This window comes from Synergistaceae bacterium, assembly GCA_017443945.1.
Taxonomy (GTDB): Bacteria; Synergistota; Synergistia; order Synergistales; family Aminobacteriaceae; genus JAFUXM01.
Genome location: JAFSXS010000019.1, coordinates 1 through 53261, shown reverse-complemented (window position 1 = coordinate 53261; position 53261 = coordinate 1). Strand labels below are relative to the sequence as shown.

Here is a 53261-nt window from a genome sequence, read left to right as displayed (position 1 = left end):
TCAAGCGTTAAATCATGAACAAAAAATTTTTATTAGGGGAGTGTATGATTATTGCGCTCCTCGTTTTTTTTGCGGTGAGTCAAGCTCATGCAGCACAAACTATTAGAATCGAGATCCCAGCGAAATTTTACAGTGCGGGAAATTCTTTCAAGCTCGGAAGTGTCGCAAAAATTACAGGCGGAAATCGTAACACACGAAAAATTTTATCGGATTTGACCCTAAACTCTGACGGAAATATTTTATCCCGCAATGAAGTCTTACGCGCAATTAGTGAAAGTTCAGCCAGCGACGCAAGAATCGAGTTATACATGCCGTCAACATGTCAAATAGAGCGTCCCGCCTACGAAGGAAATTTTACGGAGAGTCCAGCACTTAAACCGGCATCGAGTCTAATTCCTGTGATAAAATCTTTGTCATCATGGAACGGCGATGTAGAAGTCTCGGCAAATTCAGCAGTTCCCGACGGGCAAATTATTGAACCTTCAAGCATTATCCCCGGCACTCAATCTGTAAATTTGCAGTTCCGAGACAACACCGGCAGAATAAAATCTTTTCCCGTTCGCTTGACATGGTATCAAAATATTTTAGCGGCGTCTCATAACATCAAGAAGGGCAGCAGGATTAACGCGGGTGATTTAGTTTCCCGCAGAATAGCAATAAAGAGGCCGGGGGCTTATGCGTCAAATCCTTCTGAAATTATCGGGCTGGCAGCTAACAAAAATATCAAGCAGGGAGAAGCAATTTTACTCGCAAATCTCGTGAATTCTAACATTGTGCCAAAGGGGCGCAGGGTTAAAATAGTTGCAAGATTAGGCGCGGCTAGTGCATCAACTGAGGGAATATTATTAGACGAAGGCAGGCCGGGCGACGTTGTCAGGGTAAGACGTGCGGACAACAAAAAAATTATTCTCCGCGCAAAAATAGTAAATGAAAATCTCGTAGAAATTGAGGTGCTATAACAAGTGAGTCAGAAAAAATTTTTATCAGCAATATTTATTCTTCTCTTCGCAGCAAATGCAGACGCGGCTTCACTCTGGAACGATAATAGAAATTGGTTCGCAGACGCAAGGCCGGGAAAAGTAGGCGACGTAATAACAGTAATTGTCAACGAACGAACAGACGCTAAAGACGAGGCAACAACAGACGTTAGCAAAACATCAAGTCATTCTGTAAGTGATGGAACAGGGATTTTGCGATTCATCAGGAGTCTCGCTCTCGATACTTCAAGTGCAACAACAGGAGACGGCAGCATTGAACGCAAGCACCACGCAACGGCGACTCTTGCATGTCTAGTAACTGAAGTCTTGCCAAATGGGAATCTCGTAATCGAAGGTACGCGCGATATTAGAACGAGTGAAGAAATTTTACAGTTCCAATTAACCGGCGTGATAAGACCTCAAGACGTTACATCAGAGAATCAAATCAGCAGCCAGTTAGTAGCAAATGCAGAAATCGCCGTAAAAGGCAGGGGCATAATGTCTCGCACTCAGAAGCCCGGCATTATCTCACAAATTTTATTAACTATATTCTAGAGTCATGAAAAAATTTATAATTTCAATCGCGCTTATAATTGCGTTATCGTCGAGTTCATTTGCTGCCGTTAATTTGCAGGATATGGACTTTTCGCGCGTAAATCCTAATGTCAGAATCAAAGATATTACAGAAGTAGAAGGCGCACGCGGAAACCAGTTAACAGGAATCGGACTCGTTACAGGCTTGAACGGCACCGGCGATAATTCACAAATGGCTATACAAATGATGCGTAATTTAATGCGAAATTTCGGAGTTACACTCGACGCACGCTCAGTAAGGACTCGAAATATTGCGGTTGTTGCAGTAACGGCGACTCTTCCTCCTTATGCAAGACCCGGACAAAATATTGACGTGAACGTTAATACAATGGGTAACGCTTCAAGCCTTCAGGGAGGAATGCTCATTCAAGCACCGTTAAGAGCAGCAGACGGACAAGTTTACGCAGTTGCACAAGGCCCTGTCATGGTCGGCGGAGGAAGTGCTCAGGGTGCAGCAGCATCAAGGACTCAAAATGTCCCTACAGCAGGAAGAGTCCATAACGGCGCAATTGTTGAGCGTGAAGTCCCGTCAGATTTCACAACCGGCGGCCAAGTTGCTTTATTGTTGCGTGAACCTGATTTCACGACAGCGCAGAGAATCGCAGACGCAATTAATAGAGTCTATGGCGTTGTAGCTTTTGCAGTCGACGCAGCTAGAGTCGAAGTAAATTTGCCCGGTCAATATGTGCAGGCTCCCTCGGCTTTTCTCGCGAACATGGGAACTCTTGAAATTGAACCCGATACTCCCGCAAAAGTCGCAGTCAATGAGAGAACCGGAACAGTTGTAATGGGCGGCAATGTCAGAATCAGCGCAGTCGGAGTCGCTCACGGAAATTTAACGGTTGAAGTAGCTGACACCGCAAATGTAATTCAGCCTGATAACCCTCTTGCGCCTCCGATTGTTACAATGCGTACAGATATAACAGCCGATGAACAGGGTACAAGCATGATAGCAATGCCCGCTACAACTACAGTGCGCGATATGGTGAGAGTCTTAAATTCATTGGGAGCTACTCCGCGCGATATTATTTCGATTTTGCAGGCAATCGACAAGGCCGGAGCTCTTCATGGCGAATTAGTTACGATGTAAAAAAGGGCGTGAAAATTTTGATTTATACGAGTCCGGTAAGAGTTGTAGATAATAACGTTAATCCTGAAGTTCACAAGACCGCCGAGGCAAAAAAATTAAAGGAAACCTGTCAACAGTTCGAGTCGCTTTTATGGGCTAAACTTTGGAAGGATATGCAGAAGTCAGCAAGATCTATCAGCGGTTCAGATCAGGGCCGGCCATGGAAGCAAATGGAGGAGTTATCGCTAGAAATGGCGACAGATGATTTAGTTGCACGTTCTGATGGTGCAGGACTCTGGAAAATGTTATATGACAGCATGATAACTAAAGTTGCAGCAGATCAGGAAGCACGCGCAAGACGTGAAGCAGATGACAACGCGTCGAGATTAAATGTTCAGGCGTAAAAAAATTTTCTCCCCTGTCATGCAATAACGGCAGGGGATTTACTTTATTTCGCGAAAAGTTTTCCCGGATAAAATATATACTCAATCCAGCGCAAAAATTTATATTTCTTGTATAATTTCACGATGAATAACGGAATCAATACGGCCATAGCAAAGCAGAATATCAGCATCAAAATCGGTGTATTAATCCCTGAAAGCCTGCAAATTATTCTTAACGGTGCAGCGATAAAATTATGAATTGTGTATATGACCATGCTGTTTACTCCGCATAAAACTAGAAATTTATTATCAATCTTCAGCGCATGAAATATTATAAATAGTCCTAGACTCATGCAAACAGCTATAACCGTGCGTAATGGACTCAATCGGCCTAAATCGATTCCGTCCGCAAATAATATACTGGCAAGCAATATAAATATTACCCCGTAAAAAATTTTTGTATGAATTATAAATCTTGAACGCTCTAAAATTTTCCCCGCACAAAAATATAATCCGTAATAAAATTGTGTGAGAAATTCAGGCACTATCCCGCGAAAATTTATTATTACAGCACTTATTATCAGCCATAAGACATAATTTATTTTCTCGTTGAAGCTGAAAATTTTATCCAGCACCTTCACAAAAAATAATGTACATAGAAACCAGTAATTTTTGAAGCCTATAAACGGTATCGTATATAATTCGTGATAATCAGGGACTCTGAAACCGGCAGGATTAAACGAGGCAAATACAAATTTATTGCAGGCAAATTGAAGATACGAGAAAAACATACACGGAATATATAAATCTATAAAATTTTTTATGACATAATCACGAAAATTTAATTTCTTACGGCTTATCCCTGATACATAACCGGCTATCATGAATAATAACGGAACATGAAAACTATATACTAAGCTGCTTATTATGCGTGTAAATTTTATTTCGTTGAACCATCCTAAAGCATGACCTAATACAACAAATATTACTGCCAGTCCCCTAAGTGAATCGACATAAATATCCCTGAGACCTGAGACCTGAGACCTGAGACCTGAGACCATTATGGCGCATTAAAATCATTTGTCAAGCCCTCCAGCAAAAAAATTTTTTCTGCATTGTATTATATCCATAAATTATTACTTTATTTCGCGAAAAATTTTCACGGATAAAATATGTACTCAATCCAGCGCAAAAATTTATATCTCTTGTACAATTTCACGACCAATAACGGAATTAATACGGCAATAACAAAGCAAAATATTAGCATCAAAATCGGTGTATTAATCCCTAAGCCTGCAAATTATTCTTAACGGTGCAGCGATAAAATTATGAATTATGTATATTTACTCCGCATAAAACTAGAAATTTATTATCAATCTTCAGCGCGTGAAATTATAAATAGTCCTAGACTCATGCAAACAGCTATAACCGTGCGTAATGGACTCAATCGGCCTAAATCGATTCCGTTCGCAAATAATATACCAGCAAGCCATATAAATATTACTCCGCAAAAAATTTTTGTATAAACTTTTTCGAGATCATGTATTATACATTTATAAAGAGAATAGAGCAAATAGAAAAATTACAGATGAAAAATTTCAAAGGATTTTCGGTGTTAAGCGTAATACATTTTTTGTCATGCTTGATAAATTAGATCAACAACTTATAGAAAGCCATAAAAGTGGAGGACGTCCGCCATCGTTTGTGTATCTTCTTAGCTTATTATCGCAATTATCGTACTTAAGTACAACATATGAGATAATAAAACTTGTGAAAAAAACTTTGTGCTCATGTGAAGAATTTAAGCTCCATGATAAACAAAAATTGAAATAAGATGAACCTAATATTGTAGTAATCGACGCTAGCAGCTAAAAAGATGGCATCCGAATACTACAGCGGCAAAGTAATATTATAGGGGAAATTTTAGCGGGGGTCGTAATTATTTAAGCAAGCAAACTACCATTATCAGAACATACATGTGTAATAGCAGATAAAGGTTATCAGTGTATCAGAAAGCATATAACCGCAAATTTGTGGTATGTGTGCGACACGTTTTTTATAGCGTTTTTGCTAGGCCTTTTTCTCACCCGTAATTATAAATGCACGTTTCCGAAAGACTTTTACAAACTTTTTCGTGTATAATTGCATACATAATTTAATGAAAGGATTCTAGCGATAACGTAAAAAATTATGTTGAGTGCAGGAAAATCAATCGTTCACACCTTGACAAAAGGAGTTAATCATGCACAATAGAATCGGACTTCGGACGAGGCATAATTATTTATTAATATCAGCTTACCTGTCAAAACCTCCACTCGTTATAAATTAAATAAAGCCGCAAATGAATCATGAAAAATTTAATAAATATTTCGGGCTGCTAGTGCTCGTTGTTGCGTTATTAACTTTTGCAGCTATCACAACAGGAGGCTGCGGAGGTAGTGCAGGTCTTCCCGATACAATACCTGAAAGCGAGGACGTTTTTAATCTTGTAAATTTCGTAAAAGACTCATCAGTGAGAGCGAAAAAAGGCGATATTCTTTTATGGTATCAGGAAAACGGCGCAGATTTTCACGCTGAACTCGACAATAACCCCGTTTATGTAACACGACTCAGCAAAGCACTTGATGACGGCGCAGTATTGGCATTCATCAACATTCAAGCAGAAATGATTGACGTATTGACAGCCTCGCTTGATTTGAATCTCCCGCCCTATTTGCCTGATGACCCGACAGAATCGGAGTAAATTTATTTGACAGCGCAGACCTGATTACAATTACTTATACGTCAGGCGATGAAACTTTAACGCTTAATACCAGCGAGTCAGAACTCGACAGCAGAGACTTTGAAATAATTTACGTTTCCGGCGATGGAGTCATTCTTTCCAGCGACCCTAACTCGATTAATTATAATAAGATTTCTTAGAGTGGGCAGAAGCTCTTAACGGACTCAAAGCATATTCTGACGTGGCCCCGTCTGATGAGAATATAGCAAACACTTCAAGCCGCGTAAAAATTGCCGATACTGCGAGTGCTGTTTTTCCGGGATATACATACACTTTCAAGCCAAATATGCACGTTGAGCCGAGAGAATATTATTTCACATCGTCTTTATTCAAGTTCAACCGCAAATATAAAGCATGGCACCGCGACACAAGCATGGTATTTACTATTATTCCGGTTCATAGCTTTATCACTATATAGTGAAAGTTACAGGCGAGACAAACCCCTCACAGCAATACGCACACCTTTCAGAGACTACAGGATTCAAAATTTATGAAGGACTCGGCACTGACAAAATCGGCGTGTTTGAATTTCTCTATAACGATACTATTTTAGGCTATAACTATAGCGCAGTTTAGATCCGCAAGTATTCCAGTCGGGACAGTGTCAAGAGCTGCACCGAGAACACTCAATAATGCAATAAAGAAATCTACGGGCGAAACTTTTACTGATTATGAATGTGCAAGTAAATAAGGTTCAAACACTGCCGGATGGACTTGGATTTTCCAGAGACCTCAAGACGGAAAACGCGCAACAGAAGGCCACACAAATACAATTTGGACAAAATGGGGACGCAGAGATTATTCTTACAAGTGGGATAAAGATAATAACGCCGAATACACTATCCCTAGCCCCGCACATATAGCAGTTACTCAGTCAAAATTTGATTACAAGCCATCAAGAAGCGGCAAGATAACATTTAAAGCGTCTGACGGTGAAATCTGCGTAGTTGAAATTTTACAGGCAGGCAAATAATTAAATTTTTTCATAATAAGTATTTTATATTTTTTCTCGTGTGAGTGATTCTGCGGGGAAAAATTTTTTATATCTCTTATGAGTCTTTATTATCACACAAACGAATCAACATTTTTGTAGTTGTAAATGTAGTTGTAAAATTATTTTCTTGCTTGAATGTGCTGTGTGAAAGAATTTATTTGATAATCGCATTATAACATATCGCCAAATTACACAGAAAAATTTAATTTAATCGCATTATTCCCAATAATAAAGCAAATGAGATAATATATATCAAAAATTATTTATTATGAATCATGAAAGGATTGATTACACTGTTTAATGGTACTACGATAGTTTGTGTGAGGAAAGACTCACGCGTCGCAATGGCAGGAGACGGACAAGTAACTCTAGGCTCTCAAGTCATAAAGGGTAACGCTCGCAAGGTCAGGACTCTTTTGGACGGCAAAATTTTAGTCGGTTTCGCAGGAGGCACGGCAGACGCTATGACTCTTCTTGAAAAATTTGAAGACTGCCTCGAACAGGAAAAAGGCGACTTAATGAAGGGTGCTGTAAAACTTGTTCGCGAGTGGAGACTCGATAAAGCATTAAGACGGTTGGAAGCAATGATGTTAGCAGCAAACAAAGAAATTACGTTATTATTAAGCGGTGCCGGCGATGTCTTGGAACCTGAAGGCGATGTTGCGTCGATCGGTTCAGGGTCGGGCTATGCGTTGGCGGCGGGTCGTGCTTTACGTGAGTCAACTGACAAGACTCCCGAAGAAATTGCACGGCGTTCAATAGAGTTAGCGTCGGAAATTTGCATTTACACGAACAAAAATATCACTGTTGAGGTATTAGAATAATGGAGAAAAAAGTTACATCAGATTTAACACCAGCAAAAATTATCGAGCATCTAAATCGTTACATAATCGGCCAAGATAAAGCAAAACGCGCTGTAGCAATCGCACTCAGAAATCGAATCAGACGGCGGGCTTTACCTCCCGAAATCGCACATGAAGTCATGCCTAAAAATATTTTGATGGTCGGGCCTACAGGTGTCGGAAAAACTGAAATCGCACGCAGACTCGCGACTCTCTCAAATGCTCCGTTCGTCAAAGTTGAAGCTACAAAATTTACTGAAATAGGCTATGTCGGCAGAGACGTTGAGACAATGATACGCGATTTAACAGAATTTGCCGTCTCAATGGTGCGTAAAAGAATGATAGAAGAAGTTCAAGCACCCGCACTCGAACGCGCTGAAGAAAGATTGTTAGACTGCATTCTTCCACGACGCGAGCAAAAATTTTCTATGCCCGATTTTATGAGAGCTTTAACAAGTGCAGGCAAAGAGTCAGACGAGAAAGAAGAACAGCAGCCCGAACAAGAACCGCCAGCAGATAATAAAACGCGCGAACGATTCAGAAAAATGCTCAAAGATGGCAAACTTGACGGCCGTGATGTTGAAATCGAGGTAAACGACAATAACCCTTCATTGCCGATTTTCGGGACTCCAGGCATGGACGTAATGGGAATAAATTTAACTGAAATGCTCGGCGGAATGATTCCCAAGAAGACCAAGAAACGGCATTTGAAGGTTAAAGAGGCTTTACGAATCTTGCAGCAGGAAGAAGCAGAAAAATTAATCGACACTGACGCAATGGCACGTGAAGCTCTCGAAATGGCGCAGGAAGAAGGAATCGTTTTTCTTGACGAGATCGACAAAGTTGTTGTAAAGGGAGGCAGCTCGCACGGTCCTGACGTAAGCAGAGAAGGAGTCCAGCGCGATTTATTGCCGATTGTAGAAGGCTCGACCGTTCAAACTCGTTATGGGCCAGTCAAGACGGATCATATTTTATTTATTGCTGCGGGTGCATTCAGCGGCGTTAAACCTTCGGATTTGATTCCGGAGTTGCAGGGGCGTTTTCCCATTAGAGTCGAGCTTGAGCCGTTGAGCTGGGAAAATTTACAGCAGATTTTGACAGAGCCGGAAAATAGTTTAATTCGTCAGTATGAAGCGTTAATATCAACTGAAGGCACGGAATTAGTATTTACTCCAGAATCTACAGAAGAAATTGCAAAGCTCGCTCACAAAATGAATTCAGAAATGGAAGACATCGGCGCGCGCAGACTTCACACAATGATGGAGCAGTTACTCGAAGAAATCAGCTTTTCAGTTAGTGATATGGACGTCGAGAAAATCGAAATCACACCTGAAATGGTACGCGAAAAATTAAGCAGCTTAGTAGAGAATCGCGACATCAGGCGTTATTTATTATAGGAGGGATTTATTTATGGCTAGACATGATGACACCGACAAGGCACTAAATGAACTCTTGCGCAAAACTAGGCGGGTAGGGCGCGCTTTCCAGTCAAAGCAGGAGGGCGAACCGTTAAATTATTATCATTTGTCAGAATTATTGTCAGAGTTCTCGACCGCAAATGTTTATGTAGTCGACAAGTCCGGCAAAATGTTAGGTTATTTCTGGCTGCCTGAGTACAAATCTAAAGCGTTATCAGACAGTTTCAAAGATGGAGTAATGCCGGAAGAATTTGTTATCAGGATGAATCGCTGCCGTGACTCAGAAGTTCACGACGAGGACGCGTTTTTATTCGATGACGCTTATTCAGGTGAGAGACCTGAGAAACATTTAATGTACGTGCCAATTATCGGAGCAAGCGCAGAAAGACTCGGAACTATTATGCTTGTGAGATTCCATGCGCCTTTTCTCGTTGAAGATGTCTTGTTAGCTGAATATCTCGGAATGCTGGCAGGAATTGAAATTTTGAACGAGCGCGCAAAAGTTATCGAGGAAACTTCAAGAAATCGTCTGAGCGTTCAAATGGCCATGCGTGCGCTTTCATATTCGGAACTTGAGAGCATGAAACATATTATCGCTGAGTTAGACGGCCATGAGGGTGTAGCTATTGCCTCAAAAGTTGCTGACCGAGTCGGCGTTACAAGAAGTGTTATAGTGAATGCATTGCGAAAACTTGAGAGTGCCGGATTAATTGAGAGTCGCAGTCTAGGCATGAAGGGAACTTACATAAAAATTTTGAGTCCCCTTTTGCTTGAGTATCTGGAAAATGATAAATTTGATTGATTCTGAATGAGAGTCTATCTTGATACTTGCTGCTATAATAGGCCGTTCGACAAATCGCAGGAGAAAAGCGTTCACAATGAGAGTAATGCTATAACTGCAATTTTTTATATGGCAGCAAAAAATTATATTACGATCTTGGGCAGTGATATTCTGAGACAGGAAATTGGCGCAGTAAAAGATTCTGAGAAAAAAATAAAGTTGTCAGATCTATATACTTCTTTTTTGCGTGAAGAGATTCATTATAGAGACAATATAGAAATCAGAGCAAAATTTTTCATGACTGAGGCAAATATTAAAACTATGGATGCTTTTCACATTGCTTATGCAGAAGCCGGAGAAGTTGATTATTTCTTGACGACAGATTACAGACTGATAAAATCTTGTGAAAAACTTGCGCTTAATTTTAAAGTGGTTAATCCTGTAGTTTTTAGCTTAAAAATAGGAGGTCTTGAGCATGATTGAGTTAGATTATAATAATCCGTATGAAGTTCGTATGGCTGGTCTTGCAGCTCTTTCTAAATCACTAGGCCCTGTTGGTATGATTAAATTTATGCAGCAATTTGAGGAAAATCACGGCGACTACACCGCAGAAAAATATAATCAGCCCGACGAGCCTATAGACGAAATTATCGCAAAACTTAAGAAATACCGCGAGCAGGCATAAATAAAGCAAGTGGCCGGGTGTTAATGCCCGGTCTATAATTTTTCCATCCGCACAAAAATTTACTTTGACGCAGAAATATAATTGTAATAAAATTCTCTACGCAAAATCATTCAAACTTTCTAACGATTCAAATATTAGAGAGAATATATTATAAGGAGGATTTTTTTTGCGAAAACTATTCAATTATGCAGCGATTTTGATTCTTGTATACTCTCTTGTTGTTCTTTCCGGGGGGTGCGGTGGAAGTCCCGGTACTCCAGCAAGTAATAATACTGACGGGGGGGGGGGATCTGTTGAAGACATTAATAAAACTTTAGCAGTAACCCTCAGCAGCGACATGTCATCAGTCATGCACGGTAACGAATGGGCAGAATTAATTAACGAGTTCGAGGCCTCCGGAAGCGGCGACAAAATGCAGCCTCAATCATGGGTTTATTGCATTACTGACGAGGAAGAACAGACACTCCGCGAAAAATATAAGGACGATGAATTAAGCCTTGCATTTCTCGACGCTCTATTATTCGACGCAGACAGAATCAGCCGTGATTACGCAAATGAATATAATATTCTCTTGATTTATCCCGATGAAGATTATATTAACAGGACTCTTGAGGCTGTAGGGCGTAAAGGTAATTACGTAATGGAAGAGGGCAGCACAAAACGTCTTGAGTTATTCGCAATCGCAAAACGCACTATTGACGGACGCACGTTTTATTTCAATTATCAGGCCTCACTAGCCGGCGACGCAATTATATCCGGTGTCAGAACAAGTGATGATTTAGAAGCTACTTCAACGGACAATTACGCAAGCTACGAGCTTTCAGGGGACAAAGTTATATATTATGATTCTGACGGCAATATAATTTCTTCAAGCGACATTACTTCAGGCGATGACAAGAAAGAATCAACACTAGCTATTGAAGATGCAGACGGATTATTCTTCAATATTGACCGCTGGAGAAGTTATTATAACTGGTGCGCAAGTTTAACGGATATGGCAAACGAGTCAAACTCCGAAGCAAACGCAATTGAAGCACGCATGGCCGATGAAAATAATGAGCTCACAAAAATAGCAGACGCTCAGAAAGTAAATCTTGATTGCAATTACAGACAAGACGGTTATAGACCATGGGGAGGCGCAATCGGCGGAGACCAGGTCAATATAAGACGCAGAAGCCAAGTTGCAGTAACTGTTTACGCCTGCCATTCATACAAGTATCATAGCGATTATTATCTTGTACAGACAAACGCAACGACTACTCCGCTGAATTATCAAGATCAAATGGATCACGAATTTACTTGGCATCAGGGCGGCGGGGAATTTGGCCGTTATGGATAAAATTATGTTAATTATCTTTCAGGCTATACAGGCGTATTCGGATTTAACAGTTATATTTGCAGTGTCGTCGGCGGCAAAGAAAAAAGCGATCTCTCAAGCACTGAAGTCGGACTCGGAGATTATATCCCTACAAATGTCCCGAAAAATAAAACTTTCACGGAAGGCATGACATGGAGTGTCGGCGGAGAAGTCGGAACTATGAGTAATGCTCTCGATTTAAAAGTTACAGGCGGTGTCTCGCATTCATCAAGCGTAACATGGACAACAAGCGACTGGAAAATTTTAGCTTCTCCATTATCAGTAAATGATACAAATGTTGAATGGACAGCAGATGTTGAGGGACCTCATAACAGCGGGACTTGGCATGACGACACCACGAATCACGGCATCTACATGGGAATAAGTTCAACAGCAGCCTCAAGAGGATCCCTCAGCTTTAAGAGTGAATGGATATGGCAGGTCGATAAATCCATATGGAGCAAACAAGACACTAAAACACTTCTCATGAAAGTTAATTTCTTCTGGGAAGAGGGCTTCTGCTTTGGAGAAGGCGACGGCGTTACGTGGACTACTACTTACAGTTGGGACGGCGGACGAAGATATCCGAGATTTTATAAGCACCCAACCCCAATAGTAAATCTCGATATGCCTAAACATTCATGGGCCGAGAATAAAACTTTTAACATCAGCGCAGACGGGGATAAATCCGCCGGGCTTGGATTCAATATACTTTCTGAAGGCGACTGGACAGTGTCATCAAATGTAGACTGGATCACCTTCACGGAAACAAGCGGCAGTGCAACAGGCGAGAATCAATATCCTATAAGATTTCAGGTTGCTGAAAATAACGGTTCTCCCAGAATAGGCAAGATAACATTCACTGCTAAGGTTGGAGACAACTTAACGGAAGAAACAGAACTTAGAGTTACTCAAGCAGGAAAATAAATATTTATTCCGCAAAAAAAGGGACAGGGCGTTAAAACCTTGTCTCTTTCTTGATTCTAATGAGGCATGAAAAATTTTAATCTTTCACCCAGTAAATATTATCGAGCAATTTCTAAATTTCCCAACTTCTTGCGCTGGTAGATCTCCTTTTCTCGAATACATGAGCGTGATATTATTCTTGTCCCTGCATTGATGTATTGAACGCCATAAAAGATTATCCCTCTGTCTGTCAGGACGCTTTATGTTCAGATTTTCGCCGAGTGAATAAAAGTTTTTCCGCACAAAATGCACCGACATTACTCTATCAAGTCTGCGCGCTAATTCTGAGAGCCTGTAAGACTTATCGCCCGCACGCCTGAAATTATGAGCCGCCTGCAGGATTCCTGTTGAAAAAGTGTAGAGTGCCGGTGTCTTGGATTGCGAAAAAATAAATCATCAAGCGTGTAATCACCTAAAGTTGTAAAAATACTGCCCCACAAGGGGATATTTTACATGAGCAAGCATTACAAAAAAATTTATGGAATACCAGCAAGAATGTCAAAACATGAGCCTTAATAATGGGCTATAGGCCAATGCGTATATATCTAAATATATGAATAAATGACTTGGGCTTACATTTTCATAGAGTAGCCCAACATAAAATATTATAGGATTTTACAGATCATCGGGCAAATATGAAATGGGCAACAGATTTTACGTTTTTATGGCCGAGTACGTTATCAATAGCCTTGAAGAGCCGATCACAAGTGAAAAATTTGATACTTCAGCAGGTGCGCCTATGTAATGATAGACAGAACATACAAAATGACACCGTTTGAAGCGCGTAGAAGAAAATAGCCGTAAATGTTACAAAAAGAGCCGATTTTCGGATTTGAACCGAAGACCCCATCCTTACCATGGATGTGCTCTGCCGGCTGAGCTAAATCGGCTTGATAATAAAAAATGGTGGAACATGGATTTGAACCATGGTAGACTCCCGTCGACAGATTTACAGTCTGTTGCCATTGACCACTCGGCCATTCCACCGTCTTTAACTTATGGAGCCGGCAAGGGGACTCGAACCTCCGACCTGCTGATTACAAGTCAGCTGCTCTACCAACTGAGCTACACCGGCTAATTAAATCAATCAACAACGAATAGAAATTTTACAGTGCAAAACATAATCTGTCAAGTTTTACGCGCAAATATTTACATAACGTTCACTATTCAAAATATCGAGCATAAATTTTAACGGTGTAAGATCAACTCTTTTAATCATCGCAAAAACTCTCGGCGATACACCGCTGACGAGGCAAACTCCCTGCTCATTGAATGTTACGGGCTGCTGTAAATGTCTGCTGTCGGCGTTCCAAAAAATTATCTGCGGCAAATTATAATTATGTTCGCTAAAAATTTTCTTTGCGTACTCAAAATTTGTCAGGCTCGAATCTTCCGTGCAAGAGTCAAATTCCATGTCAGAAATTATATAAAGTCTCGCGGGCATTTGTTCGGGCGGAATATTATTTTTCACGGCGGTATTCAATATAAGCTCAAAAACTTTCTGCAAATTCGTATTAGCTATCTCGTCGAAGCTCTTGCAATAATTTACACGCTCATAAATATCATTGCCCTTAATCGCAACTAATTGGGGATTCTCTGAAAAAGTTATGAAATGATTGTGAAATTCTCCCGTGCTGCGTTCTGCAAAATAAATCCCCAGTGATAGCGCAACAGAAATCGGCGATATAATTTCGTCTTTCCGATACATTGAGGCGGAACCGTCTATAACTGCTAAAGCGTTTTCACCGTTCGTAAAATCTTCGAGCGCTTCCCATGTTGTATTAATTGCTTTACGTTCTGATTCTGATATTTCGTCCTTTTTCCAGCGAACAAAAGGTAAAATTATTTCGTATGGCGCAAGAGTTCCGGTATTCATTGAGCTTTTACCCTGTGCAACATCTTCGAGAAATTTATTATAGCGTTTGCCGTCATTCCTGATAAAAGCCTGACGATATTTGAACATAGCTTTTGAGGGCTGCTTTGAGTAATCGAACGTGTAATTTTTCTCGCGTAAATTGTTCTCGATTAAATCAAGTTTTGCGCGTAATCCCGTTAATAATTGCCTGTACTGCTTGGAATTCATTTCTAAAAATTTTGCAATTATATGCGCATAATGTCTTGTTTGCTGGCTTGATGCATTTATTGACGGCAGCCACTTTGAAATTAACGAGTCGCTCTCTAAATTCGATTTTATTAGATTCAGCGCGTAATTTCTGCAATTTGTATCGAGCAGGCACAATAAATCGTCCCATCGGCCGTATTCGGGAATCAACGCGATATTTTCTGTGATTGAGTCGGGGTTATTTTTTGCAAGCCATTCAAGAATCACACGAAAAACTTTGCGTTCTCCGAGTCCCTGCCGTATGTCGCGCGCGTAAAATGCTGTTCGTAATGCTAAGTCGGGATTCTCTGCAAATGCACGCATGAATCGTAATTGTATTTGTTCAGGCTCTGAATTTCGCAATGCCCCTATAGTCGCAAAAAGGTCAAGACACTCATTACCCGCAGATTTGTATGTAACTGCGAAATTTTCTGTAAGGGTTAAATTTGCTTCGTTCTTAAGTTGTTCGAGCATAAATAATAATCCTCCTGAATAGTAGACAAGGCGCAATTTTCTTCTCATTATAAAAATGAATTTGCCTGTAGGAACTGCTGTATGCGCCTTTATAATGTCAAAGCACAAAATTATATTTACAGTATAATATTTAATTGCTGTAAGTGCTTTTATGTGAGAAATTATATCATGAAATTAAGTCCGTGAATATTGGCCAAAAAAGTTGCGAATCTTTCAAAGCCGATTGCAATTGTTCTGCGTTAATGCCCGAAATAATTCGCGTGATGAATAAAATACACCATTCACAGCGTTTCAATGTTAATTATTCTATGTCAAGTGCTTTTATGAGGGAAATTATATCATGAAAATTTTATTTGCGTGAAAAACTTTTAACGTGCATTTATAATTACGGGCGATAAAAAACGAGTCGCACACGTACAACAAATTTTTTAGTTTTTCGAAAATGTTCACAATGTCAGGAGCATTTATAGTGTAATGATCATAAAAAATTTATATCTCTGTTATCATGTTAATAAATAAAAAATTTACTGCAACAAAAAAATTTTCCCGCGCGAGTCCTTGCGATTAAATTAATTAATCAACATTTTCGTATTAGTAAAAGTATTAGTAAAATCTTTCTCGCTGCTTATAATTTGGAATGAATGAAAAAATTTGATTCATGTTTGAATATTATAGCATTTAAATTTTGTTAGTGTGCGTTGCAAAACTTTCTGCATGTACGAATTTTATAATTGGCAATGATTATTTATTTTCACGATGTGTGCATATAGTTCGTGCTGTCCGCTGAAATCGTAAGAATCAATAAACTGCTTCCCGGCTATTTTTATATATCAGGAGGAATATTTATCATTAACTCGTTAAACTTTTATTGCCTTCACGATGTGTGCATGTAGTTCGTGCTGTCCGCTGAAATCGTAAGAATCAATAAACTGCTTCCCGGCTATTTTTATATATCAGGAGAAATATTTATCATTAACTCGTTAAACTTTTTCGGAATCAATAATACATTTATGAAGAGAATAGCGCAACAAAAAAATTACAGATGAAAAATTTCAAAGGATTGTCGATGTTAAGCGTAATACATTTTTTGTCATGCTTGATAAATTAAATCAACATAAAAGGGGAGAACGACCGCCATCGTTTGTGTATCTTCTTAGCTTATTATCGCAATTACCGTACTATGGAAGATATTGCAAATGAATATGAAATTATTGGCTTCATGTGAAGAATTTAAGCTAAAAACTGAATGTGAAATTAAGCGGCTAAAAAAGTGGGGCATCAGAATACTACAGCGGCAAGAAAAAGAAAAGCTCAAATAGTAATAAATTTATTGTAGGCCGTAATTATTTAAGCAGCGCTAACTACTTATGTGTAATAACAGACAAAGGTTATCAGAAAGATTCATAAAATAGTCTTCATCCCAATAAACATTTTCGGAAAACTATGACAAAATATTTGTTGTATATGTGCAACCCGTCTTTTTCCCCGCCTGTAATTATAAATGCACGTTTTTATACAGCAAAAATAAACTCATTGACGCAATCACTAACAAAGCATTAATATATTCATAAAATTTTTACACGAAAGGAAGTAATTTATTTATGCTTCAGGAAATCAAATCATCGCAAAGCATCGCAGAACTTGCAGCAAACGTCGATAAATTAACCGGCGACATCACAGAAGAAATCACACGCGCTGTACAGGGGACTCTGTATAATCTCACTGAAGAAAGATTGTATAAGCTCAAGAACGACGCAGATAAAATGATCCGCGATAAAACTTTATCAGAGACAGAAAAATTTATCAGGTCAGAGAGCAATAAACTTCAGGAAGAAATCAAGACAGTTATTACTGATGACTACACGTTGTTAAATCGCGTCAATTCACGTGCAGACGAAATTATTAATTCCTGCTCCGAAAGTCTAAGGCGCATGAGAGAACAAATTAATTCAGCACAAAATATTAATGGCCTTCAAGAGTTCGGAAGCGCAAAGAATCCCGAATTAGCAAATCTTGTCGGAGAAATGCTCGCAAAATTCGTTGACTCGCAGTTAGAGCCCCTGAAGGAAAAAATTAACTCTCTCATTGTCAGCAAAAAATTTAACGAGGCCGAATCACTCATTAACGAGCAGGCAAAAACTTTAAAGCAGGAAATTATCAGTGTCCGCAGTGAAGGAGCTTTAATCGGCAAGGTAAACGATGTAACAGAATCTCTCGCGAAAAAAGTAAAAGATGCCCGCCCCGGTTTTGCTAGAGCGTTTTTCACGTTTATATTAGTTGTCGTTATTATTGCCGGCGGAGTCTTTGCTTACGATAATTATTACAACGAGGGGAAAATTTTAGAGCAGTGCAAAACTTTAGTTCTTGAGCTTACAAATAAATTCAACGCGAAATAAATAAAAATGGGGCTTGGCCGCGAAAAATGGTCTTGCCCCGATAAAATTTTATAACTTGAAGTAACTTGCTGCGTCCTTGAGTTCGTGCGAGAGTTCGTCTATTGTCTTGGTCTCGTTGAAAATTTCTTTAACGTTCTCGGCAATTTCTGCTATTGAAGCAGTTGCCTGCTCGTCTGCTGCTGAGGTCTGCTCGGAGACGGACGCTAATTCATTCACAGCATTTGAAATCGTCTGCCTGATTGAGTCTAATCTCGTTGTTATGTCGGAGACTGAAGAAATTTCTACGAGGGATGACGCAATTTCTTTATCGAGCAGATTAAATTTTTCCTGAGTCGTTGACAAAATGCCGCGTTCCTCGTTGATTAATTCTTCTACTTCTTGAGCTTGCGCAACACATTCACCGGAAAGCTGCTTTATTTCTTCGACAGTGTCATTAATTGACTCTGCTGCCTCGTTTGATTCTTCTGCGAGTTTCTTAATTTCTGCTGCGACGACCCCGAAACCTTTTCCTGCCTCACCTGCGCGGGCTGCTTCGATTCCTGCGTTGAGTGATAATAAATTCGTCTGTGATGCAATTGATGTTATCATGCCGATTTTCTCGCCGATGTTCATAATAGCTTGATTCGTTGCTTTAATTTTGCCTGCTATTACTTCAATGGCTTTATAAGATTTCACGGACGAGTCGGCGGCTTCAGTTATGCATTGTCCGGCGGTTTTGTTAGCGTCATTCATTTGTGAAGAAATTTCGCTAAGATTATTCACGTTCGAGACTGCCTGCGAGATAATTTTTTCCATGTCAGAAATATTTTCGCTGATGTCATGAACGCTCTTGACCATTTGAAATGTTGACTCAGATAATGACTTCATTGTTTGTGAGATTTGATTTGCAGCGAATGATGAATTTTCCGCAAGTGATTCAGTAGACGTTACTGTCTCTGTGAGTTCGGACGCTGAGTCTAATATTCTGCCGATTGAGTCATTTAACACGTGTTCGAGTTTTTCAGCAGAGTCTAATAATTGTGCGGTCTCGTTGATTCTGCTGTCGAGCAAAATTTGTGTGTCAAGATCTCCGTCTGATAACTTCTCGATTTCTGACGCAACTTCTTTCAAGGGGTCAGCAACTTTTTTCGCCACGATAAGCGCAATAATCGAATAAATAATTATCATTGCAGCACTTACAGCGAATATCATTATATAAATGCTCATTGAGGCGGCTCTAATTTGTGTTGCAGGTTTGCCGGTGAAAGTCATTCCCACTATTTTGCGGCCATTTGAGAGCGGCATATAATAAACGTGATAGACAAGGCCGTTAATTTTCACGTTGTCGGAGTAATAATCTTCTCCGGCACTTACAGCACTCCAGACAGCAGCAGACGCAGGAGTCCCCTCGATTCTTTTGCCGTTAGAGTCTCTAATCGTTGTCATAAATCGTATATTGCCCTTGAACAACGTAAAATCAAAGCCGGTTTGCTTCATTACGTCAATATATTCAGGGTCATACTCGCAAAAATCGCCGTCCATGTTTATATTATTCTTGAGGTCGTACTCATAGTATTCGCGAAGAGCCTTAGCCGCAAGAATTAGAGACTCTTTTGTGCTTGACTTGAGAGTGTTGACAACGATTCCAGAATTTACGAGAGCAATAATAACAACCGCGCTTATTAACGGAGCAAGCGCAAAAATTATCATCATTGTACGCAAACTCATATGACGTTTTCTAGCATATTTCTTCATCTGATGCTGCCCCCTTTATAAATTACTCGTCGCCCATTCCGATTAAGTCAAATTTTTCTGTCGAGATAATAATTTGCTTGACCGGCCATGAACATTTAACGCAGATTGCACGTTCTGACATATCATAATACCAGCCTTCGCGCGCATTTTCCCATTCATCACGGACAAGGAACCGCGAAATTTTTTTATCGTCAACACTGACCCAGTACGCGCCTTTTTCTTTGCTGATGACTCGTAAATTTATGCGTTCGATAGTTGATTGATAGCTGCCTTCGGTCGTGAAATTTATAATTTTGCGTTTGCCTGCTTTGACGGAAATTTTTACGCGTGAATAACCGCCCCTTTTGTAATTTTCTGTGTGGCCGTCGTCGTCGTAAAAAATAAATTCGCTGTCATCATCGCAGGAAATCAGGAAATCTAAATTTTTCAGCGTGTCAAAATTTATGCGCTTGATGTCATTGCTTGTGCAAAAAATTGCGTTGCCCCTCATGAAAACCGGAATGCTTGAATCATCAACGGGAATCTCTATCACTTGACCGCCGCTATAAGATTTGAGATTATTATTTATGTCGTACCAGTTACAACCAGACGGCAAATAAATTTTTCGAGTCCTTGCGCCCTTCTCGATTACGTTAGCGACTAATAAAGCACGTCCGAACATGAACGTTAAATTTTTGTCGTAGTAAGTGTTAATGTCATCAGGAAATTCAAGAAATAGCGGTCTCATTGCGGGAAGTCCGTTAATGCTTGCTTCATACATGAGTGAATACAAATAAGGGAGCATTCTATAACGTAATGCAAAGGCTTCACGGATCAAATTTAAATTTTCCTCATACATGAAGGGTTGTGTTACTGTGTTGTCGTTATTTGCTGAATTAAGAGTAAATCTCGGCTGAAATATACCATTTTGAATCCAGCGCAATAATAATTCTGACTCAGGAGCACCGCCAGCAAAGCCGCCAATGTCGCAGCCCATATTTGCACAGCCTGATAAACCCATTCCGATAATTGTTGCAATATTAAATTTCAATGTGCGCCAGTCAGTTAAATTATCGCCGCCCCAGACTTGTGCATAACGTTGAATCCCTGCAAAACCTGCGCGGTTAATTACATACGGGCGTTCATTAGGGTAAACGTTTTTAATTGCCTGAATCGCCGTGAATGCCATCATGTTAGAGTGAATAATTTTGAGTTCGGCCATTGTCCCGCCCAGTGAGTTATTGTCGCAAAATGCCTCGCGGTCTTCTATGCCGTCCATCTCGCAATTATCGTTCCAAACAGTTTTTGTACCCTTGCGCAAAATATTTTTCTCTAGGAGTTCACGCCATGAGTCGCGCCCTTTCTGACTCGTGAAATCTATAAATCTACCTTCACCGCCCCACCAGCGCCCGTAATAATCGCTTTTGCCGTCAGGAGTCTTTATGAACGCGTTATTTTTCTCGTAAAAACTTGCATACGGGTGATTCTTGAGGACTCCCGGCTTTAGGTTGCAGATTACGTTAATTCCGAGTACATTCATACGCGCAAAAAATTCTTCAGGGTTCGGAAAACGTTTATAATTCCAATTAAATGTGTAGCGCAAATTATCTTTCTCGCCGCTTGAATATCCCGACGCAAGCCAGAAATTATCAATATAAATTTTTTCGCGCAAATGTTTATCAATGACTCGATAAATTTCTTGGTCGCAGTTTTCTTCGAGTTCAGCATAATACATCGTTGACGCGCAATAACCTAATGACTGCTTTGTCGGGAGAATCGTACGCCCTGTCAGCCACGTATAACGCTCAATAACTTTTTTCATGTCGGGGCCGTTAATCAGGAATAAATCAATGTCTCCGCCGTCAGTCTGGTAATAATTATAACGTTCCCAGTAGCCGGAAATTTCTTGACCCAAGTCAAACACGCAGTCATAAGAATTATTATAGAAGAGTCCGAGCGCGTGCAAATTGTCTTGATTGACTCTTATATAAAATGGTATGTGCTTATACATCGGGTCGCCGTTTTCGGGGTCATGGCCGATAGCGTCTTTAGGGGACATTCGCAGACGCCTAAATTTTTTGTCAAGGTGTCCGGTTTTCTCGCCGAATCCGTAAAAGAAATCTTTTTCTCTGTCCATGCAGGAATAATGACTCAATCTTCCTAATTGGTCGCGTTCAAAAGCTCGTTCGGGCAAGTCGCGATAAATGCAGATATTTTCATGATTGTACAACGAGAAATTAAGCGGCGATTTGTTCATCACGAGTCTTAGAGTCCGAGTCTCAAATGTTAAATTTTTCTCGTTCTCCTGGCAGGAAATATCAAGTGCGTTAATTCTTGTGCGCTCACCTGCAAATAAATTATCGAGTTCATCAGGCCAAGCAGTATTTATTAACGCGTAAGAACGTTCAACAAATTTTTTCTCGAATGAAACGCGGACTCTTATAACGTCATCGGTCATAAAAATTAGCAGAATATCAGCGTTATCGGCGTGAATGATATAGCCGTTATTTGTTTTCTCAAGTGAGATAAATTTTTTTACGAGCATAATTTTACATACCTATTAAATCAAAGTCTTCAAATGAGATATTGAGTGAATAATTTTCGCGGGGGTTCTCATATTTTACGAGTACAGCGCGTTTTGTCTGGCTGTAGTACCAACCTTCGGAGGCAGAGTCAAATTTTTTGCGGTTCAAGAAGTGTTCAAGTTTTCTATTTCCGAGACTAACCCAGAACGGGCTGCGATCTTTCCTGACTGCTTCAATAGTAACGCGCTCGATTGTGTCAGTGTATGAGCCTTGCGAGTCAAATTCAAGTTTTAGGACGCTTGAGCCTGACATTTTTATGTGAGTCTTACGGAACACGCCATTTTTGAAATCATTGCTGACTCCGTCGTCGTCATAGAGCGTAAAGACTCTTTCTTTATTGTCAGGAGTAATAATCAAGTGCAGATCCGTTACTTTGTCATTTGCCATGCTCATTAAAATATTTTCGGCCATAGGGATAACTGCTCCTTCTCTTATGAACATGGGAATGCTAGATAAATCTACGGGAATATCAATAAATTGTCCGCCCTCATAGAATTTATAATTATCGTTGAAGTCATACCAGTTAGACCCAGACGGCAAATAAACGCGTTTAATTTTTTCGCCAGGCTCGATTACATTTGCGACGAGAATATCACGCCCGAACATAAATTCAAAACTTTCATCAAAGACTCGCGAATCATTCTGAAATTCATAGACAAGAGCGCGCATAATGGGAGCACCGTTTAAATTTGCCTCGTACTCAAGCGAATAAATATAAGGCGTAAATTTATATCTCAGCAAAATAGCTTCACGAATCAAATCGGCCGAATCTCTGAACATCCACGGCTCAGTAACTGTATTATCGTTGCTTGCAGAATGAATCGAGAAACGAGCTTGGAATATTCCATTTTGCACCCATCGCACAAATAATTCTTCACTAGGAGCAGGCCCCGCAAATCCGCCAATGTCTGCGCCCTCGTTGGGTTGACCTGATAAGCCCATACCTGTAATTATGGGAATATTATATTTGAGAGATTCCCAGCTTGTGAAATTATCTCCGCACCATGTCTGAGCGTATTTCTGGATTCCTGCGCTGCCTGACCTGCAAACGATATAAGGCCGTGCATTATTGTTGTGTTCGCGTACCGCATCGCCTCCGATTTTGCACATTAGAGTCGACATTAACGGCTTTAACTGCGCGATAGTTCCGCCCTTGCCGTCGAAATCAACGCGTGAGTCTTTATCAACTAAGCTGTCATACTCGCAATTGTCGTCCCAAATTGAGTCCGTGCCTACGTCGATAACATTTTTGATTAAATACTCTTTCCATGCTGAACGCGCGTCAGGTTTTGTGAAGTCCCAGAATGCGCCAGTACCGCCCCACCAGCAGCCATAAGCAATTTTTGAAGGGTCTTTGCTGTCCTTAACGAATACATCACGCGAAAGAAATTCATTAAATAACGGGTGCACTAGCAAAATTCCGGGCTTAACGTTCGGGACATTCTGCGCGCCTCGTTCGTTCATTGCTGCAAAATATTCGCGGGGATTCTTGAATCTCGTAGTGTTCCATGTGAAAACGCACCTTTTGCCGTCAACGCTCGTGTAACCTGATGACAAGTGAAAGCCGTCAATCGGGAAACCTTCAGCCTTTATCGTGTCAATAAATTCTAATACTGCATCGTCGCTGTCCTTCTCAAGTTCGGGATAATACATTGATGAACCTTGATAACCCAGCGCTCTTTTTGGCAACAATGCAGGTCTGCCCGTCAAGAGCGTATAATTATTGATTATCTGCTTGATTGAATCTCCCGCAATAAAGAATAAATCAATGTCTCCGCCGTCTGACTGCCAATAACTGTAACGAGGCCAATAATTACTTTTTTCACAGCCCATGTTGAACACTGACTCATAAAAATTGTGATAGAAGAGCCCTAACGCTTTATGATTCGCGCGCATGAGTCTTATATAAAATGGTATGTGCTTATAAAGTGTGTCGCATTTTACGGGATTATAGCCCATTGCATCTGTTGCACGCTGACGCAGAAATGATTGATTCTTGTTTAGGATTCCGGCCTTCTCGCCAAAACCGTAAAAGCAGTCATCTTCATTCATTCGGCTGTAGTGGGTTACGCGATTATTTGAGTCAAGCGTGAAAGGATTTCCGGCCAGTGATGAATAAATTTCTGTCCCGTCAGAGTCATAAAGTCTCATGCAAATAGGATCCTTGTCAAATTCGAGTCTTAATTTCGCAGTAGAAAGAATTATTTGCGATTCAGTCTCGTTAAAGTCAGGGCAAACGGGGGTAACTCTGACTCTTTCGCCGTCAAACAAAGAATCTAATCTATCAGTCCAAGCAGTAAGAGCTAAAATATATGACTCCTCGTCAAATTTTTTGTCAAATGAAGTTCTGACTCTGATAATTTCGTCGGTCAAGCAGTAAATTTTTATGTCAGCTGAATTAGTGTGAAGTATGAAGAAATTTTCTAGTTGTTCGGAGTTAATAATTTTTGCGCATATTTCCATTATAAATATTTACCTCCTGAATATAAAACGAGCGAGACTCAATGTCCCGCCCGAAAATTTTTTATCTCGTCCAGCCCATACCTTTAATTAATCCCGTCCAGTAAGGCAGACTCAAAGCTATTTGCGGAATATATGTAACGAGCATCAACGAAATAAACATTGTTATAAATATCGGCACAATATATTTCGTAACGCCCTCGATCTTGACATTTGCAACACCGCAGCCAACAAACAAACACGAGCCCACCGGAGGAGTAACTGAACCAATGCCCAAATTCAATATCAGCATTAATCCGAAATGTACATCACTCATTCCAATACGGCGCGCAATCGGCAAAAATATCGGCACAAAAATTAATACCGCCGGCGTTAAGTCCAAGAACATCCCCATAACTAGCAAAAATACATTCATAATCAAGAGAATCACATAACGATCCTTTGAGACTCCCATAATCATTTGCGAAATTGCGTTAGGGATTCCAGTTCGCGCCATTACGTAGGCCATTATCGACGACGCAGCTATCAAGAATAAAATCGTTGCAGAGCTCTTCATCGTGTCAGCCAGCAAATTATAAAGAGTCTTTAAGTCCATTTCTCTATAAATCGCAGCTAATAAACCGCAATATAAGCACATAACGACTCCGGCCTCTGTTGCTGTGAAGATTCCCCATAAAATTCCGCCCATTACAATAATTACTGCAAATAACGAGGGCAAAGCGTCAATCCAAATTTTTAATGCGCTGTCTTCCTCTTTTACTTCTGATTTCTTGTAACCGAGCTTAACTGCTAAGAAAATCGCCATTATCGCAACTGCAACGCCCAGAATGCCGCCTACAAAGTAACCGCCCATAAATAACGCCGCAACAGAGACACCGCCCGCTGTAATCGAATACAAAATCAACGGCCCTGAAGGAGGAATTAATATACCAGTCGGAGCAGAACAAATATTTACTGCCGCTGAATAATCCGGGTCATAGCCTTCGTCCTTCTCTAACGGTGAAAGAATCGAACCCATTGCAGAAGTCGCCGCTACCGATGACCCCGACACAGCCCCGAAAAACATATTTGCAAGCACATTTGTAGCCGCTAAGTAACCGGGAATTTTTCCGACTAAGAGTCTTGCGAGTCTAACGAGTCTGCGAGCGATTCCGCCTTTGTTCATGATGTTGCCTCCAAGCGAGAAAAACGGCAGAGCTAATAACGAAAACGAGTCAAGCCCGGAAAAACATTTTTGTGCAGCAGTAAACGCAAAACCTTCAAGAGTCGTAACTCCGCTCACACATGCAGCAACAACGGACGCGATTCCAATTCCCGCAGAAATAGGTACGCCCGCAAACAACATGATAAAGAATGAGACAAATAATACTACTGTAGCAGTGATTACCATGATTAATTTTCGCCGCCTTTCTGTGTGAATGCCTGAATATACTTGAGAACACGCGCAATAACTATCATGACCCCGCAAAGAGGTTCAATCAAATAAAGCGTCTTCATAGGGATTCGCATAACTGATGAAACATTTGTAGCGGTGCTTGATAATTTGAGTCCTCCGTAAATAAACACGTAAATAACAAAAAATAATATGCAGGCTTCAATAAATAAATTTAGTACGACCTTGAAGAAACCTTTTGCACGATCAGAAACGAGAGTCAATGCTAAATGCTCATCACGGTAAAAACAGTAAGCCGAACCGATCATACCCGCAATAATTAAGACATAGCGCAGTAACTCATCAGTAAAAGTTGATGGATTCTTCAATACCCAACGGCTGAAAATCTGCCACGTTCCAAACGCTACAAGAATGAACATAGATAATGCCATCAAGAATCGCATAACGGAATCTAAAATTTTCTCTAGTGTCTTCATGATATTATTTCGCTGCTTGGATTCTTTCTACAAATGCAAATGTTACCGGGTCTGCTGTCTTGAGTGCGTCATAAAGGGGCTTGACTGCGTTTTGGAAAGCTGCTTTGTCAACGTCCTTAACATATTCGACTTTATTTCCGACCTGTGCTTTAACGTCGTCCTCAAATTTTGCCCAGAGTCCGCGATAATTTTTTACCATTTCGGCGGCTGTATCGTTCATAATTTTTTTCTGGGCATCGCTCATTTCGTTCCAAACTTTAGCGGAAATTACGATAACGTCAGGAATCATTGTATGTTCGTCGTAGCAATAAAATTTAGTAACGTCTGCATGATCTCTCAAAGCAGTAATATTATTTTCTGCTCCGTCAATGACTCCCTGCTGCATTCCGGTGTAAATGTCGCTGTAGCCCATGACGGTTGCACTTCCACCGAAAGCGTTCATCATGTCAATAGCCATTTGTGAGTCCATTGTGCGAATCTTGAGTCCCTTGAGATCTTCAGGCTTGCGGATTGCTTTATTTGCGGTATAGAAGCAGCGAGTACCGGACTCAAGCCATGCAATTCCGATAAAACCGTCATTAACTGTCAGATTATATAAATCTCTGCCGATTTCACCGTTCATTACATTATATAAATGATCCTTATCTCTAAAAACGTAGGGAACTGATACGCAATTCCAAGCGGCGGCAAAATTCGAGAGAGTCCCTGCTGAAACTTTTGTCATTTCGAGTTGTGAGGCCTGAATTTGTGAAACGCAGTCAGCTTCTGAACCTAATTGTCCGTTCGGAATAATATTAATTGTGATTGAACCGTCGGAAGCTGTATTAACTGCCTCTGCCCATTCAGTCATAGCGATATGAACTGCGTGATCTTCTGCTAAGTTGTGAGCTAATGTGAGGAAAAAACTTTTGTCATCAGCAAGTGAACAGGACGCAAGAGAAACAACGAGCGCGATAGAAATTAATAGTGCTAGAAACTTTTTCATGTTACAAATTACCTCCTGAATAAAAATTTTAAATATTTCGGTGAGATAAATTGTAATATATTCAAGCGTTGACGTAAATTATTAATTTTTCGTATATTTGGCACAGGAGGAATTTATTTAACATAACAACCCCGTCCCGTCATTCCATAGGCCCATTTTTGCCCAGTGAGTAAAATTTTTGCTGTAAAAATATGTTTTCATGAAATAAATTATACACTATAGCGGATATAGTTAAATGGGTGTAAAAACTTTATAATCCACTGCTATATAAATTTTAGTGTTGAGCTCTCTTTTGTAGGGTTCATTTCTTGAATGCCTCCCACTGCTCTAGTTCTCAGCTTGACAATCTCAAAAAGTTTTGCTCAAATTCCCGCGTAAAACGACAATGCGTAATTTATAAATTTGCGATTATCTTGTGCTGGACGACTCTGTGTACCTGCTCTACATGATAAATGAGATTATGCTTATATATTAAATTTGTTGTATGTGTGCGACCCGTTTTTTTCTCGCGCTCTTTTTCCCCACCTAATTATAAATGCATGTTTCCGAAAGACTTCAATGTAAGATCACTATTCATTTATAGACGGCCATAAAAAAATCCCTCCTGCGATTGACTCACAGAAAGGAAACGATAAATTTTTTCTACACTGCATAACCGAAGAACGCAGGCAGCCATAAACTTATAGCCGGAATAAACGTAAGCAGTAAAAGTGTTATCAACATGCAAAGATAGAACGGGAGAGTAGCTTTTACTACTTTTTCCATCGGTAATTTTGCGACTGCTGATCCAATGAACAAGACCGACCCGACCGGAGGCGTTAATAATCCGATACCGCAATTAAGAATTACCATTACACCGAACTGAATCGCGCTGATTCCTATTGACTGCGCAACCGGCAACAAAATCGGCGTGGCAATTAATATAATCGGTGCCATATCCATAATACAGCCGAGAATTAATAAAATCGCATTCAACATTAACGCAATTATAATCGGGTTGTCTGAAACGCTCTTAATCAAGTTTGCAGCCTTCAACGGCACGTGAAGAGTCGTCAAGCAGTAACCGAATGCCGCCGACGTTGCAATAAGTATTAACACTATCGCAAGAGTCTCAACGCATGTATCTAAAGCCTTCCATACGCCTTTCCATGTTAAGCCGCGATAAATAAATACTGATACGATGAGCGAATATACGACTGCAATAGCTGCTGACTCAGTTGCTGTAAAGACTCCGCCGACAACTCCGACGACAACTATTAAGACCGCCGCTAATGCCCAGAAAGATGTCGCTAATTCTTTCAGGAAAAATGAAAAGCTGAACGGTTTGCCCTTAGGATAATTTTTCTTCACGGAAATTATATATGAACCGACCATTAACGAAATTGCTAATAAAGCACCGGGAATATAACCGGCCATGAATAAAGCTCCTACAGAAATTCCGCTTGCAGTTGTCGCGTAAATGACCATGTTATGACTCGGAGGAACAAGCAGGCCCTCGCATGATGACGTAATTGTAACTGCTGTCGAGAAATCTGCGTCGTAACCCTGATCTACCATCATAGGAATCAAAATCGAACCTAACGAAGCCGTATCAGCTGAAGCCGAGCCGGAAATACCGCCGAAAAAGTAAGAAGCAACAATATTGACCATTGCAAGACCGCCGCGCATCCAGCCGACTAGAGAATTTGCAAGCGCAATTAACTTGTCGGAAATTCCCCCTGTTCCCATTAAGACTCCCATTGTGATGAAAAACGGGACCGCCATTAAGCTGAATGACCAAATACCTTTTACCATTTGCTGAGGAAGTGTAACAAGTGCCTGACCCTGCGACATTAAACAAAACACAGTCGAGAGGCCAACAGCATAAGCTATCGGGAAACGCAATAAAATCATCGCGAAAAATGTTCCCAGTAATACTAATGTCGAAATATCTTCAGGACTCATAATTATTTCTCACCTGCTGCATCAAGAATTATTTGCTTTATTTCTTCAGTTCTCGCGAAATCAAGAGCTGTCTGCCCGATGTCGTTTTTGATGTTCACGTCTGCGCCGAAATCAATCAAGATTTTCACGACTTCGGGATTGTCGTTATAGTAAGCTGCTTTCATAAGGGCTGTGTTACCGTACTCGTCGCGCATATTGATTCTAATTTCCTGATCTCCTTCTTTCAGGAACGTATAAATCACGTCTGCATTAGGATTCATTACGGCCAAGTCTAAAGGTGTCCAGCCGTTAGAATTTCTGTGATTTAATTCTGCTCCGCGCCTTATTGGGATTCGCACATCCTGCGGGGTTGAGTTTTCGTTCTTTACTGCTCTGAATAAATCGCTCGTAGGATCCGCAAAAGCACATGAAGCGATCACGAGAATCACAGTAAGTGCAAGAGTAAATTTTTTCACGTCATGACCTCCTTATTTTATAGCGTCAAGAATAATTTGTTTTGCGTCATATTTTGCGTAATAAATTGCTGTCCTGCCGTCGTCGTCTTCTGCGTAAATGTCTGCTCCCGAATCGATTAAAATTTTCATTGCTGACTGATTATTATGTTCTGCTGCAATCATAAGAGCTGTACGGCCTTTTTCGCCCTTAAAGTTTACATTTGCTCCGGCAGATACGAGAATCTTTATTACTTCAGGATTTCGATTCGTTTCTGCTGCATTTAATAACGCTGTGAAGCCTATTATATTTACTGCGTTTACGTCCGAACCTGAATCAATCAAAATTTTTATTACTTCCGGACTTGCAAATGATGCCGCTTTAATCAGTGCTGTATTCCCGTATTTGTCAGAATATTTGACATTTGCACCGGACTTTATGAGAGCTTGAATTTGTTGCGGAGTAATATCGCTGTTCATTACTGCATCCAGCAAAAAACTTGTAGGACTTGCAAAAGCAGCCAGACTCATACTCAAGACAACTAAGACGGTTAGAAAATTTCTCATTACGCTTTTTCCTGAGGCACAAAAATTTCTTCGAGTCTCATAAATATCTGCTCAAGCTCGAAAATCGCCATACTTCCGCCCGCAATAGGTATCGGCAGGTACATCCAAACGCGGCTTAATGTCGGGATTGACTCATATCTTCCGAATCTTGCTAACGGCGATTGACATACTTTAATGCCATAGACGAGCATAATAATTCCGAGCGCAAAGACTGCAACATCTGCTAATAAATCAAGAAATTTCACGAGTCCGTCGGGCAAATATTTATCAAATGCCGTCATTCTTATGTGAGCGCGACGACGAATCGCAAGAGTCGCCGACAACACAGCCATATAGACCATAAATGTCAAGACCATTTGCTCACTCCACGCCGGATCGGGAATCCATGAGATATAACGTCCTGCAACGGCCATTGAAGTTATTGCAATATCAGCAATTAATAATAACTTGCAGATCAGCATAACTAATTTATCAGTAATATCATAGAGCGGCCTTATAAACGCAACCGCCTTGAAGAATCCGCGCATAATTATTAATCATTCCTTTCTGTTAATTTTGCTGTGAAGAGGTGTCATTTGTGTTCTGTCCGTCCATGAAACATAATACAGCAGCAACGAGATATAAAGCTCCCCAAATCGCAAACTCTTGAAGTAATAAGCCGCTCATAAACGGTAATTCATTTTTTGCGGCAATATTTACGAATCCGAATATCCCAAGACATATAAGAGCACTCACAACGAGAAGTCCTGTCCCGCCCGCACGTTTAATTGCCGTGAAAGCAGCTATTACAGCAAGGACAGCCGCGACTACTACCGCGATTAACATAAATATTAACTCTTTGGGCATACCTCGAAAAAATTGCGCGTTCTGAGCGTTCAACATTAAATTTACAATCTTAAATATGCTGAGACCTGGAATCGGCAAGAGTCCGCCCGTTAAATTAATTTCCTGAAAAATTGAGAGTAATGCTCCTGCGACTGCGAAAATAAATGCTGCTATATTCATTCAATAACACCCCTTTACTATTTAATATTTCACTTCACATAAATTAAACGGGAGAAATTTATTAACTCCTCCCGCTGAAAAATTAAATCTTACTGCATATCAACAATTTGCTTGTAAAGTTCGGCCTGGCTTGATGTATTTGCCTGAATTGTAGGCTGGCAGGCTTTGACCCACTCTGTTTTGTCGGGAACATCAACAACATTTACGCCGTCTTTGCGGAGAAGTTCTAATACTTTTGCTTCCTCGCCTGCTGATAACTGGGCGTTAAACTGCTGGGTTGCTTTTCCTGCTTCCATGATCCAAGCGCGCTGCTGGTCGTTTAACTTATTCCAGCCTGAGTCAGCGATAACAATCTGAATTGCGCCGAGTGTGTGTCCGTCAAGTAATAAGTTCGGTGCAACTTCTGAGAATGCATTAGATCTGTAATTTGCGATGGGCTGCTCGGCACCGTCAGTAACGCCGGTCTGTAATGCGCTGTAAAGTTCTGTGTAAGTAACAACTGTAGGATTTGCGCCTAAATTGCTTACCATTCCGGTCATAATCGGGTCATCTGAAACACGAATCTTTTTGCCCTTAAGATCGCTCAAGCCTGCAACTTTTTCTTTGAAGAAGAAATGTCTGAATCCCTCTTCACCGTAGCAAATGCCTCTTAACGGGAGTCCGATTACATGAGGTTCTGCAAGAAATTCTGCTGCTAACTCACTATTTGCAAATTTCCAGAAATGTTCACGGCTTACAAATGTGTAGGGGATTGATAATAACATAGCTTTCTGGCAGCCATAGCTTGTAAGGGCGAACGCTGAAATTCTTGACATGTCGATTGTGTCGCCGCCGCCAAGTATTCCGTCTAAGACCTGAGCTTCTGAACCGAGAACACCGCCGGCCTGAATGTCGATAATAACTTCACCCTTTGAGAGTTCTTCTACTTTGTTCTTGAAAAATGTTGCTGTCTGTCCTACGATTGAGTCAAGCGGATTAACTTCTGCGTAAACAAGCGTAACTTTTGCATATGCTGATCCTGCAAATAAACAAGAAAGAACGAGCGCGAGTGCTAAAACTTTTTTCATAATAAATAATTCCTCCCTATAAATTATAAATTAGCCCTGATGATGAGCTAACATTACTGCTCCTGCGATTGATAATAATTTTGCTCTCGGTGAGTCTGCGCGGCTTGTTAATACAACTGGAGCTTTTGCACCGATGATTAATCCAGCTGTCTCACTGCCTTTTGCAAAGAAGCTGATTGACTTTGCTAGAGCGTTACCTACTTCGATTTGAGGCACAAATAAAATATCTGCGTGGCCTGCGACGGGTGATTTAATGTGCTTGATTTTCGCGGCTTCCTCGTTAATTGCGTTATCAAGTGCTAAGGGGCCGTCAACCACACAATTTTTAATCTGTCCGCGTGCGTTCATTTGTACAAGTGCTGTTGCGTCAAGAGTGCAGGGCATATCGGGATTGACCATTTCGACGGCTGCAAGACATGCGACTTTCGGGACTTCAACGCCGAGTGAACGTGCAAAATTTACGGTGTTCTGAACTATATCGGCCTTCATCTTGAGATCCGGATACATGTTAAATGCTCCGTCAGCGATGAAAATTATTCTGTCGAAACCGGGAATCGAGTGGAAATAACAATGTGAAATAGCGTTTTTGCCGACTCTGAGTCCAACTTCCTTGTTTAACATTCCGCGCAAGAAATGATCCGTATGCAGCTGACCCTTCATATAAATATCTGCTCGGCCTTCTGATACTTCAGTAACTGCGACGATACCGCATTTAGCCTCGTTTGTTTCGGGGATAATGTGATAACTTGACTCTGACGCGCCTGCTTCAGCGATGCACTCTTTGACTTTGTCGGGGTTGCCTACGAGTGTAGCCTCAACGAGTCCCATTTTGCGAGCGTCCTCGATTGCGGAAATTAATCCTGCGTCCTCTGCCATTGCTACAGAAATTCTTTTACGGCCTTTATCAGCACATAATTTCGTAGCGTCTTCGATTAACTGCGATAATGAGCGAATCTGTTCCATTATGAAAATATTGACCTCCTACATAAAATTTTTATAAATACTCCGAGCGTTAAATTCCCGGAGGTGATACCTTATTCAAGCCATTTTTCTATATTTTTCGCGTATAAATCTGCAATTTTGCGCGTAATTTTTCCGGGCTTGCCGTCTCCTAAAGTTATTCCGCCGACTTTCACGACTGGAACGACCATTTTTATGCTGCCGGTAATAAATGCTTCTGATGCTTTCTCGCTAGCAAGTTCCGACCATAACGGGCAGCGTTCCTCGACTTTGATTCCGGCCTCTTTTGCGAGTTCGAGTGCACCGTCTCTCGTTGTACCCTTCAAGACCCGTGATAATGGAGCAGTTACAATCGTGTCATCTTTCAGGACTAAATAAAAATTGCTGTGTCCTGCTTCTGTTATTTCACCGTTTGGGCAATACAACACGTCGCTTGCTCCGGCTGGCAATTTGAACGTTATGCGGTAATCAACGCTCTTTACTGACGGATCATCACGGCCAAGCGGTAAAGGTTCGAGAATTACTCCGCGCTCAAAATCTTCAGGAGTCAAAAAATTTGCTTCATCGAATATAACAAAGAATCGAGGTTCCGTAAAGCAATTTTTTACTGAATCGAAAGAGTCGCCGCCGGTTAAAAACGTTCTGACTCTAACGTCATGACCTACTTTAGCGATTCCTTCACGGACTACATTTTTCATAAATTCAACGTCGGGAAGATTTGAGATTCCGGAACTCTTTGCACTGTTAATAAATCTATTCATGTGAGGAGTAAGCATTAAGGGCTTGAGATTACGCGATGCAAGAGCTTCAAAGACTCCGACTCCGCGCTGAATGATTAAATCTGAAATTGGTAACTTTGCGTCTTCAGGTTTGACAAATTTTCCGTCAATGTAGCATAAATACATTATTTCACAGCCTTTCATAAATTTATTTTGTCTTCGTAGGGACTTCACGCGGCCTGACAAACGGGTCAACTTCGCGCCTCTGTCCAAACGAGACATCCGAGTCTGGGTAAGCATTAATCGAAATAGTTAAGCCTAAACTATTATCGCCGTCAAAAACTCGTTCGTCTTTGTAATGCAAGTCCCATATCATACAGTCAGTAACCCATTGAACACTGTAAATCACTTGATCTATCTTTGACTCTTTTAGATCGTAGCTGCCTCTGACACCTAAATAAACCTCACGGCCAACGGGAAATCTGACTTTCTGATGGATTCGCTCAAGATTGAAATATTGATCCCAATACATTGCACTTCTACCCCAGACATATTGTCTCTCGTATCCTGTCCCTAATTCTAACGCACCGAGGTTATATCTAATGCCCGTAAAATTTCGTAACATTTCCATATTTGTTTTGTCTTTATCGTAAAACCATGCTTCACCCCGCGAGTCAGCAAATAAAGTAACTTGGCCGAAAGGGTACTCGAAATAATTTCTGAATCCTACGCCGTATCTATTAACAGAACGATCTTGAGGGAGCATATATAATGACTCTTTGTATCTGCCGTATGACGCAAAAACTCTCATCCATGAATAAAGCGAGCTTTTGAACCATGGCGCATAAATAATAAATTCGGGCTCTCTGGTTACTTTGCCTTTGTACTCGGTGATTGCGTCTTTGCGTTCGCTTATGTATTCGTTGCGGCTCCATGTTAGACGAGCGTTCCATCCGTTATAATCATAAATCAATGACGCGTAGGGGTGATAAAATTTTTCCTGCCATAAGTCATTCCAAGTGTGTTCGACTCCGATATTGATAGAAAATTTATCGTTTATTTCCTGGTCAATGTCGATTTTGTATTCAAATTTTGCTTTGCGACTCCATGAACCTCCCAGAGAAATAGAGCCTGTGTCCCAGCCGAGTGCACCCGACATACCTCCGCCGGAACCTTTTCTATCACTGCGCTGCAAATACGGCAGGAAAGAATAACCGATTGCTTTACGCTGTAATCTCAAGACATAATCAAATGGAGAAGTAAATAAATAAGTGTTCCCAAGATAGACTCGCGGACGTCTGGCGATGATTCTTTTTCCGGGAATGAACGTAATAACTTTTGACTCGAGTCTATAATGCGGGTGATCTAGTTCACAAGTCGTGAAAGTTACATTATGCCAGCGCACAAAATAATCTTCGGGTGTACCGCTTACGAGTCCGCGTTCCTGAGCAACAGACCACGGGATAACTTCAATATCTTGTCCATGAACGTATAAAGTTGCGTTGTTTTCGCCTATGCCGATTTTAGTAGCTGCTCCTGATAAAATGCCTTCTTTAGTGTTTAAATTGTAGTTGAGCTGATCTCCCCGTAAGACTCTATTTTCCTGCTTTAAAATTATTTTCTCGCCGGGAAGGGGCATTGCTTGAACTTTCTGTGATGAAGCGTCGTATTCGATTCGTTCGGCCATTATAGTTGTATCGTTGAAGGTCATAACTGCGCGGCCTTCTGCTAATGCGTTGCCGGTCTCGTCGTTGAATGAGACTCTATCGGCATTTAGTGTAACTTTGTCCGGTACGTCATTTTCTGAATCTGACTCGCCGTCAGCAGCGTTTATTACTTCACAGCAAGAAAAAATTACTATGCAAATTACTAAAATTGTTCTAAAGGTTTTAACCATTGGATTACTCCTCCTCGCTCTAATAATATCACGCCGCTTTCATCCATGCTTGCATTAGGAGTCTTTAACATAAATTCGTCGTCATAAATTGTGAAGCCTTCAGGAAATGAGAAAGTGTTATTTTTTTCCTGCCAGTTGAGGCGGGGACTCTCTAGATTCCAGACTCTTTCGCCTGTGTCAAGTGTGCCGAGCAGACCGAGAAGACTCGCGGATTTAATGTCGTGCTGATAGGTGCCTTTACTGCCGAAAAAGTACCATTCTCCGCCGGATTTTATTTCGCGCCTGACATCAAGAGATTTAACGCTGACAATATCGCCGTCGCGCTCTAAATATGGGATTCTGATTCGCCAAGTGTCGCCGGAAATTTCGCGCGCAAATTGTATATTTTCCATGACTATGCCGGGCAAATTTTCGAGGCTCTCGCGCAGTAAATCTATATTGAGATTAATATCACGCATTGCAAAACGCACTAACACGACGAATCCCAGAAAGAAGCCGGCTATTACAAGTTTTGTGATTGAAAATTTCATTTGCTTAACTCTTCCAAACGTTTTAGAGCTTCCGAGCCTTTGAGATTCTCATTATTGCGGGCGTAATCGAGTGCTGATTTTCCTGATTGGTCGCGGGCTTTAACGTCTGCTCCTGAATTAATCAGCATATTTATTATTTCAGGATATTCACTATTTGAGGCTGCGTACATTAAAGCTGTCAGGTCGTGATAATTTTTTGCGTTGACATCAGCTCCGGCACTAAGCAGTATATTAACGATTTCGGGAGAATTAACCGCCGCTGCCGACATTAGAGCCGTCCCGCCGAAACTTGTTTTAGCGTTTACATCAGCACCGGCCTTTATGAGTGCATTAATTACTTCGCTGTCTTTATTCACTGCAGACGCTATCATAAAAGCAGTAGTCCCGTCATCATCTTTTGCGTTGACGTTTGCACCTGAATTTATTGCATTAATAATTTCTTGCGCTGTTCCATTTCTGCATAAATCTAAAAATTTTTCGCCGCTTATATTCTGTGATTTCGCTGCCTGAACTTGATTAGCATTCAAAATCGAGAAAATAATTAATATTGACAATAACAAACGTTTCATAATTTATATCAACCTTCTTTATTTGCTTAATTCTTCCAAACGTTTAAGAGCGTCCGAGCCTTTGAGATTCTCATTATTGCGTGCGTAATCAAGAGCTGTTCTGCCGGATTTGTCGCGATGTTTTACGGGTGAATCTGAGTCTATGAGTGCATTAACAATTTCGGGATTCTCGTTGAACTTTGCCGCCCATATTAGAGCCGTCCAGCCGCTTTTATCTTCAGCGTTTACATCAGCACCGGCCTTCAATAAAATATTTATTACTTCAGGATTGTTAGTACTGCATGCCGCAAAAATTAAAGCTGTCGAACTTGTTTTATCTTTAGCGTTTACATTTGCTCCGGCTTTAAGCAGTAATTTAATTACTTCTGAGTCATTTCTGCTGTTTGCCGCAAACATTAGAGCTGTCATGCCGTCATTATCCTTATAGTTAACATTATTTCGAGCCTGCAATAAAATTTTTATTACTTCAGGATTCTTATTATTAACTGCTGCAAACATTAAAGCTGTAACGCCGTCATTAAATTTTGCGTTGACGTTTGCTCCTGATTTGATGGCGTTATTGATTTCCTGCGGAGTTCCGTTAGCACATAAGAATAAAAATTGCTCGTCATGAAGTCTCGCCGCCTGAAGTTGACTCGCACTCAACAAAAAAATTAGCACAACTAATAAACTTTTACGCAAAATATTTACTCCTCTCATTTGCTTAATTCTTCCAAACGTTTTAGAGCGTCCGAGCCTGCGAGTTTATCATTATCGCGAGCATAATTAAGTGTTAATCTATCAACATGTGCGCCTGCGTCAAGAAGAGCATTTATTTTTTCGAGACTACTTTTAATATGCGCATATTTCATTACTGCCCATGTTAAAGCGGTATAACCACGATTATCTTCGTCATTAACATTAGCTCCAGCCTTTAGTAATACATTAATTATTTCTGGATTACTATTAAATCTTGTTGCATCTATTAGAGGGGTAGAGCCTAAGTTATCTTTAGCGTTAATATTAGCTCCTGCTTCTATTAATTTAGTAATTATTTCTGGATTATGATTAAACATTACTGCCACCATTAAAACACTCCAGTGAGTATTCGGTATATTAGCATTAACATCAGCTCCAGCCTTTAACAATGTATTCACTAATGCTAATTTGTTAGGAGAATCAGAATAGTCTCTTAGTACTAGCATTAAAACTGTCAATCCAATACTATCTCTAATATTGACATCAGCACCAGCATTTATAAACGCATTAATTATTTCGATGTTCTTATTACTTAGTAGTACATACAGAAGAGCAGCCCAGCCATCGCTATCTTTAGCATTGACATTAGCACCCTTTTTTATAGCATCGATAATTTTTTGCTCGTCTCCCTCTTCGCACAACTTCAAAAATTGCGCGTCGGTTATTCTTTGAGATCTACGAGATCTGCGAGCTTTTGCCCCTAACGCTGGACTCGCAACAACAACCGACAAAATCAATAACACAGCTAATAAACGTCTCATAAAATATTTACTCCTTTCACCATACTATTTTCCATGAAGACCCTTCGCGCACAACTCCCAGCGTACGACTCACTACAGACCTAAATATTAAAGTCTTCTGTGTAGCAATTACTTTCGCGCGTTCTTCACCTATCCAATCGATTCTATAATCACCCTTCAGAGCCGCTCTCATGTCAGAAGCCTTTGCAGCAGCTTTCGCAAAATTATCGCGTGAAATAACTTTTTTCGAACTAGTGCACAACATCTCGTACATTTCTGAATATGAACTGATAGCCCAGAGTGATAAAAATTTCCGCAACACTGACTCACGGCTTGCGTAGGCTGCTCCTGAATTTGTCGGACGTGCTGCCGGTGGTGCTGGTCTAGTGTCTTGACTCGTAGTATTTCTATTGCGCACGTTTCTAACAAAATCGGCCATATCATTTGAAGTCTCCGTAAAAATCGGCTGAATCGGTCTCGGCGGTATTGCAGGAGGTGCCGGGGGTTTGGGCTTCACGGGCGGAGTCGGTTTTCTCGGCGGTTCCCGTCTTGGAAGATTCACCACTACTAATTCAGGTTTATTTGCCGGAACAGGTGCGGGGGCAGTCTCTAAGGGTGCAAACGTGAATAATCTTTCATTGCGTCCGATACCTTTTAACGAGATAGAATAATTCTTGTTAATCTGCTTAGGGAAGAAAACAAGTCCTTGAATCACTCCGCGCGCTGGAATTTCGAGTCCTGCGTCAAATCTTGAGGGCTTGACTCTCTCGCCTGAACCGGAAATTAACGCAATATTATCACGTAAAGGCGACAAATTAACGGGATTAGCTCCGAATGAATAAACGCTCACTAAAAAAGTTTCTGACTTGTCAAGCTGTAATTCAGAGACAAAATTTTTTCTGTAGGCTTCCTGCTGGGTGTCGCTCATTCCTGCGCGTATGGCTTCAGCTTCTACCCATGGATTAATTAATTCTTCGGGATAATGGACGATCCACACAAAACAGTCTTGACCCCAGTGAGTCGCCGTCCATCGTTCGAGAATCCTTATAGTATCATTGAAAGGGTCAGCACATGCCGCAAAACAAAAAAAATTACTCACAGCAATAACAATCACTGCGAGTAAAAATTTTGCGAATAACTTAATTAACCGGCTGTTCCGGCGGTAATTGGAAGTCTCCACCTGTGCCAGCTCCTGATCCTGAACCTGAATATGTCGGTGTCCCGTATTGACTCCTGTTGAAGACATCACCTTTTATGATCGTATCTCTGTTAGGGTCGAAATTAGGCGGTGTCGCTGAAGTATCATGATTCGGGGGGATCGTGTTTATATTATTCGTTATGGTGCTCTGCAGACTTGCCGGAATAGGATATGACAAGACCGCTATATCTTCAGAAATCTGCGCAAAAGTTACTGAACCTTCCGGGATTCTTATGGAATTTCCGCGAATAAATAAACCTCCCACGAGTCCAACAGGGCCTAACAAAGCTGCTCCCGCAACACTTGCTGCACCTGCACCGACGATTCCGCCTTCTCCGCGATCACCTACTCTGCGGGCTTCTTTTATTGCGTTCTCTGACTCTTTGCCGACTTTTACTGTTGGATGTTGAGGGCCTAACGGTTTTAGCTCGTTAAATGAGATTCTGACCTCGCCGGGGATTCCAAACATGCGCGGGCGTTTAACGTCTCTTACTTCAGTAATTAATAACGATCCGGCCGGAGCAACGAGAAAATTATTTACTATTAAGTCGCTCGTTAATTCAAGTCTCACATAATCACCGATCTTTGATTTTGCGGGGCTTAACTCGTCCATAAAGCGAAATTTCAAAACTGTATTGGCCGGAACTGTTACGGGCTGTGATGACACGGGATCCATTAACAGTGTCGATAAAAGGCTTTCAACGCGCATAACAATTGGACTTCCGTTATTTGCGGTACCGTTTAAATTTGTCTCGAGTCTTTCTACGCGCTTTATTGCAGGTTCAGAGGCTCTAATTTTTTTATCGACTACCCATTCAGCAACACCGAGCTTGAATAACATAGAGGGCTGCTCAGGAGTCCCAGTCTCAAGAAAATTTAAGATTGCCGCGTGTCTTTCTGCCATTGTGCCGGGAAGACTCCGACCGAATAAATCACCTTCCGCCTTTGATAATCTTTCAAGCAAACCTCCCTGTGAGACATAACCGTAAATAATATTCTCGATTTGTTCCATCATTTGATGTGATGAGCCGGAATTTGGGTCATTATCGGGGACGGCTTCAGACGCTAGACAGACTGACGACGAAAAAATTAATATTATTGCCGCAAAAATTGTTACAAATTTCTTCATAAAAATTTTAAGCCTCCTTTGCTCTATTTCGCATGTAATTTACACTTGCATTGATAAAACCGTCAAATAACGGATGAGGACGAATCGGACGCGATTTTAACTCGCCGTGAAACTGCCCGCCCACATACCAATTTTGATCAGGTAACTCTATAATTTCTACTAAATCACGTTCTGTGCAGACTCCGGAAATTTTCAAGCCGGCATTTTCGAGTCGCTTTCTATATGCGTTATTAAATTCGTATCTGTGTCTATGACGCTCGGAAATTTTTAACTGTCCATAAGCCGCCGCCGCCTTCGTGCCTTCGACTAAATCACACGGATAAGCACCGAGTCTCATTGTTCCTCCGAGATCGCTTAAATTTTCCTGTTCCTCCATTAAGTGTATTACAGGATGAGGAGTCGCCGGGTTCATTTCTTTGCTGTGAGCGTCGGGAAGCTTGCAGACATTACGGGCAAATTCTACGACCATCATTTGCATTCCCAGACAAATCCCGAATAAAGGCACGTTATTTTCACGCGCATATTTCGCAGCTGTTATCATGCCTTCAACGCCTCTGACTCCGAATCCGCCGGGGATTAATATTCCATCAGCAAATTTTAATATTTCTGCCGGATCTCCTGTCTCTAAGTCTTCAGATTCTACAGATACAATATTGACTCTTACACTGTGAGCGATTCCGCCGTGATGCAGTGCTTCGACAACGCTTAAATATGCGTCCTTGTGCTGTACATATTTCCCGACCAAAGCAATATTTACTTCTTCAGGGGGATTAATATATCTGTCGACAACTCTTAACCAGTCGCTTAAGTCCGGTTCTGACTCATGATTCAGACCTAAATATTTCAGAATTAAATCATCGAGTCCCTGCTTATGAAGGCTCACAGGCACATTATAAATTGTCTTCTCATCTCTGACCTCTATAACGGCTTCGGGCGGAACATCACAGAAAAGCGCGATTTTATTCTTCATGCCTGTATCCATAGGATGACTCGTCCGGCAAACTAGGACATTAGGCAAAATTCCAATTCGGCGCAATTCCTGTACACTGTGCTGCGTGGGCTTAGTCTTCAATTCCTTTGCTGCTTCAAGATACGGGACTAACGTAACATGACAATAAACGACATTTTCACGGCCGACTCTTACTGCCATTTGCCTTATTGCCTCCAAAAACGGCTGACCCTCAATATCGCCGACAGTCCCGCCTATTTCGACAATCAAGACATCAAGATTTTCAGCAGCCCTGATTATGCGTTCTTGAATATCATTCGTAATGTGCGGGATAACTTGAACAGTTCCGCCCAGATAATCGCCGCGCCGTTCCTTCTTGATTACGCTTGAATAAATTTTCCCGGTCGTTATTGAATTTTTCTCGCTCAAAGTCTCATCTATAAATCTTTCATAATGGCCGAGATCTAAATCTGTTTCTGCTCCGTCGTCAGTTACGAAAACTTCTCCGTGCTGAAATGGATTCATAGTTCCTGCGTCGACGTTCAAATAAGGGTCAACTTTCAAAATAGAAACCTTGAGTCCGCGCTTCTTTAAGAGAGTGCCGACAGAACCTGCCGTGATTCCCTTGCCTAAAGACGATACTACACCGCCGGTGATAAATACAAATTTTGACATGTTATCTGCTCAGGTACTTAATCGGATTTACAGGGCTATTTCCGTTGCGAACCTCAAAATGTAAGTGCGGGCCCGTTGAACGTCCTGTAGTGCCGACTCTTGCTACTAGCTGACCTGATGAAATACTTGCTCCCTTTCCTGCTAATAGTGTGCTGCAATGAGCATATAATGTTGACTGACCGTTTGAATGCTCGATTACTAAGACTTTGCCATAACCGCCCATCCATCCGGAATAAACAACTTTGCCAGAACCAGCCGCTTTGATTGGGTCTCCCCTTGCGGCTTTGATGTCGATTCCCGTGTGAAAATCTCTGCGCCGTGTGATCGGGTGCTGTCTCCAACCAAATGGGCTGTTAATTCTTCCCATGATAGGCCATCTGTATGTCCCGTTTCTGACAGCTACGTCATTAGGCTGCGGCTTCGGTGCGGGTGCAGGCTTTGACGGCGGTGTTTTTGACGGTGCCGGAGCCGGTTTAACTGCCAATCTCGGAGCGTCTCTGCGTTCAATGAGTCCGTCAGGTTTTGCGCCCGGTAAAAATATTTCGTCGCCGGTCTTGAGTGCTGCAACATCGACATTTACATTTACCTGCTTTAATTTGTTGATACTGACTCCGTAACGCTTGCTGACTTCTTCTAAGCTCTCACCCTTCTTTAACACGTAAAAAATTCCGTCCTGATTGGGGATTCTCAATTTTGCGCCGGGTCTGAGTCTTGCTGAAGTCTTGAAAGTGTTGCTGCCGATTAAAGTATCAAGCTCTATATTTTGCGTGTTCGAGATTGACCATAGAGAGTCTCCCGGTGCTACTACATAAGTTTTTACCTTGAGGGGCTCGACTTTTTCTTTTGTTGCGGCGATTCTCATTTGCCGGGTTCTAACCTCGTCTAAAGTTTCTTCTATCTTGCTTGGATCGTTAGGAATTAATAAGAGCTGATTTTCTGAGAGTCTGTTTGCGTCTTTGAGTCCGTTTGCTCGTAAAATGTCCTGCGCTGTGATATTGCCGTGAGCCAGTGCTATATCTGAAAGTGTTTCGCCGTTCTTCACGACATGTTCGCGCCATACTGTTGCATTCTCAACTAAAATTGGCTGCTGAGGTGCGGGATTTTCTGGAGGCGTAATATTTTCTGCTGGTGCTGGGGGGATTTCTTCGTCTTCGTCATCGTTATCGGGCATTCTTGTGCCGTCCTCGTGAACACTTAATATAATGCTTTCATAGTCCGATAAATATTTTGGAAGCGGTCCGATTTCCTCATTTAAAGTATTCTCGGTGTAGACATATAAATTTTCGCGCTGCTGAGGTTTTGCGCCTTCAAGGTCAGTAACTTCTACTTTGATTAAATTTCCGGTTATTGTTGTGTCGCTGCCTTCACTGCCTCCCCATGCAGGGTCGATATCTGTTCCCGCCGAAAAACTAAACTGTCCCGCCGAAAACATCAAGAACGAAGCAAGCCCAAACGTGAGAAACACAAATACACCGAATCCCCAGCAAAATGCGAGTGATACGCCTTTTTTCTTTTTTTTGCGGGAACGAGGCTGATAACTATTATTGTAACTTCTATATTGCGAAGACTCCCGCTGTCTGTCTAGATCTCTCAAAAAATATTCCTCCCGACCTGCCGCTAATTAGTCAATCACGACATATAAATTTGACTGCCCTTATCTATAAAATTATATTTACTCGTTGAATGTAAGCATTATAACATATGCAAATACCGCGTAAAATACTTAAATGTATAAAAATTTTTCATTCACAAGTTTTATAGCGGGGTATTATATCACAGTAAAAAATCTCTAAATCAGCCTAATTCCGCAATTTTTGCACTTTTCAGCTTTATATGGCGGCTAAATTTGAATATCTGTAAAAACTTTTGCTGCCCTTGATTTTGGCAGGTGGCGGACATAACAAATTAAGTGCGTTGACCATTATTACGCTGAAAAATTTTTTTACGTGTACGAGGGGGACCCCCAAAAGCCCGTCCCCCTTACCCCCTCCCCGCCCATGAGTCGCGCAAATTCACTGTTGATGACGGCAAAAATAGCGGGATTCTCTGTGCTAAGTCTTGGGATAAGGCGTAAAAGCAAGTATTTTTTTCGCGCTCTTCACGAACCCAAATCGGCCAAATTTCACGGAGTCTATCTGATAATTTGCGGGTTAATTTGCTTGATTCGCCGGCTGAACTCACACTCACTGCAATATTTTCATAATTTATCAGCGACGGGAAAAAGAAATCGCATTCATTCTGATTATCAGCAATATTTACGGGAATATCAAGACTCTTTGCGCGGTCATGAACGAGTCTATTTATTTCGCGATTGTCAGAGGCCGCTATAACGAACAAAAATTTTTTATCAATATCAGAAATTTTGAATGCACGGCAAATTTTTATAACTTTTTCCGGAAAATCATCAATAAATAACGGACTCACCGCCGTAACTTCTGCACCGCACTTTAACAGAGTCTCCGCACGTCTTGAAGCAACATGACCCCCGCCGATAATTAATATTTTGCTGTCAGATATGTCAATCATAAACGGGAATAAAGGATATTGCATAAAACTTGTCTCCCTTCATGCTATTATTATTATAGATTTTAACTTGAAGGAGGGAATTATTGACATGAAAAAATTTGCAGCGTTTATATTAATTTTTCTGACATTAACGGGAGTGAGCGAGGCTTTTATACGTGAGGGCAGAGTCCCAGGCAGAAACGGATTATTATTTTCTGGTGTGCATTACAATTTTGACAGCTTGACTCTTACGATAACGAACAAGACAAAATATAATCGCACATTCGGCGGGAGTATGCTATTTTACGACAGACATTATAAATTAGTAGCAAGAGCTGAATTACGCCCGGCAAGAGTCAAGAGATATGCGTCAAGAAAATATAAAGCGTTCTTCACAAAAGGCAGCGGCAACGAGGCAAGAAGCGCAAATTTTCTTGAATGGGAATTTTAAATCATGACATCAACACCTAAAATTTTATCTCTAGTACTTAGCGGTTCAAGGGATAGTAATATAGCGTTTAGTGATTTGCAAAAGTTGCTTGATTCTCTCGGATTTTATCATCGTACTAAGGGGAGTCATTTTATTTATTGGCATGAAGGAATCGAAGAAATTATCAATATTCAGTCTGACGGAAGCAGCGCTAAAGCGTATCAGGTTAAACAAGTGCGAAATATTATAATCAAATATGGTTTGAAACTTTAATATTTTATGGAGGTTAATAAATGGACAAGTACGAAAAAATTATTTACTGGTCTGAGCTTGACAATAAATTTATCGTGGAAGTTCCCGAACTGGCCGGGTGCATGTCAGACGGATCAACGCCGCAGGAAGCTCTATACAATGCAGGAATAGTGATTCAAGAATGGATCGAGACAGCTATATCACTTGGCCGCGAAATTCCCGAACCTGCCGGAAAATTACTTTACGCATGAGGTGATATTACATGAACGCAAAAAAATTTTTTCCCGCACTAATAATAATTTTCATCAGCTCGGCGGCTTATGCACTCTCTAACAGCGCAGACGCATTTATGTCTCTTCCGTTCGGGCACACCTACGCACGCACACAAAAACGAATGCAGAACAGCGGTGCAAGAGTCGTAACTCCACGCAAAGACTCTCTCACTATGGAAGGCATGTTTGAAGGTTACCCGGCTACGTTTATATTCAGCTTTTACAAGCAAAAAGTTTTGAAGACTAAAGCGGCATATCTTCAGAGCATGGGCGACGCAGAGAAGGACCGGCAATTTTACGAGCTATTACAGAAGGGCTTTAACAGGGCTTACGGTTCAGGCAACGAGAGACCGAGAATAAGCGCAAGAAACAGCCGCAAATTAATTCTCTCTAACGCATGGACTCCGGACAGATATACAACTATAACAATGACATATAATCCGGAAGCCTCGAAAAGATTCCCGGGTTCGTCAATAAATAATAGATTCATTCAGATTATATACAAGTCTGAAAAGTGGGATTAACGGCGAGTCTTTTGCTTTTTCCGCCGCCGAGCAGGGTGGGTGGGTGGGGCGAGGCGGCGGACTCATAACAAATTCAACGTACATACGGCGATAAAATTTTTTTACTCTATGACAGTCCCCGACGATGCACAATTTAACACAAAAAAGTGAGAAGCTGCCCCTCCGTCCGTGAATAATTTGCACATTGCACCCGATAATTTACCCGCCTGGCCGTGAACTATCGCTATCATTGTAGGCCCTGATCCTGATATTGCAGTCGCTATGCAGTCAGGATGATTCGCAATCTCGCTGAAAAATTTTTCTCCCGTCTCACCAGGAAATAATTTCGCCCGGTGTGGTTGGTGAAGTCTGTCTTCCATTCCGACACGCAATAAATCCCAGCGCCCCATCGCCCACGCAGCACACAATAAAGACGCATGACTCACATTAAAGACTGCATCACGAAAAGGCACGCTATCAGGCAAAATTTTTCTCGCGTCTTCCGTATGAACTTGGAAATCAGGAACAGCAGCTATAACATTCAAACTATCAGGCAAAGCAGGCAGCCTCACATAACGCAATGACTCGCCGTCCCAGCATGAGACAGTCATACCCCCTATAAAGCACGGCACTACATTATCCGGATGACCTTCTATTAATGTCATGACGCGCAGTAATTCACTTTCCGGAAAATTTGACTCACTCAATAAATTAGCGATTACTACTCCGGCAACTACAGCAGTTGAAGAGCTGCCCAGACCCCTATTTAACGGCACTGCATTACAGCATGAGAACGCAAACCCCTTAGCTTGCAAATTCCATTCTTGGCACGCACGCAGATAACTTGTTACGATCATATTTTTTCGCGCGTCCTTGAGTTCGTCGACACCTTCTCCGGAAATTTCGCAGGCATATTCACCTTCAGGCAGAATTTTATCAACCGTGAAAATATTATAGAGACTTAATGCCATTCCCAGCGTGTCAAATCCGGAACCTAAATTTGCAGTTGTTGCGGGTACCTTAAGACTAATTAACGGCATTCTAAGACCTTCATTAAATCATCAAGAGTATCATTAATTTCTATGGGCTTCCCGACTTGACTCATTGCTGTATCAGGATCCTTTAAGCCGTTACCAGTGAGAATCATTACAGCTGTGATTCCTTCCGGCAATTTTCCGAGAGACTTTAATTTTATCAGTCCCGCTAATGGAGCACATGACGCAGGTTCAGCAAAGACTCCGCCCTCTGATGCTAAAATTTTTTGAGCGTTTAGAATCTCTGAGTCAGTAACGGAATTAAATTCGCCGTTAGATTCTTTCACTGCTGCACGTGCTAAATGTGCGCTTACAGGATTTCCGATTCTTATTGCTGTTGCGATTGTCTCAGGATTCGGACATGGTTTATTATTTACGAGCGGTGCTGCTCCTTCTGCCTGAAATCCCATCATTCGCGGAAGAGTGTTTATTTTTCCGAGCTTAAAATATTCGTTGTAACCTGCCCAATATGCGCTGATATTTCCTGCATTGCCTACGGGTATAGCGTGCCAGTCTGGAGCATGTCCGAGAACGTCGCAGATTTCCCAAGCTCCTGAACGCTGACCAATGAGTCTAAACGGGTTAACAGAATTTACCATAGCACAACCGGTTTTTTCTGCACCTTCACGCGCTAATTCGAGTGCTCTGTCAAAATTTCCCTTCACTGCTATAACTTTTGCGCCGTACATTAAAGCCTGTGCAAGTTTTCCGAGTGCGACTTTACCAGCAGGCAATAACACAAAACAAGGAATCCCCTGTGACGCAGCATAAGCAGCAGCCGACGCGCTTGTATTTCCTGTTGATGCGCAGATTATTGCACGTTTGCCTTCTTCTAACGCCTTTGCAACTGCTAAGACCATGCCCCTGTCTTTGAACGATCCAGACGGGTTGCAGCCTTCAAATTTTCCGAATAATTTAATTCCGAGCCTTTCACTTACTCTAGGCAAAAAAATTAACGGCGTTGATCCTTCTTCAAGATTCACATCCGGCGTATTTGCTGTAACCGGTAATAATTCTCTATAGTGCTTCAATACTCCCATAATAAATAAATTCCTCCTGAAAAATTTTTTGCTGCTATATTATCACAGCTTTTATTTACCCTTCAGAAAATGAATTATACGCAAAATCGTGAAAAAAGTTTTGAATCGCTTTCTTCCGAGTAATTTTGCTGAAACTTTATATTTTCTTGCTATCAAGGGCGAGCAGGCTATTTCGCTTTCATGAGCCTTGAAAAATTCTTGAATCGTTCTGTAATGTCCGCCGTAAATTTCTGCATATTTCTCATTGTACAAGCAAAAGGAAGATACCCCCCACCAGACAGCCCTGTCTAATACTAGCGGCACTCTATCGGGCACCCAATTTTTTGCGATGTCATAGCGTTCGATAAAGATTCGTGATACTTCTATTGAGCGCGACGGATTTTGCGAATACACTGCACTTGCTCCGGCTGGGTTAACATAATAGTAATATAAATATTTATTTGTCGAGACAACTTTTTTTGAGCGCATTAAAATTTGAGGTAAGATTCTCATATCTTCGACGCTTCTAAAATCTTCGGGCATTCTGAGTCCGTCAAACAGTTCTGATTTGAATAATCTGCAAATTAATTTACTGCCGATTTCGTCAGGGATTAATTTTTCTGCAAATTCGTCTTTCGAGTACTCTGTAATGATAATTTCGTGTTTATTGTCGAGTTGTTCTATTTCGTGTGCTTCGTAACAGCAGGAAAAATCAGCATTATACTTTATCAGCAAATTATAAAGCTCACTCACATAATTAGGCAAAATCCAATCATCATTATCGAGAAAAGTTACATATTTTCCGGTCATTCTATCGAGTGCATAATTTCTCGCAGCTGCCGGGCCTCCGTTTGGTTTGGAGAAATATTTTATCCGGCTGTCTTTGTCGGCGAAAGATTTGCAAATTTTTTCTGAGTTATCTGTGCTGCCGTCGTTCACTATAATAATTTCGAGGTTTGTATAATCCTGCTTTATTAGTGAATCAATACATTTTTCTATATAATTTTGCGCATTATAAACGGGAATAATTACGCTGATTAAATCTGAATCCATATAGACCTCCTGAATATCATAAAAATTTTGTTATATTTTCTCACAAAAAGGGGCGACATAAAATTATATTAATAAAGTCTTCCGGAAACATGCATTTATAATTACGGGCGGGGAAAAAGAGTACGAAAAAAAAACAGGTCGCACACAAAATTTTTTGTAAATATTCAAGTTTTTAGCTCAACAAAAATATTTTATGATTTAAATAATTCCAGCTGCATGCAAGTGCTATTATAGTTCATTATGTTCACCAGATACAGCTCACAAGCTCATAAAAAATTTGCGGGTAATGCGTGAAGAAATAATATAGTTATTACACTTTAACACTTGCAAAAAATTTTTCCAGACAGCTCTACTCTATCAACAATAAATTAGCACAATGAATCGCATAGATAAAAAATAAAATTTTTGTGCGAAGTATTACTGTAACTGCTAAAGATTAACTTTTTTGTAGTTGCAAATGTAGTTGTAAAATTGTCGTTTTTCGTGAAATATTGAGTGAAAAAATTTCCTATACAAATTATACCATTAACATAATAAATCAAGTGTGTTAACTATAATATCAATATCACACGTACAGAAATATTTTGTTCGAGAATTTTACTCCGAGTCATGATTCATTAAATTTTCAAATCTATGCAAAGTCAAAGGCGAAAACCTTTTTACAACCTGTGCCGATTGTGCGTCAATAACTGCTCTCGTTGGCCTCACGTCGCGAACATGCAAAAAGTTTTACAGCTATTCAAGTGCATTTGTTATATAATAAAGTTTTTCGGAAACGTGCATTTATAATTACAGGCGGGGAAAAAAAGGGTCGCACATATACAACAAATTTTTGTAAATATTCAAGTTTTTAGCTCAACAGAAATATTTTGTTATAGCTTTTCGAAAATGTTTATCCATTACAAATTTTTACGGGAATCTTTAGCACTAATAAAAAAATTTTCCCGTCTCTGTGCTAATATATTTTCATGATCGACATAAAAAATTTAAAACTTTCATTCGGCGAAAGAATTATATTTAACGGACTCAATTTGCAGATTCAGGACAATTCACGAATAGGCATTGTCGGTGCAAATGGTGTCGGAAAAACTACACTCTTGCGGGTGATTACGGGCGAAATTCAAGCGGACTCAGGCATAATCGAACGCTCAAAAAATTTAACAGTCGGATATTTACCGCAGGACTTAATCGAACTTGAACCGGTGCCGTTAATGCAATATTTGAAATCCCGCGCAGGTATCGCAGAAATCGAGTCAAAATTACGCGCCGTCGAGGAAAAATTATCGCTCCCACAAATTAATCACGAGTCCTTATTGAACGAACATTCACGACTTGAACGCAGATTCGAGAATTTAGGCGGGTTTGCTTTCGAGTCAATGGCGTTAAAAATTTTGCACGGTCTAGGCTTCGTGAGGGGCGACGAAATGAAAAACTGCCGCGATTTTTCCGGAGGCTGGAAAATGAGAATTGCTATTGCTGCATTATTGATCGAGTCTCCTGATGTGCTTTTACTCGATGAACCTACAAATCATTTAGATACAGAGAGTATGGAATGGCTTGAAGGCTGGCTAAGGACTCATAAAGGCGCAGTCGCAGCAGTCTCACATGATACAAGATTTCTCGAAAACATTGCCGAATCAATTGCAGATTTAGAACACGGGACTATCACTCTTTATCCGTATAATTATGATGAATTTCTCGAAGTCAAAGCGCAGAATCAAGAATTACTCACAAAAGCATTTACACGCCAGCAAAGTGAAATAAAGCGAATCGAGTCATTTATTAACAGATTCAGATATAAAGCTACGAAAGCAGCACAAGTTCAAAGCAGGATTAAGCAGCTCGAAAAAATTAATCGTATCGAACTCGCTGCACACGACAAAACCGTAAAAATTAATATCCCGGAAGCACCTGCAAGCGGTTGGGAAGTCCTGAAAGTTTCTAATCTCGCGAAAAATTACGGTGATTTATGCGTCTTCCATGACGTAAATTTTGTGATAAATCGCGGAGAAAGAGTCGCACTCGTCGGCATTAACGGTGCAGGAAAATCCACACTTCTAAGACTCTTAAGCATGAACGAATCGCCCTCTGACGGAATTATAAAACTCGGCCACAACGTGAAATTTGCTTATTACTCGCAAGAAAGCGCACAAAATATAAATTATTCTCATACGGTATTCGAGGAAGCAAGATCGGTGTCTTCACGCTTAAATGACGTTGAACGGCGTAATTTGCTGGGAGCTTTCCTATTTTCGGGCGATGACATAAATAAATCAGCCAGCGTTTTATCAGGAGGAGAGAAGGCAAGATTAGCACTCTATAAATTAATGCTTGAGGAGACAAATTTTTTAATCCTAGACGAACCCACTAACCATTTAGACCAGAATACACGCGAAATTGTAGAACGAGCTTTACTCAAGTATCAAGGCACATTATTAATTGTATCGCATGACAGACATTTTTTAGACGTTCTAGCAGAAAGAGTCTTAGAGATAAGAGACGGCAAATTATACGATTATCCCGGAAATTATTCGTGGTTCCTAGAAAAACGCGAGGAGTCATTAACGAGTCAGGAAATAACACACGCTCCGGCCAAGTCAAAAAATTTGAATCATGACAGCAATTTACGCGAAATTAGAGCCGTGAAAAAATTAATTGTCCAGTGCGAGAAAAATATTTCTGACTTAGAAGCAAGAATTAACGAGATTGATAATTTATTGTGCAACCCTGAAATATTAGCGGACTCAGGAAAAATAAAATCTCTCATGATAGAACGTGATAACCTTGATAAGGAGCTGCAAAATTTTTATTCTCAATGGGAAGACTTAAGCCTGAAACTTGAAAATTTACAGGAGTGATTTATTTATGAGCGAAATAACAATAATTTGCTGTTACAGCAACGAGGGCGTATATAATAATTTCGTGAACTCTCTAAAGACTCAAACCTGCAATTATGACTTAATCGGCATTAATAACGTCGGCAATAAAAATTTTTCGTCGTGTGCAAGTGCTTATAATTCAGTGTTGAGTCAAATCCGCACAAAATATGTAATTTTCTCACATCAAGATATTTTGCTGAATGAACCTGATACGCTCGCAAAGTTTTTATCATATCTTGAGCAGATCGGCCAGCATGATATTTTAGGAGTTGCCGGCGTTAAATTTGATGAGTCCGGAGTCTTCACAAATATTTTGCATAAATGGAATAAAACCGGCGAAATTGGTTATGCGGGAGATTTTCGCGTACGAGGCTCTATTATGGAATGCAACACATTTGGTGAATGCTTTTTCGGGGGACTCACGGAACATTTTGCGAATAATAAATTTGACGAAAAAATTTGCGATAACTGGCATTTATACGCTGCGGAAGCATGTCTTCACACTCAGGAAAAATATTCGGGAAAAATATTTATTTGCGATATAAAGCTGCTGCACCTCTCATCGGGTAATTTGTCGTTCTCGTTTCATTATGGATTCTACAAGCTCTGCCGAAAATATGCGAAAATTTTTCCGTTAATCAAGACTACTTGCGCACAATGCCGGACAGATTTTATTCATAGAAATCATTACATTATTCATCATTGGCTGCGGTACTGTGCAAAAAAATTGTTACGCCGGCGATAAAATTTTTCCCGGTTCGCGCT

At 40.8% G+C, this 53261-nt stretch carries 51 protein-coding genes and 3 tRNA genes; 21 read left to right on the top strand and 33 right to left on the bottom strand.

Annotation, left to right across the window (positions count from 1 at the left end; genetic code table 11):
- Window positions 1-44 precede the first annotated feature (44 nt).
- From flgA to IJT21_02280, 4 genes are read left to right on the top strand one after another with little or no spacing between them, the layout of a single operon-like run.
- Entirely contained in the window at window positions 45-959 is a 915-nt protein-coding gene (gene flgA, locus IJT21_02295) for a flagellar basal body P-ring formation protein FlgA (GenBank protein ID MBQ7577076.1), read from the top strand.
- Window positions 960-962: 3 nt separating this feature from the next.
- A complete protein-coding gene (locus IJT21_02290) occupies window positions 963-1532 on the top strand; it encodes a flagellar basal body L-ring protein FlgH (protein MBQ7577075.1) in 570 nt (189 codons plus the stop codon).
- Window positions 1533-1536: 4 nt separating this feature from the next.
- A complete protein-coding gene (locus IJT21_02285) occupies window positions 1537-2661 on the top strand; it encodes a flagellar basal body P-ring protein FlgI (GenBank protein MBQ7577074.1) in 1125 nt (374 codons plus the stop codon).
- Window positions 2662-2669: 8 nt separating this feature from the next.
- A complete protein-coding gene (locus tag IJT21_02280) occupies window positions 2670-3044 on the top strand; it encodes a hypothetical protein (GenBank protein ID MBQ7577073.1) in 375 nt (124 codons plus the stop codon).
- Between the two features lie 44 nt (window positions 3045-3088).
- Here IJT21_02280 and IJT21_02275 read toward each other — a convergent pair whose 3' ends face one another.
- Window positions 3089-4084, bottom strand: a complete 996-nt coding sequence (locus IJT21_02275) for an acyltransferase family protein (protein ID MBQ7577072.1) — start codon at window positions 4082-4084, stop codon at window positions 3089-3091.
- A 311-nt stretch (window positions 4085-4395) separates the two neighbouring features.
- The gene (locus IJT21_02270; GenBank protein ID MBQ7577071.1) at window positions 4396-4596 is read right to left on the bottom strand and encodes a hypothetical protein; all 201 of its coding nucleotides are present in this window, start codon (window positions 4594-4596) and stop codon (window positions 4396-4398) included.
- 768 nt (window positions 4597-5364) lie between these two features.
- Between IJT21_02270 and IJT21_02265 the strand changes: the two genes are divergently transcribed.
- The 10 genes from IJT21_02265 to IJT21_02220 all read left to right on the top strand — a co-directional run bounded on the left by IJT21_02265 (window position 5365) and on the right by IJT21_02220 (window position 12809).
- Window positions 5365-5766 carry a hypothetical protein gene (locus tag IJT21_02265; GenBank protein ID MBQ7577070.1) on the top strand — a complete coding sequence of 134 codons (402 nt, stop codon included), beginning with the start codon at window positions 5365-5367 and terminating at the stop codon, window positions 5764-5766.
- Window positions 5767-5986: 220 nt separating this feature from the next.
- Entirely contained in the window at window positions 5987-6223 is a 237-nt protein-coding gene (locus tag IJT21_02260) for a hypothetical protein (GenBank protein MBQ7577069.1), read from the top strand.
- The gene (locus IJT21_02255; protein MBQ7577068.1) at window positions 6223-6381 is read left to right on the top strand and encodes a hypothetical protein; all 159 of its coding nucleotides are present in this window, start codon (window positions 6223-6225) and stop codon (window positions 6379-6381) included. Before IJT21_02260 ends, IJT21_02255 begins: the two co-directional genes overlap by 1 nt.
- Before the next feature lie 693 nt (window positions 6382-7074).
- Window positions 7075-7623: an ATP-dependent protease subunit HslV gene (gene hslV, locus IJT21_02250; protein ID MBQ7577067.1), complete on the top strand. Its 549-nt coding sequence runs from the start codon at window positions 7075-7077 to the stop codon at window positions 7621-7623.
- On the top strand, window positions 7623-9038 hold the full coding sequence (gene hslU / locus IJT21_02245) for an ATP-dependent protease ATPase subunit HslU (protein ID MBQ7577066.1): 1416 nt from the start codon (window positions 7623-7625) through the stop codon (window positions 9036-9038). Before hslV ends, hslU begins: the two co-directional genes overlap by 1 nt.
- A 13-nt stretch (window positions 9039-9051) precedes the next feature.
- Window positions 9052-9861, top strand: a complete 810-nt coding sequence (gene codY, locus IJT21_02240; GenBank protein MBQ7577065.1) for a GTP-sensing pleiotropic transcriptional regulator CodY — start codon at window positions 9052-9054, stop codon at window positions 9859-9861.
- A gap of 6 nt (window positions 9862-9867) precedes the next feature.
- Window positions 9868-10323 (top strand): hypothetical protein, encoded by a 456-nt coding sequence (locus IJT21_02235; protein MBQ7577064.1) that lies wholly within the window; start codon window positions 9868-9870, stop codon window positions 10321-10323.
- Complete coding sequence (locus tag IJT21_02230) at window positions 10316-10525, top strand: hypothetical protein (GenBank protein MBQ7577063.1); 210 nt, start codon at window positions 10316-10318, stop codon at window positions 10523-10525. Before IJT21_02235 ends, IJT21_02230 begins: the two co-directional genes overlap by 8 nt.
- 166 nt (window positions 10526-10691) lie before the next feature.
- Complete coding sequence (locus tag IJT21_02225; GenBank protein ID MBQ7577062.1) at window positions 10692-11864, top strand: hypothetical protein; 1173 nt, start codon at window positions 10692-10694, stop codon at window positions 11862-11864.
- A 165-nt stretch (window positions 11865-12029) separates the two neighbouring features.
- Entirely contained in the window at window positions 12030-12809 is a 780-nt protein-coding gene (locus IJT21_02220) for a BACON domain-containing protein (protein MBQ7577061.1), read from the top strand.
- A gap of 856 nt (window positions 12810-13665) precedes the next feature.
- Here IJT21_02220 and IJT21_02215 read toward each other — a convergent pair.
- From IJT21_02215 to IJT21_02200, 4 genes are all read right to left on the bottom strand, one after another.
- Window positions 13666-13738: transfer RNA gene (locus IJT21_02215), tRNA-Thr, on the bottom strand.
- Between the two features lie 14 nt (window positions 13739-13752).
- A tRNA-Tyr gene (locus IJT21_02210) sits at window positions 13753-13835 on the bottom strand.
- Window positions 13836-13847: 12 nt separating this feature from the next.
- Window positions 13848-13923, bottom strand: a tRNA-Thr gene (locus tag IJT21_02205).
- A gap of 60 nt (window positions 13924-13983) precedes the next feature.
- Window positions 13984-15423, bottom strand: a complete 1440-nt coding sequence (locus tag IJT21_02200) for a DUF2828 family protein (protein MBQ7577060.1) — start codon at window positions 15421-15423, stop codon at window positions 13984-13986.
- Between the two features lie 1601 nt (window positions 15424-17024).
- Between IJT21_02200 and IJT21_02195 the strand changes: the two genes are divergently transcribed.
- Window positions 17025-17819 (top strand): hypothetical protein, encoded by a 795-nt coding sequence (locus IJT21_02195; protein ID MBQ7577059.1) that lies wholly within the window; start codon window positions 17025-17027, stop codon window positions 17817-17819.
- Window positions 17820-17867: 48 nt separating this feature from the next.
- On the opposite strand, the gene IJT21_02190 is transcribed toward IJT21_02195, so the two are convergent.
- The 24 genes from IJT21_02190 to IJT21_02075 form a co-directional block, all read right to left on the bottom strand.
- Window positions 17868-19553 (bottom strand): cache domain-containing protein, encoded by a 1686-nt coding sequence (locus tag IJT21_02190; GenBank protein ID MBQ7577058.1) that lies wholly within the window; start codon window positions 19551-19553, stop codon window positions 17868-17870.
- Window positions 19554-19575: 22 nt separating this feature from the next.
- A complete protein-coding gene (locus IJT21_02185) occupies window positions 19576-22077 on the bottom strand; it encodes a DUF4968 domain-containing protein (protein MBQ7577057.1) in 2502 nt (833 codons plus the stop codon).
- Window positions 22078-22081: 4 nt separating this feature from the next.
- Window positions 22082-24580, bottom strand: coding sequence for a DUF4968 domain-containing protein (locus IJT21_02180; protein MBQ7577056.1), 2499 nt, complete (start codon window positions 24578-24580; stop codon window positions 22082-22084).
- 61 nt (window positions 24581-24641) lie between these two features.
- Window positions 24642-25967: a TRAP transporter large permease gene (locus IJT21_02175; protein ID MBQ7577055.1), complete on the bottom strand. Its 1326-nt coding sequence runs from the start codon at window positions 25965-25967 to the stop codon at window positions 24642-24644.
- A 2-nt stretch (window positions 25968-25969) separates the two neighbouring features.
- Window positions 25970-26446, bottom strand: a complete 477-nt coding sequence (locus tag IJT21_02170) for a TRAP transporter small permease (GenBank protein MBQ7577054.1) — start codon at window positions 26444-26446, stop codon at window positions 25970-25972.
- Between the two features lie 4 nt (window positions 26447-26450).
- Window positions 26451-27431 (bottom strand): TRAP transporter substrate-binding protein, encoded by a 981-nt coding sequence (locus IJT21_02165; GenBank protein MBQ7577053.1) that lies wholly within the window; start codon window positions 27429-27431, stop codon window positions 26451-26453.
- Between the two features lie 642 nt (window positions 27432-28073).
- A complete protein-coding gene (locus IJT21_02160) occupies window positions 28074-29375 on the bottom strand; it encodes a TRAP transporter large permease (GenBank protein ID MBQ7577052.1) in 1302 nt (433 codons plus the stop codon).
- Between the two features lie 2 nt (window positions 29376-29377).
- A complete protein-coding gene (locus IJT21_02155) occupies window positions 29378-29830 on the bottom strand; it encodes an ankyrin repeat domain-containing protein (GenBank protein MBQ7577051.1) in 453 nt (150 codons plus the stop codon).
- A gap of 12 nt (window positions 29831-29842) precedes the next feature.
- The gene (locus IJT21_02150; GenBank protein ID MBQ7577050.1) at window positions 29843-30373 is read right to left on the bottom strand and encodes an ankyrin repeat domain-containing protein; all 531 of its coding nucleotides are present in this window, start codon (window positions 30371-30373) and stop codon (window positions 29843-29845) included.
- The gene (locus tag IJT21_02145; protein MBQ7577049.1) at window positions 30373-30900 is read right to left on the bottom strand and encodes a TRAP transporter small permease subunit; all 528 of its coding nucleotides are present in this window, start codon (window positions 30898-30900) and stop codon (window positions 30373-30375) included. Before IJT21_02145 ends, IJT21_02150 begins: the two co-directional genes overlap by 1 nt.
- 22 nt (window positions 30901-30922) lie before the next feature.
- The gene (locus IJT21_02140; protein MBQ7577048.1) at window positions 30923-31378 is read right to left on the bottom strand and encodes a hypothetical protein; all 456 of its coding nucleotides are present in this window, start codon (window positions 31376-31378) and stop codon (window positions 30923-30925) included.
- A gap of 89 nt (window positions 31379-31467) precedes the next feature.
- Entirely contained in the window at window positions 31468-32445 is a 978-nt protein-coding gene (locus IJT21_02135; protein ID MBQ7577047.1) for a TRAP transporter substrate-binding protein, read from the bottom strand.
- A gap of 30 nt (window positions 32446-32475) precedes the next feature.
- Entirely contained in the window at window positions 32476-33408 is a 933-nt protein-coding gene (locus IJT21_02130; GenBank protein ID MBQ7577046.1) for a bifunctional enoyl-CoA hydratase/phosphate acetyltransferase, read from the bottom strand.
- A 71-nt stretch (window positions 33409-33479) separates the two neighbouring features.
- Window positions 33480-34310, bottom strand: coding sequence for an aminotransferase class IV family protein (locus tag IJT21_02125; protein MBQ7577045.1), 831 nt, complete (start codon window positions 34308-34310; stop codon window positions 33480-33482).
- 22 nt (window positions 34311-34332) lie between these two features.
- Window positions 34333-36021, bottom strand: coding sequence for an LPS-assembly protein LptD (locus IJT21_02120; protein MBQ7577044.1), 1689 nt, complete (start codon window positions 36019-36021; stop codon window positions 34333-34335).
- Window positions 35994-36551, bottom strand: a complete 558-nt coding sequence (locus IJT21_02115; GenBank protein ID MBQ7577043.1) for a hypothetical protein — start codon at window positions 36549-36551, stop codon at window positions 35994-35996. Before IJT21_02115 ends, IJT21_02120 begins: the two co-directional genes overlap by 28 nt.
- Window positions 36548-37120 (bottom strand): ankyrin repeat domain-containing protein, encoded by a 573-nt coding sequence (locus IJT21_02110; GenBank protein MBQ7577042.1) that lies wholly within the window; start codon window positions 37118-37120, stop codon window positions 36548-36550. Before IJT21_02110 ends, IJT21_02115 begins: the two co-directional genes overlap by 4 nt.
- 18 nt (window positions 37121-37138) lie before the next feature.
- On the bottom strand, window positions 37139-37819 hold the full coding sequence (locus tag IJT21_02105) for an ankyrin repeat domain-containing protein (GenBank protein MBQ7577041.1): 681 nt from the start codon (window positions 37817-37819) through the stop codon (window positions 37139-37141).
- On the bottom strand, window positions 37816-38619 hold the full coding sequence (locus IJT21_02100) for an ankyrin repeat domain-containing protein (GenBank protein MBQ7577040.1): 804 nt from the start codon (window positions 38617-38619) through the stop codon (window positions 37816-37818). The genes IJT21_02105 and IJT21_02100 overlap by 4 nt, the downstream gene beginning before the upstream one ends.
- A gap of 16 nt (window positions 38620-38635) precedes the next feature.
- Window positions 38636-39697 carry a hypothetical protein gene (locus IJT21_02095; GenBank protein ID MBQ7577039.1) on the bottom strand — a complete coding sequence of 354 codons (1062 nt, stop codon included), beginning with the start codon at window positions 39695-39697 and terminating at the stop codon, window positions 38636-38638.
- A gap of 40 nt (window positions 39698-39737) precedes the next feature.
- Window positions 39738-40925 carry a hypothetical protein gene (locus tag IJT21_02090; GenBank protein ID MBQ7577038.1) on the bottom strand — a complete coding sequence of 396 codons (1188 nt, stop codon included), beginning with the start codon at window positions 40923-40925 and terminating at the stop codon, window positions 39738-39740.
- A 7-nt stretch (window positions 40926-40932) separates the two neighbouring features.
- A complete protein-coding gene (locus tag IJT21_02085; protein ID MBQ7577037.1) occupies window positions 40933-42549 on the bottom strand; it encodes a CTP synthase in 1617 nt (538 codons plus the stop codon).
- Window position 42550: 1 nt separating this feature from the next.
- Window positions 42551-44143: a peptidoglycan DD-metalloendopeptidase family protein gene (locus IJT21_02080; protein MBQ7577036.1), complete on the bottom strand. Its 1593-nt coding sequence runs from the start codon at window positions 44141-44143 to the stop codon at window positions 42551-42553.
- A gap of 386 nt (window positions 44144-44529) precedes the next feature.
- Window positions 44530-45099 carry a bifunctional precorrin-2 dehydrogenase/sirohydrochlorin ferrochelatase gene (locus tag IJT21_02075; GenBank protein ID MBQ7577035.1) on the bottom strand — a complete coding sequence of 190 codons (570 nt, stop codon included), beginning with the start codon at window positions 45097-45099 and terminating at the stop codon, window positions 44530-44532.
- A 64-nt stretch (window positions 45100-45163) separates the two neighbouring features.
- Between IJT21_02075 and IJT21_02070 the strand changes: the two genes are divergently transcribed.
- From IJT21_02070 to IJT21_02055, 4 genes are read left to right on the top strand one after another with little or no spacing between them, the layout of a single operon-like run.
- Window positions 45164-45505: a hypothetical protein gene (locus tag IJT21_02070; GenBank protein MBQ7577034.1), complete on the top strand. Its 342-nt coding sequence runs from the start codon at window positions 45164-45166 to the stop codon at window positions 45503-45505.
- 3 nt (window positions 45506-45508) lie between these two features.
- Entirely contained in the window at window positions 45509-45757 is a 249-nt protein-coding gene (locus tag IJT21_02065; GenBank protein MBQ7577033.1) for a type II toxin-antitoxin system HicA family toxin, read from the top strand.
- Between the two features lie 20 nt (window positions 45758-45777).
- The gene (locus IJT21_02060) at window positions 45778-45987 is read left to right on the top strand and encodes a type II toxin-antitoxin system HicB family antitoxin (GenBank protein MBQ7577032.1); all 210 of its coding nucleotides are present in this window, start codon (window positions 45778-45780) and stop codon (window positions 45985-45987) included.
- Between the two features lie 11 nt (window positions 45988-45998).
- Window positions 45999-46532 (top strand): hypothetical protein, encoded by a 534-nt coding sequence (locus IJT21_02055; protein MBQ7577031.1) that lies wholly within the window; start codon window positions 45999-46001, stop codon window positions 46530-46532.
- A 101-nt stretch (window positions 46533-46633) separates the two neighbouring features.
- On the opposite strand, the gene IJT21_02050 is transcribed toward IJT21_02055, so the two are convergent.
- The 3 genes from IJT21_02050 to IJT21_02040 are packed head-to-tail and all read right to left on the bottom strand — an operon-like array spanning window position 46634 to window position 49617.
- Window positions 46634-47551 (bottom strand): homoserine kinase, encoded by a 918-nt coding sequence (locus tag IJT21_02050; GenBank protein ID MBQ7577030.1) that lies wholly within the window; start codon window positions 47549-47551, stop codon window positions 46634-46636.
- Window positions 47542-48585, bottom strand: a complete 1044-nt coding sequence (locus IJT21_02045; GenBank protein MBQ7577029.1) for a threonine synthase — start codon at window positions 48583-48585, stop codon at window positions 47542-47544. Before IJT21_02045 ends, IJT21_02050 begins: the two co-directional genes overlap by 10 nt.
- Before the next feature lie 51 nt (window positions 48586-48636).
- The gene (locus IJT21_02040; protein ID MBQ7577028.1) at window positions 48637-49617 is read right to left on the bottom strand and encodes a glycosyltransferase family 2 protein; all 981 of its coding nucleotides are present in this window, start codon (window positions 49615-49617) and stop codon (window positions 48637-48639) included.
- A gap of 968 nt (window positions 49618-50585) precedes the next feature.
- On the opposite strand from IJT21_02040, the gene IJT21_02035 reads away from it, so the two are divergent.
- On the top strand, window positions 50586-52475 hold the full coding sequence (locus IJT21_02035; protein ID MBQ7577027.1) for an ABC-F family ATP-binding cassette domain-containing protein: 1890 nt from the start codon (window positions 50586-50588) through the stop codon (window positions 52473-52475).
- Between the two features lie 7 nt (window positions 52476-52482).
- On the top strand, window positions 52483-53241 hold the full coding sequence (locus tag IJT21_02030; protein MBQ7577026.1) for a hypothetical protein: 759 nt from the start codon (window positions 52483-52485) through the stop codon (window positions 53239-53241).
- Window positions 53242-53261: the final 20 nt, after the last annotated feature.

Excerpts from the sequence above, each read along its gene's own strand:
- flgA (MBQ7577076.1), top strand. The coding sequence starts at position 45 with ATGATTATTGCGCTCCTCGTTTTTTTTGCGGTGAGTCAAGCTCATGCA.
- IJT21_02285 (MBQ7577074.1), top strand. The coding sequence starts at position 1,537 with ATGAAAAAATTTATAATTTCAATCGCGCTTATAATTGCGTTATCGTCG.
- IJT21_02275 (MBQ7577072.1), bottom strand. The coding sequence starts at position 4,084 with ATGGTCTCAGGTCTCAGGTCTCAGGTCTCAGGTCTCAGGGATATTTAT.
- IJT21_02265 (MBQ7577070.1), top strand. The coding sequence starts at position 5,365 with ATGAATCATGAAAAATTTAATAAATATTTCGGGCTGCTAGTGCTCGTT.
- hslV (MBQ7577067.1), top strand. The coding sequence starts at position 7,075 with ATGAAAGGATTGATTACACTGTTTAATGGTACTACGATAGTTTGTGTG.
- hslU (MBQ7577066.1), top strand. The coding sequence starts at position 7,623 with ATGGAGAAAAAAGTTACATCAGATTTAACACCAGCAAAAATTATCGAG.
- codY (MBQ7577065.1), top strand. The coding sequence starts at position 9,052 with ATGGCTAGACATGATGACACCGACAAGGCACTAAATGAACTCTTGCGC.
- IJT21_02235 (MBQ7577064.1), top strand. The coding sequence starts at position 9,868 with ATGAGAGTCTATCTTGATACTTGCTGCTATAATAGGCCGTTCGACAAA.
- IJT21_02230 (MBQ7577063.1), top strand. The coding sequence starts at position 10,316 with ATGATTGAGTTAGATTATAATAATCCGTATGAAGTTCGTATGGCTGGT.
- IJT21_02220 (MBQ7577061.1), top strand. The coding sequence starts at position 12,030 with ATGACATGGAGTGTCGGCGGAGAAGTCGGAACTATGAGTAATGCTCTC.
- IJT21_02200 (MBQ7577060.1), bottom strand. The coding sequence starts at position 15,423 with ATGCTCGAACAACTTAAGAACGAAGCAAATTTAACCCTTACAGAAAAT.
- IJT21_02195 (MBQ7577059.1), top strand. The coding sequence starts at position 17,025 with ATGCTTCAGGAAATCAAATCATCGCAAAGCATCGCAGAACTTGCAGCA.
- IJT21_02190 (MBQ7577058.1), bottom strand. The coding sequence starts at position 19,553 with ATGAAGAAATATGCTAGAAAACGTCATATGAGTTTGCGTACAATGATG.
- IJT21_02185 (MBQ7577057.1), bottom strand. The coding sequence starts at position 22,077 with ATGCTCGTAAAAAAATTTATCTCACTTGAGAAAACAAATAACGGCTAT.
- IJT21_02180 (MBQ7577056.1), bottom strand. The coding sequence starts at position 24,580 with ATGGAAATATGCGCAAAAATTATTAACTCCGAACAACTAGAAAATTTC.
- IJT21_02175 (MBQ7577055.1), bottom strand. The coding sequence starts at position 25,967 with ATGGTAATCACTGCTACAGTAGTATTATTTGTCTCATTCTTTATCATG.
- IJT21_02170 (MBQ7577054.1), bottom strand. The coding sequence starts at position 26,446 with ATGAAGACACTAGAGAAAATTTTAGATTCCGTTATGCGATTCTTGATG.
- IJT21_02165 (MBQ7577053.1), bottom strand. The coding sequence starts at position 27,431 with ATGAAAAAGTTTCTAGCACTATTAATTTCTATCGCGCTCGTTGTTTCT.
- IJT21_02160 (MBQ7577052.1), bottom strand. The coding sequence starts at position 29,375 with ATGAGTCCTGAAGATATTTCGACATTAGTATTACTGGGAACATTTTTC.
- IJT21_02150 (MBQ7577050.1), bottom strand. The coding sequence starts at position 30,373 with ATGAGAAATTTTCTAACCGTCTTAGTTGTCTTGAGTATGAGTCTGGCT.
- IJT21_02145 (MBQ7577049.1), bottom strand. The coding sequence starts at position 30,900 with ATGCGCGGATTCTTCAAGGCGGTTGCGTTTATAAGGCCGCTCTATGAT.
- IJT21_02140 (MBQ7577048.1), bottom strand. The coding sequence starts at position 31,378 with ATGAATATAGCAGCATTTATTTTCGCAGTCGCAGGAGCATTACTCTCA.
- IJT21_02135 (MBQ7577047.1), bottom strand. The coding sequence starts at position 32,445 with ATGAAAAAAGTTTTAGCACTCGCGCTCGTTCTTTCTTGTTTATTTGCA.
- IJT21_02130 (MBQ7577046.1), bottom strand. The coding sequence starts at position 33,408 with ATGGAACAGATTCGCTCATTATCGCAGTTAATCGAAGACGCTACGAAA.
- IJT21_02125 (MBQ7577045.1), bottom strand. The coding sequence starts at position 34,310 with ATGTATTTATGCTACATTGACGGAAAATTTGTCAAACCTGAAGACGCA.
- IJT21_02120 (MBQ7577044.1), bottom strand. The coding sequence starts at position 36,021 with ATGGTTAAAACCTTTAGAACAATTTTAGTAATTTGCATAGTAATTTTT.
- IJT21_02115 (MBQ7577043.1), bottom strand. The coding sequence starts at position 36,551 with ATGAAATTTTCAATCACAAAACTTGTAATAGCCGGCTTCTTTCTGGGA.
- IJT21_02110 (MBQ7577042.1), bottom strand. The coding sequence starts at position 37,120 with ATGAAACGTTTGTTATTGTCAATATTAATTATTTTCTCGATTTTGAAT.
- IJT21_02105 (MBQ7577041.1), bottom strand. The coding sequence starts at position 37,819 with ATGAGAGGAGTAAATATTTTGCGTAAAAGTTTATTAGTTGTGCTAATT.
- IJT21_02100 (MBQ7577040.1), bottom strand. The coding sequence starts at position 38,619 with ATGAGACGTTTATTAGCTGTGTTATTGATTTTGTCGGTTGTTGTTGCG.
- IJT21_02090 (MBQ7577038.1), bottom strand. The coding sequence starts at position 40,925 with ATGAAGAAATTTGTAACAATTTTTGCGGCAATAATATTAATTTTTTCG.
- IJT21_02085 (MBQ7577037.1), bottom strand. The coding sequence starts at position 42,549 with ATGTCAAAATTTGTATTTATCACCGGCGGTGTAGTATCGTCTTTAGGC.
- IJT21_02075 (MBQ7577035.1), bottom strand. The coding sequence starts at position 45,099 with ATGCAATATCCTTTATTCCCGTTTATGATTGACATATCTGACAGCAAA.
- IJT21_02070 (MBQ7577034.1), top strand. The coding sequence starts at position 45,164 with ATGAAAAAATTTGCAGCGTTTATATTAATTTTTCTGACATTAACGGGA.
- IJT21_02065 (MBQ7577033.1), top strand. The coding sequence starts at position 45,509 with ATGACATCAACACCTAAAATTTTATCTCTAGTACTTAGCGGTTCAAGG.
- IJT21_02060 (MBQ7577032.1), top strand. The coding sequence starts at position 45,778 with ATGGACAAGTACGAAAAAATTATTTACTGGTCTGAGCTTGACAATAAA.
- IJT21_02055 (MBQ7577031.1), top strand. The coding sequence starts at position 45,999 with ATGAACGCAAAAAAATTTTTTCCCGCACTAATAATAATTTTCATCAGC.
- IJT21_02050 (MBQ7577030.1), bottom strand. The coding sequence starts at position 47,551 with ATGCCGTTAATTAGTCTTAAGGTACCCGCAACAACTGCAAATTTAGGT.
- IJT21_02045 (MBQ7577029.1), bottom strand. The coding sequence starts at position 48,585 with ATGGGAGTATTGAAGCACTATAGAGAATTATTACCGGTTACAGCAAAT.
- IJT21_02040 (MBQ7577028.1), bottom strand. The coding sequence starts at position 49,617 with ATGGATTCAGATTTAATCAGCGTAATTATTCCCGTTTATAATGCGCAA.
- IJT21_02035 (MBQ7577027.1), top strand. The coding sequence starts at position 50,586 with ATGATCGACATAAAAAATTTAAAACTTTCATTCGGCGAAAGAATTATA.
- IJT21_02030 (MBQ7577026.1), top strand. The coding sequence starts at position 52,483 with ATGAGCGAAATAACAATAATTTGCTGTTACAGCAACGAGGGCGTATAT.